Genomic DNA, 57,031 nt, shown 5'->3' with positions numbered 1-57,031 from the left:
GACCGGGTGTTTTTTATGTTCGGATCGGGCAACCGGGACGAAACGGTTTTTGAGCGCCCCGAAGTCTTTGACATGACGCAGAGCGCCGCCGCCTCGATCGCTTTTGGGGCAGGGCCGCATTTCTGCGCCGGGGCATGGGCCTCGCGCTGCCTGATCGCCGAGGTCGCGGTGCCAAAGATCTTTGAGCGTTTGCAGGGGCTGCGGCTTGCCGGTGAGGTGCCGTTTGGAGGCTGGGCGTTCCGGGGCGCGCTGACCATGCCCGTGGCATGGGAGGGAAAAGGGGCGGCCTGAGCCGCCCCCGAACGTGGATCAGTCGAAATCGGGTGCGTAGGGCACCAGATCCTTGCCGACGATGCGATAGCCGGTCTTGGTCATTTCTTCGATCCGGTCCATGTCGATGGACGAGAGGGTGAAATCCATCACGTCGAAATTGGCGGCGATATTGGCCGGCTTGGTGGACATGGTGTTGATGCTGACACCCTTTTGCAAAATCCAGCGCAACACCACCTGCGCCGCTGTCTTGCCATAGGCTGTGCCGATCTCGCCAAAGATCGCATGTTTGAACACCTCGCCCCGCGCAACCGAGCAATAAGAGGCCAGCGGGATGCCGGTTTCCGTCGCGGCGGCCAGCAGCTTGTCCTGATTCAGCAGCGGGTGGAACTCGACCTGGTTGGTGACCAGAGGCGCGTCCACGATGGATTTCGCATCGCGCATCATCTGGGCGGTGTAATTCGACACGCCGATATGGGCGGTCAGTCCACGATCATAGGCCTGTTGCAGCAGTTGCAACGACAGTTTGATGTCAAAACCGGGCGTGGGCCAATGCAGCAGCAGCACGTCGGCCTTTTCGATCTGAAGTTTCTTCAGGCTCTCTTCGACCGAGGGCATGAATTTCTCTTCACTGAAATTGGCGATGTCCACCTTGGTGGTGATGCAAAGATCCTTGCGCGCAATGCCAGTTGCCTTGAGCGCGGCACCTGTTTCGGTCTCGTTCTCGTACATCTGCGCAGTGTCGAAGGCGCGATAGCCGACCTCGGCCGCGGCCAGTACGGCGTCGTGCAATTCCTGCCCTTTCAGGGGGTAGGTTCCGAAACTGCGCTGATAGGTTTTCTGGAAATAGATGCTCATGAGGTGGTCCTCCCTGGATTTCCTGATTAGGCCTGACGGGGCGAAACGTCAAAATCGTCCTTGATCGACTCGTGTCTTTTGGCATATTACAAATAACCAGTTAGTTACAAAGAGGCAAGCTGAGATGTCCAAGGTCACGACCGGGGAGGAGGCCGTCAGCAACATCAAGGATGGTGCTGTCGTGGCCGTGAACTCATCAAGCGGGCTGTGTTGTCCGGACGCCGTTCTGGCGGCGCTAGGGGCGCGGTTCGATGCCGAGGGGGCGCCGCGCGACCTGACCTCGATCCATCCCATTGCGGCGGGGGATTTCTTTGGCACCAAAGGGGTCGATCACATTGCCAAACCGGGGATGCTGACGCGGATCATTGGCGGATCTTACCCATCGGGGCCGACCAAGGCCGATCCGCCGCTGATCTGGCAGATGATCACCGCGAACCAGGTCAAGGCCTACAACGTACCTTCGGGGATCGTCTTTGACATGCTGCGCGAGGGCGCGGCCAAGCGTCCGGGCGTTCTGACCAAGGTCGGGCTTCAGACGTTTGTTGATCCCGATCTGGAAGGCTGCGCAATGAACGATGCGGCGCGGTCAGAGCCTATCGTTACGCATCGCGAATTCGACGGCGAAGACTGGCTGTATTTCCGGTCGCTGCGCCCTGACGTGGCCATTATCCGTGCCACCACCGCGGATGAGCGCGGCAACCTGAGCTTTGAGCATGAAGGTGCCTATCTTGGCGCGATGGAGATGGCGCTGGCGGCGCGAAACAATGGCGGCACCGTCATCGCGCAGGTCAAGCGCGTGGCCATGAACGGTTCGATCCGGCCGCATGACGTGCGGGTGCCGGGGATCCTTGTGGATCACGTCGTTGTTGCGCCCGAGCAGTTGCAGACCACCGCCACGGAGTATGATCCGGCCATTTCGGGCGAGTTGATCCGTCCGCTGGACACCTTCCGCACAGCCGAGTTCAACATCGGCAAGGTGATCGCCCGTCGCGTGGCGATGGAGCTGAAGGACGGCTGGGCGGTCAATATCGGCTTTGGCATTTCGGCGAACGTGCCGCGCATCCTTGTCGAGGAAGACCTGCACGGTGCGGTGACATGGATGATCGAACAGGGCGCGGTCGGGGGTATTCCGCTGCTTGACTTCAAGTTCGGCTGCTCGGCCAATGCCGAGGCTTTTGTCGCCTCGCCCCATCAGTTCAGCTATTTTCAGGCGGGCGGCTTTGATGCCTCGCTGCTGTCTTTCCTTGAGGTCGGCAGGGACGGGTCGGTCAACGTCTCGCGCCTCTCGGCGACGCCGCACCGGACCGCCGGGGCCGGGGGCTTTGTCGACATCACCGCACGGGCCAAGAAAATCGTCTTCTCCGGCATGTTCAACGCCGGTGCCAAGATGCGCGTCGAAGATGGCCGTCTGGTCATCGACACCGAGGGCAAGATTGCCAAATTCGTGGACGCGGTCGATCAGGTGTCCTTTTCGGGAGCGCGGGCCGCGGCGCAGGGGCAGGACATCACCTATGTCACGGAACGCTGCGTGATCCGGCTGATCGACGGGCGGCTTGTGGTGACCGAAGTCGCGCCGGGGCTGGACGTTCAGCGCGACGTGCTGGATCAGGCGGCGACCGAATTGCTGGTGGCCGAGGATCTGCGCGAAATGGACGGCACGCTGTTCCGCCCGGAGCCGATCAACCTGACGCTGGCCAAGGCATGAGCGGGGCGTCTTTCCTCTCGCTGGAGGTGACGGACAGGATCGGCATTCTGCGGATCGACCGTGAGGACAAGCGAAATGCGCTGGATGCCGAGATGGTTGATGCCTTGGGGGATCAATGCCGCCAGATCGAACGGCGTGAAGACCTTGACGTTCTGATCCTGACGGGCCGGGGCCGCAGCTTTTGCGCCGGGGGGGACATCGCCGCTTGGTCTGCGCAAAGCGCCACCGGATTTGGCCGCCACTGGCTGCGCGACGGGCATGATGCCTTTGATCGTCTCGCGCGGCTGCGCCAGCCGGTGATCGCCGTTCTCAATGGGCACGCGCTGGGCGGTGGATTGGAACTGGCCGCCTGCGCCGACTTTCGCATCGCCGAGGCGCATGTGAAAATCGGTCAGCCGGAAACCGGTCTTGGCATCATCGCAGGCTGGTCGGGGACGCAACGCGCCGTGCGCCGATTTGGTGCGCAAAACGTCCGGAGAATGGCGCTTTTCGGGGCGATCCATACCGCGGCCGAAGCGGAAGCCGCCGGTATCGTTGACGCCGTGGCCGAGACGGGCACTGGTCTGGACGCGGGGCTGACCTTGGCGCGCAGGCTCTTGACCCGGGGGCCGCGCGCAACCGAACTGACCAAGATGCTGATCAACGCAGCCGAGGGCGAAGAACGCGAACGTGTGCTGGAGTCCCTTGCGGGGCGGGTGGCCGCCGCCAGCGTCGAACTGAAAGAGGGCGTTCAGGCCTTCTTTGACAAACGGCCGGCCGACTTCACGGGCAAGGAGGAGTGACCCATGATCCGACACTTGGTACATCTGCGGTTCCGCAGTGATGTGGATGCCGCCACCAAGGCGGCCCTTTATGACCGCCTTGGCGGTCTGAGCGGCCGGATTGACGGGATCCTGGATTTTCAGCACCGGGCCAATGTTTCGGTCGAGACACCGCTGGTTCGCGATTTCCTGGACATGTTCTGGTTTGACTTCCGCGATGTGGCTGTCCGCGATGCCTATCTTGTAGACGAGGTTCACCAGGCGATTGGTGCCGATATTGTGGCTTGCCTTGAGGGCGGTGCCGATGGTGTCTTTGTCTGTGATATCGAGGTGTGATGCGCTCTGACGACAAGGCATTCCTGACGGATCTGTTTCGGGCCGCGGTGCAGGCGGCCGACCCCGAAACCGTGCTGCGTGCGCACCTGCCGGAACGGCCCAAGGGGCGCGTGGTGGTGATCGGCGCGGGGAAGGGGGCGGCCCAGATGGCCGCTGCCTTTGAACGCTTGTGGGATGGTCCCTTGGATGGGGTCATCGTCACGCGCTATGGTTATGCCACCCCGTGTGAGCGGATCCGTGTGCTCGAAGCCGCTCATCCCGTGCCGGATCAGGCCGGGTTGGACGCGGGGCGGGCGCTGTTGCAGGCGGTGTCGGATCTGACCGAGGATGACCTTGTGGTCGCGCTGATCTGTGGAGGCGGATCGGCCCTGCTGCCAGCGCCGCCCGAAGGTCTGACGCTGGAGGACGAACAGGCGCTGAACACAGCGCTTTTGCGCTCTGGCGCACCGATTGGCGTGATGAACGCGATCCGCAAACATGTCAGCCGGATCAAGGGCGGTCGCCTTGCCGCTGCGGCGCATCCGGCGCGGGTGCTGTCGCTGGTGATCTCTGACGTGCCGGGCGACAACCCCGCCGAGGTGGCCTCGGGCCCGACGGTGCCGTCGGGCGTGACGCTGGAAGAGGCGCGGCAGTTGGTGTCGGCCTACGGGATCGACCTGCCGCCGCGTATTGCCGCCCATCTGGACAGTGAGGCCGCCCGCGCCCCCGACCCGGGCGACGCGGTTTTTGCGCGGGCCGAGACACGGGTCATCGCGTCTGCGGCCCTGTCGTTGGAGGCTGCGGCACAGGCCGCCGAGGCGCAGGGCGTGCCTGCCGTCATTCTGTCCGACGCGATCGAGGGTGAGGCGCGCGATATTGGCCTGATGCATGCGGCCCTTGCGCGCGAGGTCGTGGCCCGCAACCGTCCCTTTTCCAAACCTGTCGTGATCCTCTCTGGTGGCGAAACCACGGTGACAATCCGCGGCGACGGTGGGCGCGGTGGCCGCAATACGGAATTCCTGCTGTCCTTTGCCCGGGCTGTTGACGGTGTCGACCTGTTGGCGCTGGCGGCGGATACCGACGGTATCGACGGGTCCGAGGACAACGCCGGGGCCTTTGCCGACGGTGGCACGGCGGCCCGGATGCGCAAGGCCCGGGTCGATCCGGCCGAGGCGCTGTCACGGCATGATGCATGGGGTGCATTCGATGCCGTGGGCGATTTGTTCGTGCCCGGTCCGACCGGCACCAATGTCAATGATTTCCGCGCGATCCTGATCCGGGATCAGGCGTAGATCATTAGCCGGTTTTCGCCGCGCTGGACGGTTTCTGACCGCTGGTTGACCACATCGAAGGCCAGCGTGGCAATCCCGCGCTGGCCGTCCGACGTGGGCCGCAGCCCCTTGACCGTGATCGTCACGGCGATGCTGTCCCCGGCAAGAACCGGCGCGGCAAAGCTCCAGTCCCAGCCAAGCGAGGCCACGGCGTCGAACTGTGCCTTTGCCTGGTTCTTCAACCCGTCGACAAGCGACAGGACCAGCAGTCCATGTGCCACGCGGTCCGCAAAGCCATGGCGTTGCGCGGCCTCTTTGGTCATGTGGATTTCAAACCGGTCGCCTGTCATCTCGGCAAAGCTGTCGATCAGCTCTGCCGTGACAAGGCGGCGACCGGTTTCGATCCGGTCGCCGATGGTCAGCCGGGCCAGACCGTAGCGGCCCGGCCCAAGAGTGCGCGCACTCACGGTGTCGGCGCGTCTTCGCGCAGCAGCCCCTTGGCCTTGAGATCGGCCCAGAATTCGGTGGGGATCGGGTGGCTGAACCATTCGAGGTTCTTTTTCAGCTGCTCGACGGTGCGCGTGCCCGCGATAAAGCTGGGGATCGCCGGGTGGGCCACCACGAATTGCAGCGCCGCCGCCGGCAGGGGTACGTTGTATTCGGCGCAGACGGCCTCGATCTTGCGCACCTTGTCCATGATGTCGGCCGGGGCAGGGGCGTAGTTGTACTTGGCCCCTTCGACCGCGCCGGTGGCAAGGATGCCCGAGTTGAAACCGCCGCCGACGACCACCGCTGCGCCGCGCTCTTCGCACAGCGGCAGGAAGCTGTTGAGCGAATCCTGTTCCAGAAGGGTATAGCGCCCGGCCAGCAGAAAGCAGTCGAAATCCCGCTGTTCCAGCGCTGTCTGGCAGACTTCCCATTCGTTCACGCCAACGCCGATGGCTTTGACCACACCCTGATCGCGCAGGCTTTCCAGCGCCTTCCATGCGCCGTCCATCGCCTGTTTGAACACCTCCGGCTGATCTGCGCCCCGGGTGAACACGTCGATGTCGTGGATAAAGCAGATGTCCATACGTTCGAGGTTCATCCGCTGAAGGCTGTCCTCGAAGCTGCGCATCACGCCGTCATAGCTATAGTCGAAATGCATCGTGAAGCGCCCGGCATTTGTCCACGGCGCATAGTCGATGTCCTGTTTGCGGGCCGGTTTCAGCACCCGTCCGACCTTGGAGGACAGCACGAAATCGTCGCGGTTCTTCCAGCGCAGCGAATGGCCGGTGCGCAGTTCCGACAGACCGTGGCCATACATCGGCGCGGTGTCGAAATAGCGCACGCCCGTGTACCAGGCCTCCTGGATCATCCCGTCCGAGGTCTCTTCGTCGATCTCGCGGAAAATATTGCCGATGGGCGCGGTGCCGAATCCAAAGGCCGTAACCTCCAGATCGACGCGGCCGAATTTCACCTTGGCGTCGGGTTTCATCCTGTCCTCCCGTAAGTAACTGTATAGTTATTTGCGCACATGTCGTCACCCATTTCAAGCCTTGAGATATCTTGACGGCCAGTGGAATCGCGACTAAAAGTAACTAACCGGTTACTGGGAGGTCGCAGATGTATCTGTCCGAAACGCACATGCAGGTGCGCGAGATGACACGCCAATTCGCCGAAGAGGTTGTGCGCCCTCTGGCAGAAGAACTGGATCGTGAGGAACGTTTTCCCGCCGAAATCTATGACCAGATGGGCGAGCTGGGTCTGTTCGGTATCGGCGTTCCCGAAGAAATGGGCGGGCCGGGGTTCGACACGGTCACCTATGCCTTGGTCATGGAGGAACTGTCGCGCGGATATGCCAGCGTCGCGGACCAATGCGGCCTTGTCGAGCTTTTGTCGACGCTGTTGGTCAAACATGGCACCGACGCGCAGCGCGATCGGTGGCTTGGCGGTTTGCTGAGCGCCAAGATCAAAGGGGCCTATTGCATCACCGAACCCGAGGCCGGAACGGATGTGTCCGGCATCCGCACCACGGCCAAACGGGATGGCGACGGCTGGGTGCTGAACGGCGGCAAGATCTGGATTCACAATGCGCCGGTTGCGGACGTGGGGTTTGTCCTTGCGCGCACCGACCCCGAGGCAGGGCATCGGGGCATGTCGATCTTTATCGTTGATTTCCATGCGCCGGGTGTCACCCGTGGCCCCAAGGAACACAAGATGGGCCAGCGCGCCAGCCAGGTCGGCCCGTTGAACTTTGATGATGTGCGCCTGCCTGCCGATGCCCTGCTGGGCACCGAGGGGCGCGGCTTTCACATGATGATGAGCGTGCTGGACAAGGGCCGTGTCGGCATTGCGGGGCTGGCGGTGGGCATTGCCCAGGCGGGGCTTGAGGCCGCGGTGGAATACGCCCAGCAACGCAAGCAGTTCAAGAAACCGATTGCCGAATTCCAGGGTGTTCAATGGTTGCTGGCCGATATTGCCAAGGACGTAGAGGCCGCGCGACTGCTGGTCCACAACGCGGCCCACAAGATCGACACCGGCGCTGATGCGACCCGCTTTTGTTCGATGGCCAAGTGTTTCGCCGGAGATATGGCGGTGGCGCGCACGGCGGATGCGGTACAGGTCTTTGGCGGTTCCGGCTATATCCGCGGGTTCGAGGTTGAACGCCTGTATCGTGATGCCAAGATCACCCAGATCTACGAAGGCACGAACCAGATCCAGCGCATGATCATCGCCCGCGAACTGCTTGCCAAGGGAGCTGCCGCATGACCCGGAATGTTGCCTTGGTTACGGGATCCAGTCGGGGGATCGGTCTGGGTGCCGCCATTGCGCTGGCCCGCGAGGGGTTCGCCATCGCCGTCAACGGCCCGGTCGAGGATGACGAATTGCGTGCTGCCGTCGCAAAGCTCCGTACCTTGGGCGCGGACGTGGTCGCCGCCCCATTCGATGTCACAGAAGTCGCCACCCATGATCGCGTTCTGGGCCAGATTGAAGAGGCGCTTGGACCGTTGACGACGCTTGTCAACAACGCCGGCGTTGGTGTCATGGAGCGGGGCGACCCGCTGAACGTGTCCGAGGCCAGTTTTGACCGCTGCGTTGCGGTGAACACCAAGGCGCAGTTTTTTCTGACGCAGGCCTTTGCCCGTCGACTTCTGGCACGCGACCGTGATGCCTCGCTGTTCCATGCCATCGTCAACATCACTTCGTCCAACGCCACCGCCGCCGCGGAACCGCGCAGCGAATACTGCGTGTCCAAGGCGGGGGCGGCCATGTCGTCCAAGACATGGGCCGTGCGTCTGGGCCGGGAGAACATCGCCGTCTACGACGTGCAGCCCGGCCTGATCGCAACCGAGATGACGGCCCCTGTCATCGCCCAGTACGAAGAGCGGGCAATAGCCGGATTAACCCTGTTCCCGCGCGTCGGAACACCCGAGGACATGGGCGGGATCATCGCCTCGCTCGCCAGCGGAAAGCTGCCTTATACCACCGGCCAGGTGATCTCGGCGGATGCCGGGATGCTGGTGCCCCGTTTCTGAGGACCCGACACATGAAAATTGCGCTGCCTGATGCCAAAGGAACAGTTTCGGATTACACGCTGACCGGGACACCTGTCCCCGAGGCGCGCCTGCCCAAGGACCCAGCCCGCGTGGTTTACTCTGCCGCGCATGTGGTCGCCGATCCGTTCACGGCGAATGACCCATCCGGTGCCGCCACGGTGGATTGGGAGGCGACCATGCGGTTCCGCCACCATCTGCACGGCATGGGCCTTGGCATCGCCGAGGCAATGGACACCGCGCAGCGTGGTATGGGGCTGGACTGGGGCGGCGCGCTGGAACTGATCCGGCGCACCCGTGCCGAATTGCCCGATGCTTTGGTCGCCAATGGCTGTGGCACCGATCACCTGAACCCGGCCGAGGCGACCTCGTTGGACGATGTCAAACGCGCCTACATGGAACAACTCGACGCGATTCAGGCGCTGGATGCGCGCGTGATCCTGATGGCCAGCCGTGCGCTGGCCCGCGTTGCCACCGGTGCCGACGACTACATCAAGATCTATGGTGAGATCCTGTCGGCCTGCGACCACCCGGTGATCCTGCATTGGCTGGGCGAAATGTTCGATCCGCAGTTGGCAGGGTACTGGGGAGCGTCGAGCTTTGAAAACGCGCTGGAGACCGTCGTCACCATCATCGAGCAGAATGCGAGCAAGGTGGACGGGATCAAGATCTCGCTTCTGGACAAGGACAAAGAGGTCATCCTGCGCCGCCGTCTGCCCGAAGGCGTGCGCATGTATACAGGCGATGATTTCAACTATCCTGAATTGATCCAAGGCGACGAACAGGGCTTTTCCCACGCTTTGCTGGGGATCTTTGACCCGCTGGGACCGGCCGCCGCCCATGCGGTGAACCTGCTGGGGCAGGGGGATGTGCAGGGCTTCCGCGAAACGCTGGATCCCACCGTGCCGCTGGCGCGGCTGATCTTCCGTGCGCCCACGCAATATTACAAAACCGGCGTTGTCTTCCTTGCGTGGCTGAACGGGTTTCAGGATCACTTCGTCATGCTGAACGGCGCGCAGGCCATGCGACCGCTGCCCTATTTCACCGAGGTGTTCCGCCTTGCCGATGGTTGCGGGCTGTTGCGTGATCCCGACATCGCCGTTGCCCGCATGAAGCGGATGCTGGCTATGTACGGCGTCGCCTGATGCGGGACTTTACCAACGACCATTCCGCGCTGGCGCTGAACACAGCGACGCTGGGTCATAATCTGGACGGTCACGGCGCTGGCTGGTCGCCGGAACAGGTCATCGACGCCTGCGCCGAGCGTGGTTACGGCGGCATCGTTTTCTGGCGGCGCGAGATCGGTGATCAAGCGCAACAGATCGGCGAATACGTCCGGGCGTCAGGGATGCAGGTCGCGGGCCTGTGCCGCACACCTTACCTGACCGGGTCCGAGGCTGGAACGGACGATGAGGTGCGTGCCAGCATCGACATGGCCGCCGCACTGGGCGCGCCGGTTCTGACAATCGTCACCGGCGGCACCGAACCGGGCAGCAAGGGGCTGGACGACAGCCGCAAGAGGTTGGCCGAGCGGGTGGCGCATCACGCGGACTATGCGGCGCGGAACAATGTCTCTCTGGCGCTGGAGCCGTTGAACCCGATGTTCGGCGGCAACCGCACCGTGATCTTTACCGTGCGCGATGCGCTGGAGATTTGCCAGATGGTCGATGCGCCGAACATCGGTATCGCCGTCGATGTCTATCATGTCTGGTGGGACACGGGTCTGGCCCAAAGCCTTGCCGAGGCGCGGGGCAGGGTGATGGGCTACCACCTGTGTGACTGGCTGGAAAATACCGGCCACATGTTGCTGGATCGCGGCATGATGGGCGATGGTGTGGCCGACCTGAAGGCAATCCGCCGCGCGGTCGAGGGCGCGGGCTATACCGGTCTTTGCGAGGTCGAGATCTTTTCGGCCGATGACTGGTGGCGACGCGACCCCGGCGAGGTGCTGGACGTTCTGGTGGATCGGTTTCGGACCGTCTGCTGAGGAATTAACGGATCTTTGCGGCGCTCAGGATTGGCGCCGCGAGGATTTGCTGCCCTGATGGCGCGTCACCGGCAATCAGCTTTTGCAGAGCTTGCGTCATCTCTCGGCCCGCGGCGCGGATGTCCTCGAAAATCGTCAACGGGCGCGGCCTGAAGAAGTCGAACACGGGTGAAGTCTGTTTGACCAATAGTGGGATTTCCAGACCAAGGTCGCGCTGCGCCGCATGGGCGGCCATGGCCGGGGTTTCGCCGGGGCAGATCAATGCTTCGGGACGGTCACGGGTCGATAGCCATTCCATCAGGCCGGAATAGATCCTTTCGGGCGGATCGTTCAGGTCCAGCCCGGGCGAAACAAGCGCCGCGCAGCCGCGTTGCTGACAGGCGCTGCGAAACCCATCCATCATGAAGCGGTGAAAGGTGAACTGCGGGTTCGGTGGGACGATGCCGATGCTGCGCGCGCCCTGATCGGCCAGGATGCGTACCGCTTCTTCGGCAAAGCGGGTATTGTCGTAGTCATACCACGCGTGATCCGTGAACAGCGTTCTGCCGTGGGTGATAAAGGGAAATCCTGCCTCGGTCAGAAAGGCGACGCGCGGGTCGCGCGGTTCCGTCCGGGCAAAGATCACGCCATCCGCCAGCCCGTTGCGCAAAATGTAGTCGATCGGTGCAAGCGGGTCCTCGCTCAGTTGATATTGCATGATCGTCAGATGATAGCGCGTCGGGCGCAGCACCTCTGAGATGCCTTCAATCATCGAGGCCCCGAAGCCAAGCAATTCGCTGTGCGGATCCAGCACGAGGCTGATGACATTGGTTCGCCCGGTGCGCAGGCGCTGTGCGGCGCGGTCGGGCACATAGCCCAGATCGCGCGCGGTTTTCTGGATCGTGTCACGGGTTTTCTTGGCGATGCTGGGATCGTCGGCCAGCGCCTTGGATACGGTCGTGACCGCAAAGCCCGTCGCATCTGCAATCGTGCGCTGCGTGGGCTTGGATCCCCGGTCCTTGCGGGGGAGGGTTGGCGTGCCGCCTTGGGTCACCGCGAGATTCCCGTATTTCCAACTTGACTCGACTCGAGGTTATAACGTTATAATTAAGTAACCAAGTGGTTCATAGCATCGATCCAGGGAGGAGAGAACGATGATGATGAAGACCCGTTTGATGGGGGCCGCGGCGTCGCTGGCGCTTTGTGCATCCATCGCGCAGGCCGAAGATGTCGAGGTGCTGCACTGGTGGACCTCGGGGGGGGAGGCTGCTGCGCTGAACGTCCTTAAGGACGACCTGCAAGGGCAGGGGATCGGCTGGAAGGACATGCCGGTCGCCGGCGGCGGCGGCGAGGCCGCGATGACCACGCTGCGCGCGCGTGTCACTTCCGGCAACCCGCCCACCGCCGTGCAGATGCTGGGTTTCGACATTCAGGACTGGGCGCAGGAAAAGGCGCTGGGCAATCTGAACGGCGTCGCCGCAGCCGAAGGCTGGGACGCGGTGGTGCCGGAGGCGCTGCAAAGCTTTGCCAAGTTCGAAGGCAATTGGATCTCGGCCCCGGTGAACGTCCATTCGACCAACTGGGTCTGGGCCAACAAGTCGATCCTTGACGATCTGGGCATTGCCCAACCGACCACATGGGACGAATTCGTCGCCGCGATGCAGGCGGTCAAGGATTCGGGCAAGGTGGCGCTGGCGCATGGCGGTCAGGCTTGGCAGGACGCAACCATGTTCGACGGCGTGGTGCTGTCGGCAGGCGGACCTGAGTTCTACAAGCAAGCCTTTATCGACCTCGATCCCGACGCGCTGGGCTCGGACACGATGGTCGAAGCGTTCAAGCGCATGGAGACCCTGCGTTCTTTCGTCGATGACAACTTCTCGGGCCGTGACTGGAACCTCGCCTCGGCCATGGTCATCAACAACGAGGCCGCTTTCCAGATCATGGGTGACTGGGCCAAGGGCGAATTCCTGAACGCGGGCAAGGTGCCGGAACAGGATTTCCTCTGCTTCCGCGTGCCGGGGTCCGAAGGGGTCGTGACCTTCAACTCTGACCAGTTCGCAATGTTCAACGTCAGCGCCGATGGTGCCAAGGACGCGCAGGCCAAGATGGCGGCAGCGATCATGTCGCCGTCCTTCCAGTCGGCCTTCAACGTGGTCAAGGGGTCGGTTCCGGCGCGGACGGACGTGCCGAACGAAGCCTTCGATGCCTGCGGCAAGAAAGGCATGGCGGAACTGGCCGCTGCGGCGGATGCCGGCACGTTGCTGGGGTCGATGGCTCATGGCCACGCCAACCGTGCGGGCGTCAAGAACGCGATCTATGACGTGGTCACGGCGCATTTCAACGGCGAGTTCACCGCCGAGGAAGCTGCCGAGGAACTGGTCTACGCCGTCGAAGGCGCCATGTGATCCGTTCGGACAGGGCGGCCCCACGGTCGCCCTGTCTCCCCCCATCGTTTCTACAGGCATCGAAGATGGTGCCTGATCCGCAGGCCCCGCGGAGGATGCCCCATGGCCACCGATACCCCTGATTTCAAGACAAGATTACAGGACTGGATCCCCAAGCTGGTTCTGTCGCCGTCGCTTGCCGCGGTGCTGGTCTTTGTCTACGGCTTTATCGCCTTCACCGTCTATCTCAGCTTCACCGACAGCCGGATGTTGCCCAGCTACGATTGGATCGGGTTGGAAAACTACTCCAAGCTCTGGGGGTTGCGGCACTGGCACACGGCCATCGCCAACCTTGGGATCTTTGCCTTTCTCTACATCACGATCTGTACGGCCATCGGCCTGATGCTGGCGATTTTCCTGGATCAAAAGATCCGGGGCGAGGGCATGTTGCGGCCGATCTACCTCTACCCGATGGCGCTCAGCTTCATCGTGACGGGCACCGCGTGGAAATGGTTCCTCGATCCGGGGATCGGGCTGGAACATACCATGCATCTCTGGGGGTGGGAGAGTTTCGAGTTCGGCTGGATCAAGGATCGCGACATGGCGATCTACACGGTGGTCATTGCCGCCGTCTGGCAGACCAGCGGGTTCGTCATGGCGATGTTCCTCGCGGGGCTGCGCGGCATCGACAACGAAATCCTCAAGGCAGCGCAGATCGACGGCGCGTCGAACTGGAACCTCTATCGCCGCATCGTCATTCCGTTGCTGCGTCCTGCCTTCCTGTCGGCCTTTGTCATTCTCAGCCACCTTGCCGTCAAATCCTATGACCTTGTGATCGCGCTGACCGGCGGCGGTCCGGGGCGGGCCACCGAGTTGCCCGCGACCTTCATGTATTCCTACACCTTTACCCGCAACTCCATGGGGATCGGTGCGGCGTCGGCGGTCATCATGCTGATGACCATCGCCGCGATCATGATGCCTTATCTCTATGCCGAACTGAGGGAGAAGCGCTGATGTCCGCCGCCACGCAAGACACCGCCGTCCGCACCGGGCGTATCACGCGGACCTTCATCTATCTTCTTCTGCTGCTGTTTGCGCTGTTCTACCTGCTGCCCTTCTTCGTGATGCTGGCGAACTCGCTCAAGCCGCTGTCCGAGATCACCGGCGGCAACATGATGTCGCTGCCGCAGGAATGGACGATCGACCCGTGGCTTTCGGCCTGGTCCACCGCGCAGATCGGGGTCGAGCCGACGGGCCTGAAACCCTACTTCCTGAACTCGATCCTGATGGTGGTTCCGGCGGTCGCGATCTCGACCGTTCTGGGCGCCCTCAACGGGTACATCCTGACGAAATGGCGGTTCCGCGGCGATACGCTGATCTTCGGGCTGATGCTGTTTTCCTGCTTTATCCCGTTCCAGATCGTGCTGATCCCGATGGCGCGCATGTTGGGCATCATGGGGCTGGCGGGGTCGACACCGGGGCTGATCCTTGTCCATGTCGTCTATGGCATCGGTTTCGGCACGCTGTACTTCCGCAACTATTACGCCGCTTTCCCGACCGAACTGGTGCGCGCGGCGCAGATCGACGGTGCGGGGTTCTTCCAGATCTTCTGGCGGATCATGTTGCCGGTCTCGGGACCGATCGCGGTGGTCAATGTCATCTGGCAGTTCACCAACATCTGGAACGACTTTCTTTTCGGCGCCTCCTTTGCCGACCTGGATTCGATGCCGATGACGGTGGCGCTGAACAACCTCGTCAACTCCTCCACGGGTGTGAAGGAATACAACGTACATTTTGCGGGTGCGATCCTTGCCGCCCTGCCAACGCTGCTCGTCTACATCGTGGCCGGACGTTACTTTGTCCGCGGCCTGATGGCGGGTTCCGTGAAAGGATAAGCCGATGGGTTTTCTGGATATCGACAACGTCACCAAGTCCTATGGCGCCGTCGAGGTGCTGCACCGGGTGGACATCTCGGTAGAAGAGGGGGAGTTCCTCGTACTCGTCGGGCCGTCTGGCTGCGGCAAGTCCACTCTGCTGAACATGATCGCAGGGCTGGAGGGCATCACCAGCGGCGAGATCAGCATCAACGGCCGCGTGGTCAACGGGGTGCATCCCTCCAAGCGCAATATCGCGATGGTGTTCCAGAGTTACGCGCTCTACCCCAATATGACCGTCGGGCAGAACATGACCTTTGGCCTTGAGATGCACGGCGTACCCAAGCCAGAGCGTGACAAGGCGCTGGCGGACGTGGCCAAGCTCTTGCAGATCGAACAACTGCTGGACCGCAAGCCGGGGCAGCTTTCCGGCGGGCAACGTCAACGTGTTGCCATGGGGCGCGCGCTGGTCCGCAACCCGGATGTGTTCCTCTTTGACGAACCGCTGTCGAACCTTGACGCCAAGCTGCGCGTCGACATGCGGACCGAAATCAAGAAACTGCATCAGAAACTGGGCACAACCATCGTCTACGTCACCCATGACCAGATCGAGGCGATGACACTGTCGACCCGCATTGCCGTGATGAACGGTGGCTACGTCCAGCAACTTGGCACGCCGCAGCAGATCTATGATGACCCAGCCAATGTCTTTGTTGCCAGCTTCATGGGGTCTCCCTCCATGAACCTGATCCGGGCCAAGGCCCGCGTGACCGGCGATCAGGCCGCGGTCGAGATCACCGGAGCGGACGGGGCGGCCCAGGTTTTGCCGATGGCGGCGAAACCGCGGGATCTGACCGACGGGCAGGAAGTGCTCTTTGGCATCCGGCCCGAGGCGATCACGGACCGGGAGGGCGCGGATCGCAATGCCGCCGTGCTGGCCGAGGTGCCGAACCGGATCGACGTGATCGAACCGGCGGGGTCGGATACCTTTATCACCACCACTCTGTCGGGGCGCGACGTGATCGGGCGGATGCGCGCCCACACCGAGTGTAAACCGGGACAAGAGTTTACGCTTGTCTTCAATATGGACAAGGCGGTGCTCTTCGACCCAAAGACGGAAAACCGCATCCGGTGAGGGCGGGACATCAGGACAAGGCCCGGCGCCATGCGGCGGGCGTTGTTCCGGTGCCGTCACGAAAGGCGCGGGTCAGGTGGCTTTGCGAGTTGAAACCGCAGGCTGCGGCGACCTGTGCCAGCGGCGTGCCTGCGCGGATCAGGGATTTGGCCCGGTCGATCCGCCGTGCCGCGATCCATCCTTGAGGAGAGGTGCCGCAGGTCTCGCGGAAACTGCGTTGCAGGTGGCACTCGCTTAGCCCGACGATGCCGGCAAGATCGCGCAGGTAAATCGGCTGGTCGAGGTTGGCTTCGATATAGTCCCGCATCAGCCGCAGGTTGCGCGGCGACAGCCCGCCTGACAACGGCGCCCGCGCCGCCTGCCCAAAGCGCCCGCTTTCCAGAACTGTCTGGATCAGGTCAACCGCTGCCGTCTCGGCCTGCGCTGCGTTCTGCCGGGTGATCCCCTGTACCAGTTGGCCGAATGGCGCGGCCAGTTCGTCAGGCGCGACATAGGTTCGGTCGATCAGGTCCAGACTGCGGGCGTCACGGTCGAAGGTTTCGGCGTAGACGCGGCGCAGGTCGCTGTCGGGTACATAGAGGTGCACGAAAGTAAAGGCGCTGGTGATGTCCCATGTCGAGCTTTGTCCCTGCGGCATGACGCAGACCGCTCCGGGCCAGCCGTGCAAAGGCGTTCCGTCCGTGCGCCACGTTCCGTTGCCGCCGGCAAGATAAAAGCTGAAGGTATGTCCCTGCGGTGCCTCATAGGTCACCCGGTCGTTTTCATTGCGCCAGATCGCGGCGGAACGGCCAAGGCCAAGCTCCAGCCTGCCCAATTGCTGCGCTTGGGGCGAGGCGGCGAGAAAGCTGGAAACGGGATGCAGGTGTTCGGGCATGAGGCGGGTCTGGCTTGATGTCCGGTAGACCATATGCGCAGGGCGAACGGCCGCAAATGCCATTCCCTCCCGTGTCCGGCTTTGACCGCAAGATCGTGCAAAACTCGTGGTTGCACGGCCGGTAGGAGAGGCGAAACACCTCGGGGAGCCGCCATGAACGCCGCGCTATTCGTTTCAACCGTCCTGATTTGGGGCACCACATGGATTGCAATCGCGCTTCAGGTGGGGCCGGTGCCGATCATCGTGTCGGTCTTTTACCGTTTTGCTCTTGCCGGGACGGTCTTTTTGCTGGGGCTGGCTGTGCTGGGTCGCCTGCGCATCCCCGGGCGGCGTCATCACCCATGGCTGGCGGCGCAGGCGCTGTGCCTGTTCAGCCTGAACTTCCTCTTTTTCTATTCCGCCGCTGCCCATATCCCCACCGGGTTGATCTCGGTCGTCTTTTCGCTGGCAACGCTGTTCAATGCCTTAAATGCCCGTCTGTTTTATGGCGAAAGGATCAGTCCTCGCGCCCTTCTGGCCTGTGTGATCGGGGTCTTTGGTTTGATCTTGCTGTTCGGGGCCGAATTTTCGTTGGACAACGCAACCGAGACATTGCGCGGGATCGGCTTTGCCGCCGCAGGCACGATGATGTTTTCCTTGGGCAACATGATCTCGCGCCGAAACGCGGCGGCGGGTCTGTCGACGGTGGACGCGAACGCATGGGCAATGGGGTATGGCGCGTTGTTTCTGCTGATCTGCATCCTTGGGGCCCGGGTGCAGATCATTGTTCCGCCGGATGCTGCCTATGTTGCTGCGCTGATCTATTTGTCGGTGATCGGATCGGTGGTTGGTTTTACCACCTACCTGATGATGGTTGCGCGGATCGGTGCCTCTCAGGCCGCCTATGCCACGGTGCTTTTCCCGATTGTCGCGCTGAGCATCTCGACCTTTGTGGAGGGATACCAGTGGACTTGGGTCAAAGCCCTGGGTGTGGGGCTGGCACTATGCGGCAACGCGGTGATGTTCATGCGCGGCTGGCCGCTGCCCCTGCGTCGCGCCGGTGTGCGACTGTCCTGAACGGGCGCGGCACGGGCGGTTTCCGCCCATGCCATCAGTTGCGTCAGGCCGGTTGCAGCAGCTTGATCCTGTGACGGTAGAGATGTTCGTAATGAGGCCGCATCCGCCGATGCACCTGCCGCACCCGGTCGGGCGAGTCCTTGAGGTCGACGTATTTCCGAACCTGTGGTTTCAACCCGGTCGACTGTGCGAGGTTGGCGTGAAACGACCCGCCATCCCACCAGCTATGCGCTGAAGGATCGCCGCCTGCCTCCCATGTCAGCGCCTCCTCGAGAAAGGGGATACTGACCGCCTCGCAAAAGGCGCGGGTCATGTCGGCCGGGTTTTCCAGCAGGTCGTCGCTGTCCAGCACCGGCGGCGGACTGCCATTCAGCGCAGTCAGCAGGTCGAACAAGGCGCGCTGTTCAGGAAAGCCCACCTCCAGCTCATCGAAATCGGGCCATTTGGCGTGCATCGAGGTGATCGTCTTTGCCGGATCGCGGATCAGGAAGGCATGGGTGAAATGCGACAGGAATTCGCTGTCCCACATATGATTGATATAGTGCGGGAAATCCTTGATGAATACCGGCCCTTTGCGGGCGCGGTTCTGGATGTCGTCCCAAACGCTTTCAAGGGTCAGGCCCGGGGTCGTCCTGTCCCCGGCGCGAAAACGGGGCCACATCGGGTCTTCGCCCTGATACCATGCCTCGCCAAAGGGTTCGTGCAGGCAATCCAGATCGCCGCGCTGGCGCATCATCCATTCAAAGGCGGTCGAGGTCGAGCGGGGGATGGCCCAAAGGGCAATGATCTTGTGCATGGTCAACCTTTCAGGGAAGAGAGCAGGCTGCCCTGCTCGGTGGCGGGGGCAAGCCCGAGGGTCTTGAAGATGCGCCAGTAAAGCGCGATGTCATGGCCGATGACCGGGGTGCCCAGCCGCGCTTCCAACGCGGCGGCATAATGGGCGGGGCGCTGGGCAAGGCCATCTTCCGGACGGCGATAATTGCTCATGCCGTTGATCAGGTAGGCGTCCACATTCGGGGCCTGTTCGGCGGTGTAATCGAAGGATCTCCAGATCAGGTCTTCGTCAAAGCACCAGATGCAGTCGTCCACCTCTTGCTGGGTGGCAAACCATCCCTGATCGTGAAAATTCCCGGCCCAGACCACATCGAACCCAGCCTCTTTCAGAAAACCGACAGTGCCTTGGTACCAGCTGTCGCGGTGATAGCAGGCGTTCAGGGCCACTTTCTCGACGTTGCGGTCGCGCAGGGCCTCGACCATGGCGTAGCCGGCCATATGAAAGGGCGTTTCATACCGGTCACTCAGCATATCACAGTGCTGGCGGATGCCTTCGACGCCAAGGCCCGAAGCGTGAACCCAGTTCGATCCCACCTGACCGCAGGCATCGACACCGTTATTGGCCATGCATTCGACGAAATCCTCCAACATGCCAAAGTTGCTTTTGCGCTGGTCCAGCCGGTGCGCATAATCGGGAACATGCAACATCCAGCCATGGACGCCGACACTGCGCGGGGCCATCCGCAGGAAGTCCGACGGCGCAGCGTCAAAATCCTGGGGCGGGCAGGTGAAGCCGACCTGTTGCGGAAAAAGCTTGACCTTGGGGTCGGCCCATTTGGCGGGTTTCTTGTATTGGCTCATTCTGCGGTCCATCGAAAAAGGGGAGGCTTGCCTGCACCCTGTCCGGGCCCCGGCGTCTTTTCCATTGCTTTCATGTGTCGGGGTGCATATCCAAAATGATATCATGTCGCGAAAGTATCTCTTGCCCTCGATCAGTTCCCTCGCTGCGTTCGAGGCCGTCGCGCGATTGCAGGGTTTCGCCCGCGCGGCAGACGAGCTGAACACCTCGCAGCCAGCGATCAGTCGGCACATTCGCAATCTTGAGATCCGCTATGGTGCGGCACTGTTCGACAGAGAGGCCTCGCCGATCCGGTTGACCAGCAAAGGCAGGCAATTTCACGCAGAAATCGTGCAGGGACTGGATCTGTTGCAGGGGGCCGTGCGAACCTTGGTGCGGCCCGAAAAGACCGTCACGCTGGTCTGTTCACACTCTGTATCGCACCTGTTGCTGATGCCTCGGCATCGGCACTTGCGTCAGACTTTGGGGCCAGAGGTGGACCTGCGGTTGCTGACGGCGGAATATAACCTGACGCAATCGGCCGTCGATACCGGAGCCGATATCGTCTTTGAATATGCCGCAAGCCCGCCCGAGGCCGAGCATGTGGTTGTCTGCACCGAAGAGGTCAAACCGGTTGGCACGGCTGAGGTCATTTCCAAGGCCAAGCGGGCGCTTGAAGGCGACGGAGCGCCGCCGCCGTTGCTGGAACTCAGCAAGGACAATTTCGGTTGGATGAACTGGCCCGGCTGGCAACAGGCGCATCCTGCCTATGCGGACTGGCCGGTCGGCGAAGAATTCGACAGCTATGTTTACCTGCTAGAGGCCGCGGCCGCCGGCGAAGGGCTGGCGCTTGGCTGGCGGGGGTTTACAGATGGCTATGTCGAACGGGGCCGGCTGGAGGAAATGACCGTCGATTGGTATTCGCGGAACACGCGCATCTATGCGCGGTTGACCCGTTTCGGGCGTTTCAACCCGGCGGCGCGGCAATGTCTTGCGCTCTTGGGCGCGTTACGGGGATGAACGGCCCGCCCAACGCCGGGACAGGCCGTTCCGGGCCACTTGTGGTCAGGCCAGTAGCCCCGCCAGTTTCGGAGCGATGCGCGACAGGGGATCGACCATCGGAAACAGCGTGCCCTGAATCGAATGGTAGATGTCCGGCTTGCCGGTGAACCGGGTGGCTTCGGGCCGATTTGCCTCGTCCAGTTCCGGGAACCATCCGCCCTTGGCGTGGTCGATCAGATGGCGGTCGGCAAAGGTCCAGAGTTCGCGGTAAAGCGCTTCGTCCTCTGCGGTCCAGTCCAGTTTCAGAAAGGCCGCGACCGCGCCGATCGCCTCTGTCACGGGCCACCAGTAGCGCGCTTGCCGCATCCAGCCGCCGTCGAAATCCACCGTGTAGACAAAACCGCCGCGTTTGGCGTCGGTGGAATCCTTGAGTGCGGTTCGGAACAGTTTGCGGGCCCGGTCCGGCGCGCCATCTTCGGGGCGACCGTTCAGATCCCAGTGTTGCAACAGCAGGCGTGCGAATTCAAAGGAATGGCCCGGCGTCGTCCCTGCGGGTCGGAACATCGGATTGCCTTCGTAGTCGGGATCGACCTTCCAGTCCTCGGTGTAATGTTCGGGAAGGCGCCAGTGATGGTCGGGCGCCATCTGGCCGATGAAGAAATCAAGGATGCGGCCCGCCCGGCTAAGGTATTCCGCCTCGCCCGTCGCCTCGTAGGCCGTCAACAGCGCCTCGACCCCATGCATGTTGGCGTTCATGCCGCGATATGTGGAAAACGGCGTCCAATCGCGATTGAACTCGTCTGCGAACAACCCGCGCGCATCGTCCCAGAACCGGGCGTTCAGCACCTCGGTGGCATCGGCGATCATCCTGTCGGCATCGGGATGGCCCGCCATCTTGGCGCTTGCGCCGGCCAACAGGACAAAGACATGGCCGTAGGCCAATTTGACCGGATCCGAGATACCGTCATCGTTCAAAGCATAGACATAGCCGCCGTGTTGCGTGTCCCGGTGGTGAGACCAGATATAGGACATACCGTGATCGACGATCTTGTCGGCCCCGGTCACGCCTGCGATCTGACCCAAGGCATAGGAATGCACCATCCGCGTGGTGCTGTGCAGTTCTTGCGGCGCGCCGGGGATCGGGGTGCCGTCGAAATCCAGCAGATGAAATCCGGGGGCCGCCCGCAGGCAGGCGCCGAAAAAGTCGAATTGCGACCGCGCGTGCTGTGCCAGCCAGGCCCGGTGCTGCGGGTCGTTCAGCCAGCGCGCATTGGCGTCGGCTGTTCCCAAGTTGGTGGTCATGTCGTCTCCTGTCTGCCGTGGGGCAGCGTCATCAATGCAGGCCTCAAGACAGGCCATGCCGTCATTCCGCACGTGGAATGCATCGTAGCGTGGCGATTTCGAAGGGGCCGAGGGGCAGGGTAACACCGTTGTCGTCAAGGTCCAGCACCGCCGTCGTGTTTTCCAGCAGGTCACAACGCATCACACGGTCCATCGGGCGCTCGAACTGAATCCGCACCGCTCCGCGCCTGCGTTCGGCCTCGTACAGCCGCAGCACAAAACCGTCGCCGTCCTCGGCGGGTTTCAGTGTGTCCAGCATGACATTCGGTGCGCTGCATCTGACCAAGGGGGCCCGGTTGCCAAGGCCTGCGGCCGGGATCACCGGATCGTTCAACCGGCGCGCTTCGGCCCGTACAAGAGCGGGATCCTCTGCATGTGGCAGCAGGGCATAGGTGAACCGGTGGTGGCCCTGATCCGCGCCGGGATCGGGGCTGGTCGAGGATTTCACCAGCGTAAGGCGGATCGTGTTTTCGCGGATGTCATAGCCGTATTTGCAATCGTTCAACACCGCGACGCCAAAGCCGCCCTCGGACAGGTCGGCCCAGCGTTGGGCGGGAACCTCGAAACGGGCGTAGTCCCATGTGGTGTTGCGATGCGTCGGGCGTTCGATTTCGCCCCACTGAATTTCGTACCGGGCGCGCGAATTGTGAATATCGACCGGAAAGGCGACCTTGAGCAGCGTGTGCTGTTCGGCCCAGTCGATATCGGTCACGAAATCGACGCGCGGGCTGGCCGCTTCCAGCCGGATGACCTGCGTGATGTGGCTGTTGCGATAGGTGCGGGTGACGCGCAGCGCAGCGCGCAGCGGGCCGGTTTCAAGCACCTCGACCCGCGGCGCGCCGTCGATGCGTTCACTGCGGTCCTCATGGAATACGTCGATGTCCCATGCATCCCAACTGATCGGCCGGTCTTCAAAGGCCCATAGCTGGTTGCCGGTCTGCCCGGGGGCCAGCGTCTCGCGCCCGCTGGGCAGGTGACGCAGGCCGAGCACTGTGCCGTCCCCGTCCAATTCTAGCCGTACCAGCGCGTTTTCCATGACGTAGCCGGTGCTGGTGGACGTCAGGGTGACGGGTTGCACCGGCTTGTCGGCAGGGACCATTGGCGCGGTGGCATAGGCGGGCAGGGGGCAAACGGCCACAAGGGCACCGCCATCGACCTGTTGCTGACCTTCGGTGGCGTCCGGCACAAAGACCACCTGCGCAGAAGGCACCGGTGCCGGATTGAACAGGCCGTGGCCGGGGCTCGTGGACAGATGCGCCAGTGCCTTGTCGCGCAGCGCCGTGGCCTCTGCCTGAATGTTCGCATAGTCACGCCGCGCGTCCTCAAAGACCACGGGCACGGATGTCCCGGTCAGGATGTCGTGGAACTGGTTGAGGCAGACCAGTTTCCACAGGGCCGTCAGCCGCTCGCGGATCTCTTGCGGCGCACCTTGGGGCCATGCCAGCACCACCGCCGCCTCTGTGTCGTGCAGGGCACGTTCGGCCAGACGGTTGGCACGCTTGATCCATGCCTGAGAGGTCAGCGTGCCGCGATGCCCTTCAAGGTACATTTCGTCATTCCAGACGGGCAGGCGGGCCGATTGGTCGCGGATGGCGTCCAGTGCCGGGCCGATCCGACCCATCTGCACGCGCGGCGCACCGGGCATGGAGCCATAGGCGCGGGCGCGCAGGATCAGTTCTTCGGTAGGACCGCCACCGCCGTCACCATAGCCGTAGGCGATGAGAAAATCCTCTACGTCCGGCCCCGAAGTCGCGTTGGATACGGTTCCGATGACCTCGGCGGCGCTGAGGTCGGATTTGTAATTGGTCGGGAACGGCAGGTGCTGAACCTCGCGCGGGGTGGTCAGGAATTGGGTCAGCACGCGGGAACCGTCCAGACCCTGCCACCAGATCGCCGAGGAGGGCATCCGGTTGTACTGGTTCCAGTTCAGTTTGTTGGTGACGAAATATTCCAGTCCAGCCTGTTTCATCAACTGCGGCAGGGACCATGGGAAACCGAAGGTATCCGGCAGCCACAGGACCGGTGTTTCCACCGCGCCGAACTGTTCCCGGAAATAGCTGCGGCCCAGCAGGATCTGCCGCACAAGTGCCTCTCCCCCTGGAATGTTGCAATCGCTTTCGACCCACATGCCGCCCATGACTTCCCAACGGCCTTCGGCCACGCGGGTTTTGATGGCGTCAAAGATCTCGGGGAAATCCTGTGCGGTGTATTCATAAAGCTGGGGTTGCGAATGCGAAAAGTGAAACTCCGCATCCTGATCCATCAGGCGCAGCACATTTGACGAGGTGCGCGCGTTTTTCTGCCGGATCTGGTCGACTGGCCAGAGATAGGCGATGTCCATATGCGCATGGCCGATTGCGTGCAGCTGTTCGGGCTCTGGCGGGCCAAGGCGGTCCAGCTCGGCCCGCAGAACCGCGTGGGCGGGGGACACAGAGGCTCGGAAAGATGCGCCCAGCGGATCGCGCGTGTCCAGCGTGACAAATGCCTTGTCCAGCGCCGCCAACAGCCGGTCGTGCAAGCGCTCTGTGACCCCGATGGTCCGCGCCACGTCCAATGTCACCTCGGCCAGGATGATAAATTCTCGCAGGGCGCGGTCCACGTCGACAACGTGACAGGGCCGGATCTGCAAGCGCGCCGGGTTTTTCGGATCGGGCGGCCAGCCGGTCAGGCCGGTCCAGCCGTGCAGCATCAGGTCGTGTTGCTCGCCGTCCGCCAGCGCGGGGTCCAGCGGGATCAACTGGTGGTGGCGATCGGCCGAGGCAAGCGCCTTGCCGTCGATGTGCAAGAGCGCCTCGGGGTGGGTAAAGATGTCCCCCGCGACCCCCAGCGGCAGGAACAGGGCCGGGTGGGTGAAATCCTTGGGCACCTCGAACCGGGTGCGCAGGACGAAATGGGTGTCCTGCCCGGCCCAGTAGCTGTCCCATTCGACGGGGCCGCGCGCGGTTCCGCTGCCCGGTTTCGCCATGGCGTCGGACAGTTCCTCGAAGTCGAAGGTCGACAAGGGTTGGTGGGCGCGGTGGATCAGCGGGCGGATCAGGTCGATCCGCTTGGCGATTTTTTCCGCGGTAAAACGCAACTGGTGGTTCATGATCCGACCTTCAGGTCAAAGCCTTCGATATCGCCCCGGATGATGCTGCGCTGGGCATCCTTGCCAGAGGCCAGCGCCTCCAGTCCGGCAGCGGCATCCTTGGCGGACCCCCAATCGCGATCGAGGTCAGGCCAGGGGATCGAGTCGATCAGAAGGCGGGTATAGGGGTGCTGCGGGTCGCCGATGACCGCCTTGGGCGGTCCGGCTTCAACCACCCGGCCGTGGTACAGCACCATGACATAATCACTGACGTGATAGGCCGTGGCGAGGTCATGCGTGATGTAGAGGATCGAGATCCCGTGCTTGTCCTTCAGGTCGTGGATGTTCCTGAGGATGGTCGCGCGCAGGCTGGCATCGACCATCGAAACGGGTTCATCCGCGATCAGCAGCTTGGGCGACAGCATCAAGGCCCGCGCCACGATCAGCCGCTGCCTCTGCCCGCCCGAAAGCTGGTGCGGATAGCGGCGCAGCACCAGCGACGGGTCCAGCCCGACGGCATCGCAGGCTTCTTCCATGGCTTGCCGGGTGTGGGACTGCGACTTGGCCAGTCCAAACCGTTTGAAAGGAAAGCTGAGCGCGTGATCGACCCGGTAGAACGGGTTGAAACAGGCATAGGGGTCCTGGAACACCGCCTGCACATCCTTGCGGAAGGTCAGCGACTCGGCCTTGCTCAGGCGGTTGATGTCCTTGCCGCGAAAGGTGACCTTGCCGGTGGTGGGCGCGTTGAAACCCAGCATCAGGCTGCCCATGGTCGATTTGCCCGACCCGGATTGCCCGACAACAGAGATGATCTTGGGTTTTTCCCCGTCCAGCGAAAAAGACAACGGGTGCAGTGCCGTGACCGCACCATATTGCTTGGTCACCCCGTCGAATTCCAACAGCGGGCCAGAGTCGCCGCGCAGGATTTCCGGTGCGCTCTGGATAAAGCTCTCGCCGCCGACCAGCGGCACCGAAGAGATCAACTGGCGCGTATATTCGTGTTGCGGGTTTTCGATGATCTGGCGGACGGTGCCATATTCGACCATCTCGCCCAGTTTCATCACCGCAAGATCATCGACCGACTGGGCCATCAATCCCATATCATGCCCGATCAGGATCAACCCGGCGCCGATCTTTTCCTGAACCTCGCGCAGGGTCTGCATGACCTGCCGCTGGGTGATGACATCCAGCGCCGAGGTCGGTTCGTCCGCGATGATCAGGTCGGGCTTCAGGCAGACGCCGATGGCGATGCAGACCCGCTGTTTCATGCCGCCAGACAGTTCGTGCGGGTAAAGTTGCCCGACAGAGGCAGGCAGGCCGACGCTTTCCAGGACGGTGCGGGACCGGCGTTTCAGTTCAACCACTTCGACCTGTCCCTCGTGGGCGATGATCCCGTCCCAGATCTGGTTTTCGACCCGCATCACCGGGTTCAGCGAGTTCATCGCGCCCTGCGGGATATAGGCGATCTTTTTCAACCGGACGCGGCGCATTTCGTCGTCTGACAGTTCCAGAACGTTGGTGTCGCCCAGCGAATAGAGGTGGATTTCACCTTCGGCCACATATCCGGGCGCGGCCAGCATTCGCATGGCCGCCAGTGCGGTCGTCGTCTTGCCCGAGCCACTTTCTCCGATGAAACCGATGCGCCGCCCCTGCGGGATCGACAGCGACAGGTTGCTGACCGCGTGCACAACCCCTTTGGAGGTGGGGAAGTCGATCGAGATGTTCTTGATGTCGAGAATGGTCATGTCGGTTGCTCCCCGCCCCGGACTTGCTCCGGGGCCTCTGCATTGGCCGGGAGGCCCCGGGTCAGGCCCGGGGCGCGAAGGTCTGTGTCTTGACGCATCAGAGTTTCCTCAGCCGCGGGTTGGACACTTCATCAAGGCCGAGGTTGATCAGCAGCAGGCCGATGAACATCACCGCCAGCAGGATCGTCGGGATGCCCCACCACCACCACAGGTTCTGGATCAGCGCGCCCGAGTTGATCGCCTCGTAGATGATGCGGCCCAGGGTCGGGATCCGTTGCGGACCAAGGCCCAGAACCTCCAGCCCCACGGCCGTCACGATCGAGGTGGTCACGTTCGCGATGAAGGACCCGAACAGGTAGGGCACTAGGTTCGGCATCATCTCGCGGAACATGATGTGCATGGTCGAGGCGCCGGACAGCCGGGCCATCTGGACATAGCCGCTTTCGCGCATCGACAGCACCTGCGCCCGGATCAGGCGGGTGGGCGACTGCCACATGAAGGCCGCGATCAGGATGGCCATCAGGGTCAGGCTCACATCCCCGAAAGAGGCCTGAAACACCACGAGTATCAAAAGCGGCGGGATGGTGATCATCACGTCCGACAGGATGCGGATCGTATCGTCGACCCGACCGCCCAGAAACCCGGCGGAAAAGCCAAGGAAGATCCCGATGCTCATCCCGATAATCGAAGCCAAGAGCCCGACCATCAGTGAGTTCGGTGCCCCGATCACGATCAGCGCCAGCAGGTCGCGCCCCGCGCCATCGGTGCCCAGCGGATTGTCGGCCACACCGGCCTGTCCACGCAGGTTCTCAAAGCCGATGGGCGGCAGTTTCAGTTGGGCCGAACCGGTATAGACCAGATCCATGTCCCAGAGCAGGCGGCCAAGGATGCCCATGGCGACGATGCCTAGGATCAGCGCCGCCCCCCACATCAGTTTCGGATTGCGCCAAGGATTGTCGAACCGCTTCATGCGGCGGATCTGGCGGGCGGTGAGTTCGGGCTTTACGGGCGTGTCAGCTGTGTTCGTCATGGGTCAGCCCTCGTGCCGGATGCGGGGGTCGATCAGCGGATAGACCAGATCGACAAGAAAGACGGAAAGCGCGGTCATGAGGATGATGACAAAGCTCACGCCCTGAATGACCGGAAAATCCTGATCGAGAATGGCGTCGTACAGAAGCTTGCCCATGCCGTTGTAGGCAAAGATCCGTTCCACCAGCACCTGGCCGGCGATCAGCATGCCGATCTTCAGGGCAAAGGCGGTGATCTGCGGCAGGATCGCGTTGCGGATCATGTATTTGTACAGGATGTAGCGCGGGCGCAGCCCCTTGGCCTTGGCCAGCGTGGTGTAATCCTCGCCCTGTACGGTGATCATCAGCCCGCGCATCCCCAGCGCCCAGAAACCGAAGGTCACCACCACGATGGACAGCGCCGGCAGGAAACCGTGGTAGATCACCGATTGCACAAAGCTCCAGCTGAGGCCCGGTTCAACCGTCAACCCATAGGCGCCGGTCAGCGGGAACCACCGCAGCTTGGCCGAAAAAATCCACATCAGCAGCAGCGCCGACAGGATCGGCGGGATCGAGGTAAAGACCATCGCCGCCGGGATCGCCACCTTGACCAGCTTCGGCGAATGATCCCAGACCATCAGCGCGCCCAGCAGGTTGCCGATGAAAAAGGTGATGGTGATCGAGATCAGCATCAGGCCCAGCGTCCAGGGCAGCGCCTTGGCGATCAGGCTGGACACCTCGGTCGGGAAAGAGGCGGTCGACAGGCCGAAATCGAACAGGAAAACGTTCCGGATATACTTGAAATACTGCACCAGCAGCGGCTCATCCAGGCCGAAACGCGAACGCAGGGTTTCAAGGATGGCGTCGGCATTGGCGACGGTCCCGGCACCCGAGGCCATGCGGCCCAGCATGATTTCGGCGGGATCGACCGGGGACAGCCGGGGGATGATCCAGATCAGCGTGGCCGCGATCCAGACCGTCAGCAGAAGGGTCACGACGCGGTTGACAAGATAGCTTGCAGGAATGCGTCCCATGGCCGCTCCTTTCGTTCTAAAGAGGGGATTGGCGAGCGGGGGAAGAAACCCGGGTCGCGGGGTCACGACCCGGGTCAGTCAGGGCAGGCAGATGGTAGGAGACCCGCCCCGGGGAGGATCAATCGACCTTTTCGAGGTTGTGAATGATCTGGTGCGTGTGGCCCCACCAATGCGCCGGATGGTTGTAGTTGTTTTCCTGCGTCGGCCAGCCCGTCCAGTAGGTCGTGTTGAACGGCAGCAGCTTCGAGGCCTGCACGATCGGCAGGAAGGGCAGTTCCGCGAAATAGTGCTCATAGGCTTCGACGACCATCGGAACAACGGCCGGATCGCCCACCGACAGGCCGCCCATCTGGTCGACGATGGTGGAATAGGCGGCCGTCGCCTCGGTGTTCCAGCGGGCGGTGTTGTTGAAACCGGGGCTGCGTTCACCCACCGGCACCACGTCCTTGGCGGTGTAGCGGCTCATGGTCGCCCAGGGTTCATTGACCGATCCGCAGGACAGCCATGTATAGGCAAGGTCGTATTCGCCCAGCGGCAGCGCGGTGCCCCAGAAGACGCCGTTTTCCACCGGAACCGGTTTGGCGGCGATGCCGGCCCGGTTCAGCTGTTCGACGATTACGTCCACGGCGCGGGTCAGCTCGGTCGACGCGGTGTTGACGGTGATCAGCGCCGTCAGGTCCTGACCGTCCTTTTCATAGATGCCGTCCGATCCCTTGACATAGCCTGCCGCCTCGATCAGCGCCTGCCCCGCGTCCACATCGGCGCGCGGCGAAAAGCCGAACCCGGCGTCCACGACCGCCGAGATGAAGGGCTCCATCCCGCCGTATTGCACGAAAATCGACCGCGAGGCCTCGGTCGTGCCTTCATAGGCAACATTCACGATCTGGGTGCGGTTGATGATGTGGTTTACCGCCTGTCGCATCTTGGGATCGTCCCAGGGCGCCACGGTGGTGTTGAACTCCAGTTGGCGGGCGCAGGGGTCCGACCATGCAAAGGGCATGCCGTCCTTCCACGCAATCACGTTCGGGTTCTGAAAGCGGATCGCCTCGAAGGTGCCAAGGTTCACGGTCTGACCGGCGTCCATCTGGTTGGCCGCCAGCAGCTGCGCGCGGCTTTCCTCGCCGCCCGATTCCAGCCAGATCAACCGCAGCGGTTCGGGCAGATCGACAAAACCGGTGGCCGCGCCCCAATAGTTGTCGTCGCGGTCCCAGATCATCCGGTTGGTGCTGCCGGAACGGTACTTGTAAGGGCCGGTGCCGATCGGCGGGTAAAAGGCAAAGGTCGCCGGGTCCTGACCGGCCCAGACATGTTCCGGCATGATGAGGAACGACCCAAAGATCCGGTTGCCAAAGTTCTCGACGGCAAACCGCGGGTTGGCAGCGGTCAGGGTGAACTTCACCGTCAGGTCATCGATCTTTTCGACACTGGCGACCTGCGCCCGGACGGTGGCCGCCTCGCGCGAGGACAGGTCTTCGTTGCCAAGCGCAAGGTTGACGGTGAACACCACGTCATCGGCGTTGAAGGCTTCGCCATCGGACCATTTCACACCTTCGCGGATGCTGAGCGTCCATTCATCGTGGGTGTCATTCGGTGCAAACTCGGTCCCCAGCCATGGTTCCAGCTGGCCGCTTTCGTAATTCAGGATGAACAGCGGTTCCCACATGGCCTGATGCGCGCCGTGCAGGCGTTTGGTGCCCGGGGTGAACCAGTTGAAGTTCTCCGGGTCCTTGATCGTGCGGTCGAGGTCAAAGATGACCGTGTCCTCGCGCGCCACGTCCTGTGCGAGGGCCGGTGCCAGCCCCGCCAGCACGATGGTCGAGGCCAAGAGCGCTCGTCTGGTGAAAGTCATGTGGTGTCTCCCTTTTCGTCTTGTCCGCCCTTGGGCGGGCCTCCTCGGCGGGCTCTCCCTGCCCGTATTCCCGGCCCTTGGCGGGGCCGTCAATTGCCCTTATCGGGCGTAATCCATGACCAGCACCCGGGTCTGGTCGGGCAGGCTGTCCTTTGTCACCTCGGCTTCGCAGCCAAAGGCGAAATCCACTTCTTTCTGCTCGTCGAAATACGACAGGAAAGAGTTGATCCACAGCAGGCTGCGCGGCTTGTAGCAAAGCGTCCGGAAATGCATCGGGATGACCAGCTTGGGCCGTGTCACGTCGATCAGGCGTTTGACCTCGTCCAACCGTGTGGTGAATTGGCCACCCGCTAGGGTCAGCAGGATGTCGGTGCCTTCGAAAAAGGCCGTCTGCTTGGCATTCAGGTCGTTGCCCACGTCGCCCATGTGGGCGATTTGCATCCCGTCAACCTCGAACCGGTACATCGCGTTGGCGCCCGGTTCGTGCAGCGGGTGATCCTCGATCTCCATTGCCTCGACGGCGCGCACGTCAATGCCGCCAACCTGTGCCCGACCACCGGCGCGCACTGCGTCCAGCGTATTGTAGGTCACCGGGTTGCCCCGGATCAGGTCAGAGCGGCAATGCGCGCTGTCGTCGTCCGAAGACGTCAGGACAAGGTCGGCCTCGTCCTCCATAGGGCCAAAACCCAGTTCCTCGGGGGTGTAGGGGTCGGTCACGATGCGGAACCCGTCCGCGCGGGTCAGCATGAACGCCGCCTGTCCGTACCACTTGATCTTCATTGTCGTGCCTCAGTTGTTGCCCACCACATGCGGGCTGGACGTCTTGGTGATGTCGTTGTTTTCGGGGCGGTCGAAATGCCGCCAATGGCCCGAAGGATCACTGCCGCGGCAGATGATCGACTCTACGCCCTTGGCCCATTGCGCATCGACCATGCGGCTTTGTGGCGGGCAGTAGCGGAGCGTCAGGCCACAGCGGCGGCGGTCCGAAGTATTGGCAAGGCTGCCATGCACCAGCATGTCGGCATGCATGGACATCTGCCCCGCCTTCAGGCTGTTGGTAAACGGTGCACCCATGTCCTCGGTCACGGCGATGCCCTTGTGAAAGACCGAATTCGGCCCCATCGTGGTTTCCTCGATCTTGCCGCGCGTATGGCTGCGCGGCAGGAAGCGCATGGCCGAGTTTGCTTCGTCCGCGTCGTCGATGGCCAGCCAGACGGTCACGGTGCGCGCCGGGCTGAGCGACCAAAAGCTGGCATCCTGGTGCCAAGGCACCTGTTTCGGGTCATGGGGTTTTTTCGACAGGATCGCGCTGGCCCAGCAGATGATATCCGGGCCGATGATGTCCTGCACGCGGTCAAGGATGCGGGCATCGGTGGCAATGTCCCACAGACCCGACAGGCGCGCCTGATAGCAATTGATGCCATAGGCCCCGTTTTCGCCAAGCGCCTCCATCAACCCGTTCACATAGCCGCGGATCTCCGCGATCTCGTCGGCGCCGAAAATGTCAAACGGCTGGACAAAGCCTTCGGTGTTGTAGTGGGCGATCTGTTCCGCCGTCAAAATGCGCGCTTGGGCAGCGTCGGCAGGTTTGAACGACAAATCAAGCGGTTGCGTGAGCATGTAATGATTCCTCCGATGCTCATCTTACGCTCATGCGACCGGACGTCGGATGGTTTGGCTTGACAAAAAAATGCGCTATTTTGACTTTGTTAATCACCTCCGTTGCGGAATTATGGTCGAATGATCCAGTGCTGATGCGTCTTGCGTCAGGAAGGATAGCTGCGATGGATCAATTCAGGACAAGTTGGGGCCTTGTGGGGCCGGGCGGTCCTTGGCCCCGGTTAAGCGATTTCGTCGAGGATACCGCCAAAGAAGGCTACGCCGGGGTCGAGTTTCCCTTGGCCGCGCTAACCTTTGAGGAGGGCGCGGCGGATCAGGTCATCAACACCCTGCGGCAGCGCGCTGCGCAGAAAGGGTTGCAAGTGATCGTTCAAGTTGCCACGCGCCCGGCGGAATACGGCAGCGCGCGGGATCATCTGGCCGAGTTTCGGAAACAGGCAGCGGTTGCCGCCGCGCTGGGCGCGTCCAAGCTGGTGGTCCATGCCGGGTCGGACGGGTTCGATGAGGGCACCGCCGTCAGCTACCTGCGCGACTGCATGGCGGCGGCGGCGGATCACGGTCTTGCGGCGCTGATGGAAACGCATCGGGGGCGGTTGTTGAACGATCCTTGGCGCTGTGCCCGCCTGATGGAGGCTTTGCCCGAAATGCGACTGACGCTGGACCTTAGCCATTGGCACGTCATCGTCGACCGCGAACCGCTGGATCTGATGGATCTGTTTGATGAGGCCGCGCGCCGCAGCGGCCATGTCCATGCCCGCGTCGGCCATGAGAAGGGTGCGCAGGTGCCGCATCCGGGAGATCCGCACTGGGCGAGGCACCTGGCTCTGTATCGTCGCTGGTGGAGCATCGCGCGCGACGCGGTGCAAAGCCGGGGGGGTGTTTTTACGGTAACCCCCGAATACGGTCCGCCCCCCTATATGAACACGCGCCCCTTTAGCCATGAAAGGGACGCGGACCTTTTGGATTTGAACCGCTGGATGCGGGATCGGTTGACAGAGTGGTTCGGCTGAAACGGGGTGCGGCGCATTGACCGGTCAGGCGCCGTCCGTTCCTTCGTAGGGTGCGCAATGAATGCGCACCCTTTGATCAGGTCGGATCCCTGAATCAGCCCAGTTTCTCCACAGCCGCCTGAAACGCGTCCAACTCGGCCTCCTTCATGCTCAGTACATTGCCCTGCGCAGGGAAGGTTTCGGCCTCGGTTTCGGATTTGAACTCGGCAAAAGCCGCGACCGAGTCGTCGTAGAGCCGCCGGTATTCGGCGCCGTGATCGCGATAGCTCTTGGCGTGACGCGGCACGTGGCCGTCGTTGTATCCAAGGATGTCTTTCGCAAAGAGGTACTGCGCATCGCAACCGCTGCCAGCCCCCATCGCCACCGTCAGGATCGACAGGCGTTTGGTGATCTCGGTCGCCACCGGCACCGGCACCAGTTCCACCTCGATTGCAATGGCACCCGCGTCCTCATAGGCCTTGGCGCGTTTGTAGACCTCGATGGCGCTTTCGGCCGTCTTGCCCACCGCCTTGAATCCGCCGGTCCATGTCCGTTTGTAGGGAACGAACCCGACGTGACCGTGGACCGGGATCGCCTCGCGCGCCAGCGCCTCGACGACGTCCAGACCCATCGGGCAATAGATCGCGTCAGCGCCTTTTTCCATCGCGTCGAAGGCGGCGCGCTTGGCCTCGTCCGCGTTCACATAGGTGCCGTAGACCAGGCCGACCGTGAAAAAGGTCCCGGGTGCGGCGGCGCGGAACGTTCGGATCGGACTGCGCTCCCACGTGATGATCATGTCGATCCCGGCCTCTTCACAGGCCCGGGCCTCGCGAGGGTCGTGGACGTTCACCTGTGTCAGTTTGCGTTGGCCCTTGCTGGCAAGCAGGTCCTTCACGGTAAGCGCGGGCATGGGTCTCTCCGATCTGTCGATGTGGGGAAATGTGGCGGACATGATAGCCCGCCGCGGTTCGCCGCGCGCTTTCGGGGTTTGACCAATTCTTGCGCAAACTTGATTTTCTGCCATTGTAAGGCGTCGAATATCTGCTGGTTTGCCCTGATGAAGACCCGCCAATTCAAGATCGAATCCTACATCGGTCCGCAGGATGCCTTTCATTTCGCGCGCAAGAACCTTGAACCGCGCTGGCCTGCCTATTTGCATGACCACAACTACTATGAGCTCTTCCTTGTCGAACAGGGATCGACCTTGCACCGGATCAATGACCGGACGGAAACGCTGCCGCGCGGGTCACTGGTTTTTGTCCGTCCGGGCGATGCGCATGGGTTTCAGGCCTCGGGCGATGAAGGGTGCCGGATCATCAACGTGATGTTTCGGGTCGAAACGGCCAATCACCTGTTCGACCGCTATGGCACGGAACTGGGCCGCCGGTTCTTTTGGAAGGAGGGGCCGCAACCGGACACTTTCTTGCTATCGGGGCCGCGGCTGGAACGCGCGATCAACTCATCGGCAGAGTTGCAGACCGCGCGCCGGACACTGGCGCGGGTCGAACAGTTCCTGTTGTATTTCATGACGCGGGTGATCGACTACGCGATCACCTTGCCCGAAGGCACGCCGCGCTGGCTGGTGTCCGCCTGTCAGGCGGCGCGGTCGCCTGAGGTTTTTCGCAAAGGCTCTGCCGGTTTTGTCGAGGCGGCGGGGCGGGGGCACGAACATGTCTGCCGGATGACGCGAAAACACCTTGGTGTGTCCCCCACGGCCTTTGTGAACCGCATCCGCATGGAACATGCGGCCATGCATCTAGGGTCATCGGACATGCCGATCGTCGAGATCGCGCTGGACTGCGGAATCGAGAACCTCAGCCATTTCTACAAGCTGTTCCGCGAGTCCTACGGCAACACGCCCAGCCAGTACCGCAAGTACCACCGGGTCGACCCGGTGCAGCCGGGATAGAACCATGGCGCAGGTCTTTTGCATCGACGATTATCTTGAACCGTCAGAGGTCTTTCATTTTGCCCGCAAGGCCCTGCCGACCGATGCGGCGACACCTTTGCATTCTCATGACTACTACGAATTGATGCTGGTGGAATCCGGTGCCACGACACACATGATCAATGACAGCCAAGCGCCGCTGCGCGAAGGCGATGTTGTCTTTGTCCGGCCGTCCGATACCCACGGGTTTCGCACCGATGACGCCTGTCGAATCATCAATATCATGTTCCGGGCCGAAACCGCCGATGTGCTTTTGGAACGGTACCGCGAGGATCTTTACGAACGGTTCTTCTGGTCCTCAGGGCGGTTGCCAACCTGCATTCATCTTGTCGGGGCCCAGCACGAACGGGCGATCAATACCTCGCGCACGTTACAGACCACGCTGCAAACGCAGTTACGGCTCGAACATTTCCTGCTGACGATGATGACCTTCGTTCTGGATGACGTGGCCCGCATCCATCCCAGCGCGCCCGGCTGGCTGGTCGATGCCTGCTATGCCGCGCAGTCGCCCGAGGTCTTTCGCAAGGGCAGCGCGGGCTTCGTGGCGGCGGCCAAACGCGGTCCCGAACATGTCAGCCGCCAGACCCGCAAGTATCTTGGGATGTCGCCTACAGGCTATGTGAACCGGTTGCGGATCCAGCATGCGGCGATGTTGCTGCGGCAGGGAAAACTGCCCCTGCCAGAGATCGCCGAGGATTGCGGGATCGAGAACCTCAGTTACTTCCACCGGCTGTTCCGCGAGCAATACGGCTGTACGCCGGACACCTATCGCAAGCGGCACCACCAGAGCCCGCTCAAGAACGGCTAGGCCCCGGCCAGTCTGGTGGCCGGGGCAGGGCGGTCAACCGACCGCGATCAGGATACGATCGCCCTCTCGTCGGACGGGGTAGGTCCGCAGATTGACACATGCGGGGGCGCTTTTGACTTCGCCGGTGCGATAGTCAAAGCGAGCGTTGTGCATCGGGCATTCGATGATGTGATCCATCACCAAACCATCGGCAAGCGAAACCTTTTCGTGGCTGCAATGCCCGTCGGTGGCATAGAATTGATCGTCGGGGCTGCGGTAGATCGCGTATAGCTTGCCGTCATGGCTAAAGCCGATCAGGTCTTCGGTTTCGATGTCATCGACGGCGCAAGCGTCGATCCATGTGTCAACCGTGGTCATGTTTGGGTCTCCTTCTCAGGCTGCCTTGGCGGCGGCGTCAGGCAGTTCCGGTTGCAGGTGATAACTGGGATCCTTCAGCTGTCGCAGCAGCGTCGGAACGATGTCGCGGTAGGCGTCCAGCAGGCCGCGTTTGGGCGGCGGACAGTGGTCCTTGATCAGTTCATGCAGTTCGGGCAGGCGGTAATAAGGCACCATGGGAAACATGTGATGTTCGACGTGATAGTTCATGTTTCCGTAAAGAAAGCGCAGCACCGGGTTCATATAGATCGTGCGGCTGTTCAGACGGTGATCATAGACGTCTTCGTTCAGGCCGGCATGCTGGGTAAAGTGCAGCAGGGCATATAGCGGCGCGCCGATCACACGCGGCCCGATGGTCAGCAACAAGGGCAGCAGCGAACCGGTCAACAGGGATGCCCCGATGATCAGCAGGATCAACCCAAGATAGACCCGTGCGGCCGTGATCACGGTGCGCTGTTCGCTTTCGGGAATGAAATGCGCCCCGGCCCCCAGATCGCCCGCAGCCCGACGCAGGAAGTCACGCATGGTTATGACCACGGTTTTGAGATTGAAAATGTTGATGAGCAACGAGATCAACTCGGGCGGTCGCGGCGACTGGATCTCGGGGTCTTTGCCGACGATGATCGTATGTGTGTGATGGCGGGCATGGCGCCAGCGATAGTAGTGCCCTTCGGACAGGGTGATGAACGAGCTGAAGTGAAAGAACAGGTCATTCAGCCAGCGGGTCTTGAACGGGGTGCCGTGGCTCAGTTCATGCTGGCGCGCGGTGGCGCTTTGGTGGACGGCGCTGTAGATCACCAGCCAGACCAAGCCCCAGCCGCTGCCCCAAGTGGCCACCGTCAGGGCGCCCAGGGCAAGGATCAGTCCGATCCAGAGCGCATAGTTTGCCAGCGCCGGCCGGTCCGAGCGTTTCATCAGCGCCTTGAGCGTCTTGCGATCCAGCGCGGGGGCATACCATGTCGGATGCGTCTGGGGCCCGCGATCGCCGTCATTGCTGACAAGGCTGTAATCTTTCCATGGGATGGCGTTCATTCTTGTCTCCGTCGTTGTCTGCATTCGCCAAGAGGTGCGTTGCAAGACGTGGCAGGAGGTCAAAATGGTACAGAACCGCCCGCAATCTAAGCGCGGCGATTGATGAAATCATGTACGGATTTGACTTTGTGGCAGGGCCGATCCCGGCTGCGATCAGGTCTTGCCGGGCGGTCCCGGCGGAACTTCGCGAAAGCCGCCGGTTTCGATCAGGCTGTGGTTCAGTTGGTCAAGCCGGGTCAGACCCAACATGCCCAGATCCGCGCGCAACTGAACCCGAAGCAGGTCAATGACGTGATCGACACCATGCGCGCCACCAATGCTGGCCGCATAGTTGAATGGCCGTCCCACAAAGGCAAACCGTGCCCCCAGCGCCAGCGCCTTGAGGATATCGGTGCCACGCAGGATGCCGCCATCCAGCATCACCGGCATGTCCTTGGCGCGCTCGACCGCCGCCGAGACAACCCGCAGCGGAGCGATGGCACCGTCCAGTTGGCGTCCGCCATGGTTCGACAGGATGATGCCTTCTGCCCCCAGTTGCACGGCGCGGGTCACGTCATCCGGGTGCAGGATGCCTTTCAGCACCAGCCGACCTTTCCATAGCCGGCGGACCTCGGTCAGAAGAGACCAGTCGAGGAACTCGCGCCCCGAGAAATCTCGGACGGCCTGCCGCGACAACAGCGGCGCGCCGCGCGTCGCGGTGGCATTTTCGAAATGGGGTGGCCCGTTTTGCACATAGGTGCGCAGAAACGTCCCCAGCGCCCAGCGTGGATGGGTCATACCTTGCCAGAGCAGCGAGAGGTTTGGCTTGATCGGGGTGCGATAGCCTGAACGCAGGTTGTTTTCGCGGCTGGGAACGACGGCGCTGTCCACGGTGACCACAAGGGTTTCGATCCCGGTGGCGGCGACACGTGTCAAAAGCGCCGCGATTTCATTTGCCTGTTTCGGCAAATAGGCCTGATACCAAGCATCCGGGTTCTGGGCCGCGATCTCTTCCATCGGGATCAGCGAGGCGGCGCTGATGATCATCGGGATGCGGGCGCGCCCCGCCGCCCGCGCCAACACCAGATCTCCGCGATAGGCGGTCAGGGCTGACACGCCCATGGGGGCGATGCCAAAGGGCAGGTCGAACTGCATCCCCATGAGGCGCGTGGCGAGACTACGGGCCGAGACATCGATCCCGACCCGGGGCAGAAAGGAGATTTCCGAATAGGCCCGGCGATTGTCGTCCAGCGACGCGTTGGTTTCCGCCGCGCCCGAGACATAGCCGAAGATCGGCGGCGGCAGGTGACGGCGCGCGGCGGGCTCCAGATCTTCCAGCGCATAGATCCGGCGCATGGCCCTGTGCCCGGCCATCAATGCCACGGCCCGGTCCGGGGGGTCTTGACTGCCATGTCTTGCATCCTGCGCCTCGACCTTGCTGCTTGGAATGATTTGCCGGGCGTATACAGCGGTGGCGCAGGTCTTGGCCACCACCGCCGTGATTCTGTCAGGCGTCCAGTTTCAGGAAATAGTCGAAGATTTCCGGAACGTTGCCATCCCCCAATCCCGCCGCCACCGCAGCCTGAAGGTTGTGCGCCGTGCCTTCGGCGATTTCGGCCCTTGTGCCCAGATCCTCGGCCATTTTCAGGAAATAGCCCAGATCCTTGTTGGCATTGTTGATCGAAAAGCCAAGATCGCTGACCCCGTCGACGGCGTAGTTCTTGCAGAACCCCATAAAGGGCGAGTTCGACGGACCGGTGGACATGATGTCGAACAACTGCTGCCGGTCCACCCCGGCGCGATCGGCCACCGCAAAGGCCTGGCTCATGGTGCAGACCGTGGTCATCCCCATGAAATTGTTGATGAGCTTGGTTGTGTGGCCAGCGCCAAGCGCACCAAGGTAGAAGACGTTTTCGCCCTGTTCATCCAGCACCGGCTTGACCTTGTCGAAATGCGTCTTGTCGCCTGCGGCCATGATGTTCAGTAAGCCGTCCTTGGCATGGGCCGGTGTGCGACCCAGCGGTGCGTCGACCATCCCCGCACCCTTGGCGGCCAGATCGGCCCCGATCTTGCGGGTCGACGCGGGGATCGAGGTGCCGAAGTCGATCAGAACGGCACCTTCGCGGATCCCTGCAAGGATGCCGTCCTCTCCATAGACAATCTTTTCGACGACTTCCGAGGTGGTGAGGCAGAGCATCACGATGTCGCTGGCTTCGGCCAGTTCCCGAGGCGATGCGGCCTCGCGCGCGTTGCCGCGCCCAAGCACACGCCCCACCGCGTCCTTGTTGAGGTCCATCACAACCAGGTCGAACCCCTTTTTCTGAAGGTTCTCCACCATGTTGCCCCCCATGAGGCCAAGGCCGATGAATCCGATGACGGGTTTGGTCATGCCCTTACTCCCTTTGGTCGTCTTTTCTGTATGGTCTGGATCAGAGGAAATCTTCGCGGCGTGGCGTGAAGATATCCAACAGCGTGCCTGCCTCCAGGCAGGTGGCGCCGTGTTCAATGTTGGGTTGTTTATAGAGCGAGTCCCCCGCCGAAACGATGTAGGTGTCGTCCCCGATGGTGAACTCGAACTTGCCCGAGATCACATAAGTGATCTGTTCGTGCGGGTGGTGGTGGCGCGCGGCCACCGTGCCGGTTTCGAACCGGACCTCGACGACCATCGCATTGTCCGCATGGGCGCCGACCTTGCGGGTCAACCCGCCGCCGGCGTCGAACACCCGGGTTTCCTTTGCGGGAAAATAGTTCTTTACGGTCATGTTGTGTGTCTCCTGCTCAGGTGTTGGCCAGCTTTTTCATCACCACCTTGAAGGTGTTTTCGTCGGCGTCGGTGAAATAGAGGTCCGCGTCGTAGCCTTGATCATCCATGAAGTTGAAAACCCGTTTGGGTGCCTCCAGCCGGTAGGGCACCAGCAGCGTGGCGATCCGGTGACGCGTTGCGGCGGGATAGCTCGCGCGCAGGCAGGTGCTGACGGGCAGGCCTTCGTATTCGGACGGGTCGACATCCGCAAAACCCGTGTCTTGCGTCAACACCGGTTTGCCGGCCTCGGACCAGACCACTTGCCCGTAGAAGCCCGCGCGCTCGCCGGTGTTGCGGAACGAGGTCTTGCCCAGTTCGTAAGGTTGGTTGGCATGTAATAGCCAGTCCACCGTGACCGGGTCGGTGGCATCCACCTTGTCGACAATCACGAAATAGCTGTTTCGCACGAAATAGATCTCGCGCTCGGCCAGTGTGATCTCGGGCGACAGCGATTGATAGGCGGCAGTGGCGTCGCCGCAGATATAGATGTGATCTTCACGCTCCTCGGCGGCAAGGATACGGCCGGTCGCGGCCATCGCCTTGGCCTTGTCCTTTTCGGCGTATTGCCCCTTGCCGTTGATCAGGATCGCGTTCTTGGATCGGGTTTGGCGCCGCCACTGGCGGTGCATCGTCGAATTGAAGGCGACATAATGCCCGGACTGGATCGCAAGATCTTCGCCGTAGGCTGCAAGGCAAAAGGCGTTCTGGTCGCCGTGGCTGTGGCTGATCGACCCGAAGGGCGAAGATTTGAACACGAACTGAACGTGGTTGTCCGGATCGTCCATTGCGTGTTGCACGCCGACCCAACCGATCCCGCGAAAGTGGCGCAGACCGCCCTTTGGGGGCTTGGCCTCGACCACGGGGAAATCGGTGCGGAAACACAGTTCGTCGAAATGCGTGTCCCACCAGCCCCAGTTGTAAAAGGCCCCCTCGGTTCCCGGGTTCAGGCGCAGGTTTTCCTCGCAATACCATTGGTAGGCGCCGTTGCCCGTCACGCCCGCGAACTGGCGCATGTTCAACCCGGTCTTGATGCAGGGCAGGTCGCCTTGCGTGCTATCGTCACCAAAGCTGGCGCGGCGGGTGTTTGGCGCCTTGCAGAACAGGGGGAAATCGCCGGTCTGCTGGAAAAACGGCCGTTGGTAAAGGTCGATCCCCGTGTAGGATTTCAACCGGTTCGCCGCGTCGATCAGATAGGCCATGCCCATCATCCAGTAATTCGTGCCCTCGGCCCAGCCGCCATCGGCGTCACCCCAGGGCGAATAGACGGTAAACAGGAACTCGATACAGTAGTTCAGCCAATCGCGCGCCTCGTCCGCCTCGTCATCGCCAAGCAGGGCAATGCAGGCCGGGATCAAAGTCAGCGAAACCGACCGGACGGCGTGGCTGTCGTAGGGAAACAGGTGGATCTTGGCGTTCAGGATTGCGTGTTCGGCAATGTCGCGGGTGCGCGTCAGGAGGGCACCGCGCACCCGCGCACGCTCGTCCTCGTCCAGCTGGTCGTAGAGCCAGTCATATCCCCAGGCGAGCGCATTTGTGACCCGATAGGCCCATTCATCGGTATAGGCGCGCGAGGTGGTGCCCATCGGATCCCAGCTTGCCAGTTCCAGCAGCCAGTCGCGGGCGCGTCCGGTCATCGCGGCGTCGTCCGTCACCTTGCCGGCGATGGCAAGGTGACGGATCGCGTACCACGCCTCTTGCAGGTCGATATAGGTCTGTCGCCAGATCGGCGCGACCCGCTGGTGGTTCGGATAGCCCGCCGGTTCCGCCATCACCTCGCGGTCCATCCACGGCAGGACGGATTTCTGATAGAAGCGGTCCCAGCTGCAATGGCCGGGATCCTTGGTGACAGCGGATTTGAACTCTGCCAGCCGGTCCGGTGTCAACCAGAGCCGCGGGTGGTCGGCAGTGGCTGATCCAAACCGCGTCCGGCGCGAGGGCAGCGGGCATTGCGGCAGGTCGCGGGCCACGGTGAAACTGCGGGAGCGGCTCCACTCAGTGACGGGTTTGCCCGTGTCGGGATCGCAGACCGCATAGGACCAATGGTAAGTGCCCGGGTCCAGAACGACGTTCGGGGTAAAGAAATTCAGCGGCAGACGGCAAAAGTAATGTGTGGCGTCCGTCGCGTAACCGGGGTCCGAGGAAACCCGCAGGACATAATGTGCCTCGTCCTCGATCACCGGAATCCATGTGAACCGAGGCGGGTTTTCGACGGCTTCGCTTCCCTCTGCGGGCGCGTATTGGATGGTCAGGCGGCCGGTCTTGGGTTCGTCAAGCGTGGGGGCGGGTGCGCCGGGCATCGGGACTGCTTTCATGTTCGGAAGACAAGGGAAGGGGGGGCGTGCGGCCGAAACCGGCCGCAGCCATGTGCATTGGGTCGAAACGGGGGATCAGCCGTATTGGCGTTCGTAGGCGGCGTTCAGCACCTCGATGACCTTGTCGTAGCCCATGTCATTCAGGGTCTCGACGTAGTCATCCCAATCGGCCTTGATGTCGCCGCTGCCCAGCACCCATGCCTGCTGACGTTCCAGCATGTAGGTGCGGATCGACGGCCAATAGCGGTCATAGACCTCTTGTTCCTTCTTGGTGAAGGCAACGCCAAGGAACTGATCGGTCAGGATGTCGTGCTGGTCGTACAGTTCGATTCCGCGACGGGCGGCTTCGGCGGTCCACTGCCATTCATACCGGTAGTCCTGCCAATAGCCGCGCTGGATCTGGGCGCCAACGGCCCACATCTGGGCGTTGACCGGCTGACCGCTGTCGAGGACTTCCGGTTTGTAGACCGGTTCTCCGTCGATGATGTCGTATTGCTCGCCCTCGATGCCAAAGTTCGACAGCAGGCGACCCTGTTCCGAAAACCAGAAATCGAAATACTTGATGGTCTCGACCGGGTGGTCGTTGGTGTAGCTGATCGCCCAGCCATCGGGCTTGATCGGGATGCGGCGATGTTCTTCGAGCCGGCGACCGCTGGGCGATTTCGGCGGCAGGAACGGCACGAAATTGAAACCTTCGACCTTGTCGGCCAGCGCGATGTTGTAACCTGAGGTCGATGCGAACCAGTCATGGGTGAATCCGCCAAGGTTTTCGCCCAGCAGGTATTCACGCGCCGAGGAGCCGCGGGTGAAGACTTCGGGGTCGATCAGGCCCTCGGCGTACCATTTGGCGACCATGGCCAGACCGTCGCGGTACGCAGCTTCGGCGTAGGGGTGTACCAGTTGGCCCGCGTCATTGACGTAGAAATCATGATAGGTGTCCGACCCGGACGACCGCGCATCCCACAGGACGACAAGGCGAATGACCTCTTCCCAGTTGCGGAAAAACGACGGGATTTCATCCTTCAGACCGTTTCCGTTCGGGTCCTGATCGCGAAAGGCCTTGAGCACCTCGTAGAGGTCATCCACCGTGTCCGGCTGTTGTAGCTCCAGCTTGTCCAGCCAGTCCTGCCGGATGAAGTAGGCCCGGCCATATTTGCCGTCGGGCAGATAGGGGATGTAGTAATAGTTGCCGTCATAGGCGGAAATGGCCTCTTTCAGACCCGGGTGACTGTCCCAGAAGGCCTTGATATTGGGCGCATGTTCTTCGACCAGATCGTTGAGTGCCACAAAGGCACCTTGCGGGCCGTATTCGTTCACCGGTTGTTTGATCAAGTGGCCGCCGACGATGTCGGGCATGTTTCCCGAGGCGATCAGCAGGTTCATCGCTTCGGCCGAGTCCTTGGTGTTCTTGCCCGAGGTCGCATCGGTCAGGTGAATGCCGGTCAGGTCGCGCGCGGCCTGTTCCACCGGATAGATCTTGTCCGCGTCGCCGCCCACCCCGTAGCCCTGCGCCCGGGGCCAGTGCATGTGGATGCTCAGTTCCAGCGGGTCGTCCACGATCCGCATCTGCGGGTCCGCGAAGGCCGGGGCCGTCAAGGCCGTGCTGCCGAGGATGGCAAGTGCCAGGGTGAACGTTCGCATGGTTTCCTCCCTTTTGCGAAATTCTTGAAGTTCCGTGGTCATTCCTTCACGCCGCCCAGCAGGATGCCCTTGCTGAAATATTTTTGCAGAAAGGGGTAGATGAGCAGGATCGGGATGATCGAACAGACGATGATCGCGGCGCTGACGGTTTCGACCGAATAGGGGGCGTTGATCAGTTCCGCGCCAAAGCTTTCGTCGTCGGTCAATTCGGTGATGACGTGGCGCAGGTAGACTTGCAGCGGGATCTTGTCCTCGTCCTGCAACAGTACCATCGCCCAGAAAAAGCCGTTCCAACGTGAGACGATACAGAACAGGGCGACCGTGGCGATGGCCGGTTTGGACAGCGGGACATAGACTTTCCAGAGCACCTGGAATTCGTTTGCGCCGTCCATCCGGGCGGCCTCTTCGAAGGACTGCGGGATGCCCTCGAAGAAGTTGCGCAGCAGGATGATGTTGAAGCCATTGACCGCAAAGCCGATGATGATGCCGAAATAGCTGTCCAGCAGGCCAAGGTCGCGCATGTTCAGGAAGAAGGGGATCAGCCCGGCGTTGAACCACATGGTAAAGGCCACCACGAGGTTCCAGAACCTCCGCCCGTACAACTGGGGCTTGGACAGGGCATAGGCCCCGGGGATGATGAACGCGAGGCTCATCAACGTGCCGCCGATCGTATAGATGAAGGTGTTCTTGTAGCTGATCCAGAACTGAGGTTCGCTCAGCACCCGTTTGTAGGCTTCGATGGTAAAGTCCACCGGGGTCAGCACCACGTTCCCGGCGCGGGCTTCGAAACCGGTGCTGAGCGACAGCGAGGTGATGTAGATGAACGGATACAGCGTCGAGATCGTGAACAGCCCGATCAGCACCATGTTGACGATCACAAAGAGCTTGTCGCCGCGTGAGTAGAGATTCATGTTGGTCATTGGACTGGCCCCCTCACCACAGCGACGTGCGCGAGTAGCGCTTGGAGATCGTGTTCGCGGTCATCACCAGCACAAAGGCGACCACGGCGTTGAACAGGCCGGCGGCGGCGGCAAAATCATACTGTCCGCCCTGAAGGCCTTGCCGATAGATGAAGGTGTTGACCACATCCGCCGTCTGGTAAGTGGCGGGCTGGTACAGCAGGATGATCATCTCGAAGCTGACTTCGAGGATGTTGCCGATACGGATGATCAACATGATGATGATCGTCGGCATGATCGACGGGATTGTGATCTTCCACATCATCTGCCAACGGCTGGCACCATCGACAACCGCGCTTTCGTACAGCGTGGGCGACACGCCCGCGATGGCAGCAAGGTAAACGATCGACTGGAAGCCGGCCTCTTGCCAGATCCCGGTGCCGATAAAGATCGGGCGGAACCATTCGGGTTTGGTCAGGAAATAGATCGCATCCATCCCGAACCAGCCCAGCACCGTGTTCACGATGCCCGCGGAGGGCGAAAAGGCCGTCATGACGATGCCGGCGATAATGACCGAGGAAATGAAGTGCGGCAGATAGACGATGGTCTGCGCGGTCTTCTTAAAGCTCTGGTGCAGCACCTCGTTGAACATCAGGGCCAGAATGATCGGCACCGGGAACCCGAACAGAAGGCCATAGGCGCTGATGATGATCGTGTTCTTGAGCGCGCGCAGGAACTGGTCGTTGTTGAACAGGGTCTCGAAGTGCTCGAAGCCGATCCAGGGGCTGCCCGCCACGCCGCGGAAGATCGAGTAATCCTTGAACGCGATCTGTAGCCCGTACATCGGTTTGTAGAGAAAGATCACCAGCCACAGGATCGTCGGGATCAGCATGGCGTAGAGTTGCCATTCCCGTTTCAGGTGGTCGCCGACCCGCTGGACGCGGCTGGGCTTGCGGCGGCGCTGTGCCTCGGCGGCGTCAAGCACCAACTCCTCGGTCCGCGGGCCGGTGGCGGCGGTCATGTCGGGGTTGCTGCTCATTGTGCCAGCACCTGACCGGGCAGGGCCTCGCCGGTGTCTGCGTCAAAGACCTTGACCAGATGTGGTGCGATGGTGAAGCCCGAGATGCCGTCGAGGATTCCCATCTGACCGACGGTTTCGGTCCGGATCACGAAAGGTGCGCCTTGCAGGCTGGCGTGGATCAGCGCCTCGGAGCCCAGCGTTTCCACAAGGTCTACATCGATGGCGACACGGTCGGGCACGCCGTCATGGGCCACGGTGACAAATTCAGGCCGGATGCCAAGCGTGACCTGCCGTCCGACGGCGTCTTGCAGCGACGGAAGTTGTTGCAACTGGATGCGCTGGCCATCGAATTCAGCCACCGGTCCACGGTCGCCGGCGATGACGGTTGCGGTGACCATGTTCATCGGCGGAGAGCCGAGAAAACCCGCGACAAAGGTGTTGGCCGGGTTCAGGAACAGCTCCATCGGGCTGCCGATCTGCTCGATCCGGCCGTCATGCATGACAACGATCCGGTCGGCAAGAGTCATCGCCTCGACCTGATCATGGGTCACGTAGATCGATGTGGCGCCCAGCCGCTTGTGCAAGCGTTTGATTTCCGCGCGCATCTGGGTGCGCAGCTTTGCGTCAAGGTTCGATAGCGGTTCGTCGAACAGGAAAACCTTGGGGCGACGGACGATGGCCCGGCCCATGGCAACGCGCTGGCGCTGGCCGCCGGACAGGTCGGCGGGGCGGCGTTCAAGGTAGGGCGTCAATCCAAGGATCTGGCCCACTTCTTCGACCGAAGAGGCGATCTTGTCTTTGCTTTCCTTGCGGATGCGCAGACCAAAGGCGATGTTGTCGGCGACGTTCAGATGCGGGTACAGCGCGTAATTCTGAAACACCATCGCCACGTCGCGATCCTTGGGCGCGACCCGGTTCACATGGCGGCCGTCAATGGTCAGATCGCCGTCCGAGATCTCTTCCAGGCCTGCGATCATCCGCAGAGTCGTGGATTTGCCGCAGCCGGACGGGCCGACCAAAACGACGAATTCCTTCTCTTGCACCTCAAGATCGATGCCGTGCACGACCTGCACAGCGCCATAGGCCTTGACGATGCCTTCCAACCGAACCCCAGTCATGAGCCCTCCTCCAAACTGCCCGACACAAGGCGCGGGCCGATCCTCCGGTCCGATCCGGCCTCCCGCCGGGTCGGGGCGATGTGATTCGCCTGAATTTCTATCTGGTATACTAGTCGAAAATCTGGGATACTAGTCTGAAATTCGGACTCGGGCAGATCGCCGCCCGATCCGCAACAGCAGAGGAGGAAGCCGTGATGACCCGAAAATCGGACAGGGGCGCGCCCGGATTGGCGTTTTTGGAAACCGGGTTTATAAAACCTGCACCCAGAAGGATCTTTGAATGATGCAGCCGACCTTGGCACAGGACCGCCGAACAACCGTCGACGAGATCTTTGACCATCTCTACGCCGAGATTTCCTCGCTGCGGCTGCGGCCCGGCGACCGCATCTCGGAGGCTGAGATCGCAGCGCAGTTCGGCGTTTCGCGTCAGCCGGTGCGTGACGCCTTTACCCGGCTGGCCAATCTGGACCTTTTGCTGATCCGTCCGCAGCGCGCGACCGAGGTAAAGCGCTTTTCCTCGCGCGAGATCGAAAAATCCCGTTTCGTCCGCGCCGCGGTCGAGGCCGAGGTGCTGCGCCGCGCCGCCCGCAACCATGATGGGGCATCGACCGCACGGATCGAGGCCTGTCTTGCCGAGCAGCGCAAGGCCATAGCCGATGGCGATTTCAAGGCTTTCGGCGCGCTGGATTACCAATTCCATCAGACGCTTTGCGACGTGGCCGGTGCCGATTTTGCTTTCGAGGTGATCTCGACCGAAAAGGCAAAGGTTGATCGGCTCTGCACGCTTGGCCTGTCCAAGGAAGACAGGATGCCGCAGTTGCTGGAGGATCACGAAGCCATCGCCGCGGCGATTGCCGCGGGCGACGAAGAGGCGGCAGTCGCGGCGGGGATGCTGCATTTGTCCCGTCTGGATGCCACCATCGAGGCGATTTCCAGAACCAACGCCAATTATTTCGAACCCGAAGGGCGCTGATCCGGCTGCGCCGCCGAGTGTCACTGGCGGCTGATCTGACTGTTTCCTGATGTTGCTTCCCGCGCGGCGCCCATGGTCCGCCGGCAAGGCTTTTGTGACCCTGTGAGAGGGTGTTTCCAAGATGACTCAATGGACGGATGTGCGCGGGGCTTCGGCCGCCCGCGCGGTCTTTGACCTTGCGTGGCCGCTGACCTTCAAGGCGATGATGCTGCACGGTATCGTGGTGGTGGACGCCTATCTGGTGTCCTCGCTTGGGGAAAGCGCGGTGGCGGTACTGGGGCTGTCGGCCTCGATTGCCGGGCTGTTGCTGGGACTGATCGTGGCATTTTCGAATGCCACGCAGATCCGTATCGCTCAGGCCTTTGGTTCGGGCGACCGGGTGTTTCTGAAATCCGCGCTATTGGCCGGGCTGACCATCAACCTTGGTGTCGTGTTGGCGGGGCTGACCGGGTTGGCCTTATTCGCGGGCCATATCATCGACGGGCTGGCTCACGACGCATGGATCGCGGCCGAGGCGCGGCGCTATCTGTCGGTTTTTGCGCTGGTTGTCCTTGCCGAAGCGGTGGGCCATTGCCTGACCAGTTTCTTTAACGGCTGCGGCGACACGCGGATGCCCGCACTCAGTTACCTGCTGGCGGTGCCCGTCAACATTCTGGCAAGCCTGATCCTGATCCACGGTCTGTTCGGAGTTCCAGCCTTTGGCGTCGTGGGGGCGGCAATGGGCAGCGTTCTGGCCTCGGCAGTGCAGGTGGGGTTCCTGATCCTGCGGTTGTGGCGCCGACATCGGGACCTGCTGGGGCTGCCGGGGTGGCGGAATGGAACCTATGGCGCAAGTGTCCGGCGGCACCTTGTCTTTGCGCTGCCAATCGCGGCAACCTTCGGCAGTGCGACCATCGCGATGAACGTCTGCGGGCTGATCTATGCCACCTTGCCGGTGATCCAGTTCGCCGCCATGACGATCATCATGCCATGGGTGCAGGTGGCAGGAACGCTGGGCATGAGTTGGGCGCAGGCCACGGGGATCCTTGTGGCGCAATTGCTGGGGCGCGCAACGGGCGAGGCGGAACTGGACGCTTTCCTGACCGGAGCCTGGCGGGCGGCGCTTGTGGCCGCTGCTTTGGTGTCGGTTGTCTATGCGGCGGTGTGTTTGTCGACCCCATGGCTTTACGCGCAGTTGCACGTCGAAACGCAGGCGGTGCTGCTGAGCTTTCTGCCCATCTTGCTGCTGCTGCCTTTTCCCAAGGGGTCAAACGCGATCTGCGGCAACACGCTGCGTGCGGGCGGCGACACGGTTTATGTCATGCATATCTTTGTCTGGGCCCAGTGGCTGTTCCGGGTGCCGGCCACGGCGCTGGCCGTGCTGTGGCTGGATCTGTCGGTCACATGGGTTTTCTCGATCCTGCTGATCGAGGAGCTCGTCAAATTCGCCCCCTTCCACCTGCGCCTGCGCAAGGGCCGATGGAAGAGGGGCGTTGCACCGGACTGATCAGTAGTTCCACATGGTGCCGTCTTGCAGCCGGACAACCGGGTGGCTTCCGGGACGATAGCTGTACCGGGCGGCCTCTGCTTCGTCGAAATCGACGCCCAGACCCGGCGCATCACTGACATGGAACAGGCCGTTTTCCATCCGGTGGTCAGATGGGAACAGGGCATCACATTCAGGAGTGCCCAAGACCAGATATTCCTGGATGCCGAAATTCGGCGCCCATGCGTTCAGATGCGCCTGTGCCGCCATGGAGATGGGCGAATGGCTAGGCGCGCCGTGAAATCCTGTGCGCACATGATGCAACCCAGCAAGGTCGACGATGCGCTTTACATGGGTGATGCCGCCAGCATAGGTGACGGCGACCCGGATGAAATCAATCAGCTCGTTCTCGATCAGCTTGTTGCATTCCCAGATCGAGTTGAAGACCTCGCCAATCGCCACGGGCACCGTCGAATGACGTCGCAACAGGCGCAGCGCGTCCTGATCCTCGGCCGGAGTGGGGTCCTCCAGCCAGTATAGTCCGACCGGTTCTACCGCCTTGGCAAACTGGGCGGCTTCGCGCGGGGTCAGGCGGTGGTGAACGTCATGCAGGATTTCGATGTCGGGGCCAAAGCGTTCGCGGATCTCCATCAGGGCGCCGGGCATGTAGCGCATGTATTTGCCGGTATCCCAGATTTCGACCTTGGGGCGGATGCCGCTGTAATCGGTGATATAATTCCGGACGTTCCCCTTTGTCTCGGGGACGGCATAGCTGGCCGAGGGCATGCCGGGAATGCCGCATTGGACCCGCACCGCCTTATAGCCCTGATCCACGTAGTGCGCGACAGAGTCCATCAGGTCTTCTAGATCGGCCCCTGTGGCATGGGCGTATACCAGCGCGCCGTCGCGGCTCTTGCCGCCGAAAAGCTGGTACAGCGGCATGCCCGCCAGCTTGCCTTTGATGTCCCACAGCGCCATGTCAATCGCGCCAAAGGCCGCCATGGCGATAGGACCACGGCGGAAATAAGTGCCGCGATAGAAGAACTGCCAGATGTCTTCAGAGTTGCGAGGGTCCATCCCGATCAAGTTGGGGATCAGGTAGTCCTGAAGGTAGGTTGCGGGCAGTGTTTCGCGATTGTTCAGCGTCGCATCGCCCAGCCCATAGACGCCCTGATCGGTTTCGATCTTGAGGGTGACATAGTTCTTGGCAGGCCCGCCGACAAAGACCTTGGCATTGGTGATCTTCATGCCGCTGTCTCCTGCATGCGCTGGTCCAGCCGGGTCCAGTTTCCGTTGCGGCGCACAAGGTCGATGATCTGCTGATATTGGCTGCCTTCGGCAAAAGTGGGGTAGGGGGCGACGTGCTGGCCCTGAATGTCCCTGACGAACTCGCGGGCAAGATAATGCCAGCACTGTTCTGTTTCGCCTTTGACCTGGGGGAGCGTTGCGCGGATCTCGGCGGGCAGCGGCAGTTCGGTCCACGTCTTGTCAGCGCCCCAATGGTACAGTTGGCCGCTGCCGTAATGTCCCTTGATGTATAGCGCGCCGCGCGTGCCGTAAAAGACGATGTGATCCTCGTGGAACCGGGGCACCAGCCCGCCATGTTTGAAAAGAACCGTTACCGGCTTGTCGGCAAAGGGGCTCTCTAGCTGGGCCAGAACGGAATAAGACCATTCCACGTTGCTTTCGCCCCATTTCAACGACGGATCGCTGAGGTCCTTGGGAATGAAGTTCCGCCGGGTCGCAAAGTTGTGGACACCTTCTACAATGGGCGCGCGGCCCAGATCGTCGCGGACCTCGCCCATGACCGACAGAATCCTTTCGCCGATAACGGAACAGGCGATGGACAGCGTATGGGTGAAGTTGTTGTTAAGCCGCCCGCCGCCGTCCTCTTTGCGGTGGGACCAGCCAAACGGGATCTCTCGTTCCAGGTTGAAATGAGAGATGCATTCCACCTCGGTCGGTTGGCCAATGGCACCTTTGGCCACAAGCCGTTTGGCGTGCAGGATGCTGGGCGCATAACGAAAGCTGGCGGCATAGGCGGTTTTCACGCCCTTGGCCTGTGCCAGATCATTCAGTTCGACAGCTGTTTCGCCGCGATCTGTCATTGGCTTGTCGCAGAACACGTGACAGCCAGCGGCGATGGCCTGTTTGATCGGTTCGTAATGTGCGCCGCCGGGCGTGGCGATGGAAACGATATCGGGCTGGCACTTGCGCAGGGCGTCTTGCCAATCGGTTCCCGCGAAAGGGATGGCCATGTCCCGCGCCACATCTCGGACGACACTATCGGTGCGGCCCACGATACCCACGATCTCGGCGCCTGCGCCGCGAAAGGCCTCTGCGTGTCCCTGTCCGGCAAACCCGGTTCCTGCCACCAGCACTCTCAGCTTTCGATCCATGCATCACCTCCGCAAGTTTTGGATTACTAGTATTCTAGTATCCGTTCACCTAAATGACAATCGGTGACTGCCAACCCGGCCAGCCCCATGCAAAAGGCCGCGCATCGGGGATGCGCGGCCTTGCATGGCTTGGGGAAGGAGGAGGGATTATTCGGCCGCTTCGCGCCACGGGGCGCCTTCGCCATAGGGGATGTTGAGCCCGCCGTAGCGGCGCACACGGATGTTGCATTGTTCCGCGTGGCCAACAAAACCTTCGAGCATGCACAGACGCGAGCCGTATTCGCCAATCAACGCGGCAGCCTCGTCCGTCGTGACCTTTTGATAGCTGTGCGTCTTCAGGAACTTGCCGACCCAAAGTCCGCCGGTGTACCGGCCCGCCTTCTTGGTCGGCAGCGTGTGGTTGGTGCCGATCACCTTGTCGCCGTTGGCCACATTGGTGCGCGGTCCAAGGAAAAGCGCGCCGTAGCAGGTCATGTTTTCAAGGAACCAGTCGTCGCGATCGGTCATGACCTGCACATGCTCCGAGGCGATGTCATCCGCCACGTGCAGCATTTCTTCGTAGGTGTCGCAGACGATCACCTCGCCATATTCTTCCCAGGATACCTTTGCGGTCCCGGCCGTGGGCAGGATGCCCAGAAGGCGGTCGATTTCGATCAGGGTCTCGTCGGCCAGTTTGCGCGAATTCGTCAAAAGCACGGCAGGCGAATTGTACCCGTGTTCGGCCTGTCCAAGCAGGTCGGTGGCGCAAAGTTCGGCGTCGGCGGCGGTTTCGTCCGCGATGACCATGGTCTCTGTCGGGCCGGCAAAGAGGTCGATGCCGACGCGGCCAAACAGCTGGCGCTTGGCCTCGGCAACAAAGGCGTTGCCGGGACCGACCAGCATATGTACCGGGTCGATCGTTTCGGTGCCGATGGCCATGGCTCCGATCGCCTGAATGCCGCCCAACACATAGATTTCATGTGCGCCGCCAAGGTGCATTGCCGCAATCACCGCCGGGTTCGGCTTTCCGTTGAACGGGGGCGTGCAGGCCACGATCCGCGGCACCCCCGCCACTTTTGCCGTCGCAACCGACATATGCGCCGAGGCCACCATGGGGAATTTGCCACCGGGGACATAGCAGCCCACCGATTGCACGGGGATGTTCTTGTGGCCAAGGATCACGCCGGGCATGGTTTCGACCTCGATGTCGGTCATGCTGTCGCGCTGGGCCTGGGCGAATTTCACCACTTGCTCTTGGGCAAATCGAATGTCCGCCAATTCGCGATCAGACAGCTGCGCCATCAGGTCGTCGATGTCCTGCTGGCTGAGGCGGAAGCTGGCCGGAGTATATTTGTCGAACTTCTCGGACAGTTCGCGAACGGCAGCGTCGCCACGGGCCTCGATATCGGCCAGCGTGTTTTCCACCACGGCGCGGGTCTTGGCGTCATCCTCGGCCCGGTCTGCTTCTGCCTTGCCGCGCTTGAGATACTCGATAGCCATGTCAGTCATCCTTTCGTCACGGGGAGTGAATCGTTCCGACGGTCTTCGGACAAAGAGGATGGTCTTGCAATATTTTCCCAAGAAGGTGAAAAAATTTCACTACGCGCTGTCACGTTCTTTCAGTTCGCCGGGCAGAATGCGGATGTCGCCTTCGGCGGGGTCGACGTTGGGCGCGGTGATCATGTCGATGGCCTGACCCAACATGCGGCGCAGTGGCTGGCGAATTGTGGTCAGCCGGTAGGATTTCCATGCAGCCATGGGGATGTCATCGAAGCCAGCGATGGCGATGTCATCGGGAACAGAGATCCCCTCGGCCCGCGCGGCATCAAGTGCCGCGATTGCCATGATGTCATTGGCACAGAACAGCGCGTCGGGCAGGGGGCGACAGGACAGCAGTTCTTGCGCCGCAGCAAAGGCGCGCCGATAGCTATACCCGCCGTCGAGCTGCCGGAACAGGGGCTGATCCGCTTCATCCAGCCGGTCGGCAAAGCCTCGCATCCGTTCCAGGTGGGTGGAGGTGTCGCTGCGCCCGCCGACAAAGGCGATCCGGTTCCGCCCGGCGTCGAGAAAGCGGGAGGCGATCACGCGCGCGCCGCCGTAGTTATCACAACACACTGCTTTCATGCGGTTATCGGACTGAACGCGATTCATCAGGACGGCAGGGATACCGTTCCGGCGGCATTGCCCGGCCAGTTGTGACCCCATGTTTGAACTGGCGAGGATCACACCTTCGGCGCGGTAGTCCAGCACTTGCCGCATGACCATGTCGACATCCTCGCCCGAAGGCACGACATGCATAATGACCCGCATCCCGCGTTCGGGCAGCAGGCGCGACAGTTCATCGGCCACAACCGGGTAGAACGGGTTGCGCATGTCGCCCACCACCATGGCGATGGTGTTGCTGGCTTGCGATGACAGGATATTGTCGATGCGGCTGACATAGCCCAGTTCCGCTGCGGCGGCAAAAATCGCGCGGCGCTTGGCTTCGGCAATGGGCGCGTCGGCCCTGTAGGCACGGGACACGGCCGAAACCGAAACCCCGGCCCGCGCCGCAACATCCTTGGCGGTCACTTTTTTCATGCTGCGCAGCATAGAGCCGATTTCAATTGTCATTGCAATTTTTTCATAGCCCGCGCGCGCCAGAGGCTTTGCGGTGGTGGCATCGGGAGATGCTTCCTGGGTGGACGACAGCCCCCGAAGGAGGCCGCCAATTGTGACGTGGGGCGAACAAAGTCCCGTCGTTTCTGGGCGTGCGCAGGCCGTGGAAGCCGGCGAAACTGCCAGATTGAAAAAGGGTTTCGGTGTCCCGGTCTACGGCGAAATCCTGTCGTGAAGGGGGGATTGCCGGGTTGGGCCAAGGGGGCATTATGCCTTGACCGACGAAGTGTTTCGGGCATCATGGTTTACCGTAGGTAACCTCTTTATTTCAGGTCGCGTTTCCCCGCCGGGCTGCGCTGGACCGCCGTATTCTGCGGTGGCCTTTCCGGGTGTGGCCCCCGCGCGTGATAGCGCGATGGGAACCGGATGGCGGCGGGGTCCCGGCCTCGCGAAACGGAAGGGGCGGTAACTTGGTTTGGTTGATTTCAGGGTGCGCCACCCAAAGCCCTGCGCCGAAACTTGATCGGGGCCGGGGCAGATCAGGATCGATTTAAGACCGAAAGGACAATTCCATGCCTCTGACGCCCGAAACCTGGCTGGACACTTTCATCGTCAATGTCGGCAACACGACAGGACATCAACGTGAGCCGCAAATCGTTCAACTGACAAATGGCAACATCCTTGTTGTCTGGGAGGATGACACCAACAACGTCGATTCCCAGTCGGGCACAGATATCATCGCGCAGATCTTCAACGCCGTCGGGGAACCCATCGGCGGGGCCTTCCATCTGGATTTCGCGCGGTTCCTTGATGACGAGGGTGAGTTCGAGATAGCGGCACGGCCCGGAGGTGGCTGGGCGGTCGCCTATGAGGACACCGACACTGGTGGCACCGGTATCGTGGTCGAAGTCTTTGACCAGAATGCGGTCAAGATCGGGGCGGCAGGCGTTGAGTATCTCGAGGATCCCGGCGATTCATTTAACGATCCGTCCATCGCCGTGGCGACCAATGGCGACATGGTCGTGGCATGGAATGCGACCGATGGCGGCGGCACCCATGTGCACTATGCCTATTTCAACAACAGCACCACAACATGGAGCGCCGAGGTTCAGGATTTCCTTGCGTCCGGGGATTTCTTTACCTCCGGGTTGAACCAGAACGTGGGCGTCGCAGCCTATGACGGCGGCTTTGTCGTCACCGCGACGCGGGATTTCGGATTTGACAATGCGGTGGCGCGACTGATCGGCACGAACGGTGCTGCCAATGGTGGCTTTTTCTCGGTATCGGGCACCAGTCCGGCGACAGGTGACGACCAAGAGGTCGACGTGGTGCGGCTTGCCTCTGGCGGTTTCGTCATCACCTACACGACCTATCGCGGTGGCTTTGCCGAAAGCGATCAGTTTTTCCGGGTCTACAACAGTTCGGGCGCGCCGATCACCGGCACCATAGGGATCAGTTCCACGGGATCGACCGATCAGAAATCCGAGGCGTCGATTGCCGCCCTGACCGATGGCGGGTTCGTCATCGTCTGGACGGACCGTGAATTCGGAGACATTCGCGGCCAGCGCTACAGCGCAACGGGCGTCACCATCGGCAGCGAGTTCATCATCGAGGACACGCCGGGCGCCATCGAAACCCAGCCCGAGGCCGTGGGTCTTGCGGATGGCCGGTTCGCGGTGACCTGGCAAACGAACCAGGGCGGGTCGCTGGATGTCGAGATGAAGATCTTTGACACGCGCGACGCGATCAACTTTCCGGCGGTCTATGCCCCGGCCGAATGGGAAATCGGCACCATTGGCGATGACAGCTATGTCGCGGATAGTTCGGCCACCTTTTCACACGGGTGGGACGGCGATGACATCATCTTTGAAAACGGCCAGACCAAGGAATATTACGGCGGTGAGGGCGACGATTACCTGATCGTCAATTCGGTGATCAACACCGACCGCCACGACGGTGGGCCCGGCAACGACACGATCGACTGGAAAACCCAACTGATCTTTAACGGGGTGTTCGATCTTTTGGCGGAAACGGCCAGCGCGGGCGGTCAAACCGAGGCGATGATCGGTTTTGAGAACCTGATCGGGTCCGATGGCAATGACAGCATCCTCGGGACCTCGGGCGGCAACCTTTTGGATGGCCATCTTGGCAATGACACAATCCGCGGGCGGGCGGGCAATGACACGCTGATCGGGGATGCGGGCGGCGATCTGCTTGATGGCGGTGCGGATATCGACACGGTGAGTTATGCCAGTTCGAATGCCGGTGTGACGGTTGCGCTGTTCAACAACACGGCCTCTGGCGGTCATGCGGCGGGTGACAGCTTTGTCGATATCGAGAACATCATCGGGTCGGATTTCGATGACGTGCTGTCGGGCGATGCCAATGCGAACGTCTTTGACGGCGGCGC

The 57,031-nt window shown here is 61.8% G+C and carries 50 protein-coding genes and 1 pseudogene (1 of these 51 cut by a window edge); 21 read left to right on the top strand and 30 right to left on the bottom strand.

Annotated features, from left to right (window positions below; all coding sequences use genetic code 11):
* Window positions 1–291, top strand: partial view of a cytochrome P450 gene (locus KJP30_RS23310; protein WP_218451945.1) — the end only. It extends 885 nt beyond the left edge of the window; only the last 291 of its 1,176 coding nucleotides appear in the window; the start codon falls outside the window, past its left edge; the stop codon is at window positions 289–291.
* Between the two features lie 18 nt (window positions 292–309).
* Here the strand turns inward: KJP30_RS23310 and KJP30_RS23305 are convergent, their stop codons facing one another.
* A complete protein-coding gene (locus KJP30_RS23305) occupies window positions 310–1,128 on the bottom strand; it encodes an aldo/keto reductase (protein WP_218451944.1) in 819 nt (272 codons plus the stop codon).
* Between the two features lie 124 nt (window positions 1,129–1,252).
* Between KJP30_RS23305 and KJP30_RS23300 the strand changes: the two genes are divergently transcribed.
* Genes KJP30_RS23300 through KJP30_RS23285 form a run of 4 tightly spaced genes read left to right on the top strand, consistent with a single transcriptional unit; the run spans window position 1,253 to window position 5,201 of the window.
* On the top strand, window positions 1,253–2,833 hold the full coding sequence (locus tag KJP30_RS23300) for an acyl CoA:acetate/3-ketoacid CoA transferase (protein WP_218451943.1): 1,581 nt from the start codon (window positions 1,253–1,255) through the stop codon (window positions 2,831–2,833).
* Window positions 2,830–3,615: an enoyl-CoA hydratase/isomerase family protein gene (locus KJP30_RS23295; RefSeq protein WP_218451942.1), complete on the top strand. Its 786-nt coding sequence runs from the start codon at window positions 2,830–2,832 to the stop codon at window positions 3,613–3,615. Before KJP30_RS23300 ends, KJP30_RS23295 begins: the two co-directional genes overlap by 4 nt.
* Window positions 3,616–3,618: 3 nt before the next feature.
* Window positions 3,619–3,930 (top strand): Dabb family protein, encoded by a 312-nt coding sequence (locus KJP30_RS23290; RefSeq protein WP_218451941.1) that lies wholly within the window; start codon window positions 3,619–3,621, stop codon window positions 3,928–3,930.
* A complete protein-coding gene (locus KJP30_RS23285) occupies window positions 3,930–5,201 on the top strand; it encodes a glycerate kinase type-2 family protein (protein WP_218451940.1) in 1,272 nt (423 codons plus the stop codon). The genes KJP30_RS23290 and KJP30_RS23285 overlap by 1 nt, the downstream gene beginning before the upstream one ends.
* Here KJP30_RS23285 and KJP30_RS23280 read toward each other — a convergent pair.
* Window positions 5,192–5,647, bottom strand: coding sequence for a MaoC family dehydratase (locus tag KJP30_RS23280; protein WP_224874720.1), 456 nt, complete (start codon window positions 5,645–5,647; stop codon window positions 5,192–5,194). The genes KJP30_RS23285 and KJP30_RS23280 overlap by 10 nt on opposite strands.
* Window positions 5,644–6,657, bottom strand: coding sequence for an aldo/keto reductase (locus tag KJP30_RS23275; RefSeq protein ID WP_218451938.1), 1,014 nt, complete (start codon window positions 6,655–6,657; stop codon window positions 5,644–5,646). Before KJP30_RS23275 ends, KJP30_RS23280 begins: the two co-directional genes overlap by 4 nt.
* 128 nt (window positions 6,658–6,785) lie before the next feature.
* On the opposite strand from KJP30_RS23275, the gene KJP30_RS23270 reads away from it, so the two are divergent.
* Genes KJP30_RS23270 through KJP30_RS23255 form a run of 4 tightly spaced genes read left to right on the top strand, consistent with a single transcriptional unit; the run spans window position 6,786 to window position 10,703 of the window.
* Window positions 6,786–7,931 carry an acyl-CoA dehydrogenase family protein gene (locus tag KJP30_RS23270; RefSeq protein ID WP_218451937.1) on the top strand — a complete coding sequence of 382 codons (1,146 nt, stop codon included), beginning with the start codon at window positions 6,786–6,788 and terminating at the stop codon, window positions 7,929–7,931.
* A complete protein-coding gene (locus KJP30_RS23265; protein WP_218451936.1) occupies window positions 7,928–8,698 on the top strand; it encodes a 3-ketoacyl-ACP reductase in 771 nt (256 codons plus the stop codon). Before KJP30_RS23270 ends, KJP30_RS23265 begins: the two co-directional genes overlap by 4 nt.
* Window positions 8,699–8,709: 11 nt before the next feature.
* A complete protein-coding gene (locus tag KJP30_RS23260) occupies window positions 8,710–9,861 on the top strand; it encodes a dihydrodipicolinate synthase family protein (RefSeq protein WP_218451935.1) in 1,152 nt (383 codons plus the stop codon).
* Window positions 9,861–10,703: a sugar phosphate isomerase/epimerase family protein gene (locus KJP30_RS23255; protein ID WP_218451934.1), complete on the top strand. Its 843-nt coding sequence runs from the start codon at window positions 9,861–9,863 to the stop codon at window positions 10,701–10,703. The genes KJP30_RS23260 and KJP30_RS23255 overlap by 1 nt, the downstream gene beginning before the upstream one ends.
* A gap of 4 nt (window positions 10,704–10,707) precedes the next feature.
* On the opposite strand, the gene KJP30_RS23250 is transcribed toward KJP30_RS23255, so the two are convergent.
* On the bottom strand, window positions 10,708–11,736 hold the full coding sequence (locus tag KJP30_RS23250) for a LacI family DNA-binding transcriptional regulator (RefSeq protein WP_218451933.1): 1,029 nt from the start codon (window positions 11,734–11,736) through the stop codon (window positions 10,708–10,710).
* A gap of 106 nt (window positions 11,737–11,842) precedes the next feature.
* On the opposite strand from KJP30_RS23250, the gene KJP30_RS23245 reads away from it, so the two are divergent.
* From KJP30_RS23245 to KJP30_RS23230, 4 genes are all read left to right on the top strand, one after another.
* Window positions 11,843–13,087: an ABC transporter substrate-binding protein gene (locus KJP30_RS23245; protein WP_425515730.1), complete on the top strand. Its 1,245-nt coding sequence runs from the start codon at window positions 11,843–11,845 to the stop codon at window positions 13,085–13,087.
* 102 nt (window positions 13,088–13,189) lie between these two features.
* Window positions 13,190–14,080, top strand: a complete 891-nt coding sequence (locus tag KJP30_RS23240; RefSeq protein WP_218451931.1) for a carbohydrate ABC transporter permease — start codon at window positions 13,190–13,192, stop codon at window positions 14,078–14,080.
* On the top strand, window positions 14,080–14,961 hold the full coding sequence (locus KJP30_RS23235) for a carbohydrate ABC transporter permease (RefSeq protein WP_218451930.1): 882 nt from the start codon (window positions 14,080–14,082) through the stop codon (window positions 14,959–14,961). Before KJP30_RS23240 ends, KJP30_RS23235 begins: the two co-directional genes overlap by 1 nt.
* Window positions 14,962–14,965: 4 nt before the next feature.
* Entirely contained in the window at window positions 14,966–16,075 is a 1,110-nt protein-coding gene (locus KJP30_RS23230) for an ABC transporter ATP-binding protein (protein ID WP_218451929.1), read from the top strand.
* Window positions 16,076–16,085: 10 nt separating this feature from the next.
* Here KJP30_RS23230 and KJP30_RS23225 read toward each other — a convergent pair whose 3' ends face one another.
* Entirely contained in the window at window positions 16,086–16,949 is an 864-nt protein-coding gene (locus KJP30_RS23225; RefSeq protein ID WP_218451928.1) for an AraC family transcriptional regulator, read from the bottom strand.
* A gap of 153 nt (window positions 16,950–17,102) precedes the next feature.
* On the opposite strand from KJP30_RS23225, the gene KJP30_RS23220 reads away from it, so the two are divergent.
* The gene (locus tag KJP30_RS23220; RefSeq protein WP_218451927.1) at window positions 17,103–18,005 is read left to right on the top strand and encodes a DMT family transporter; all 903 of its coding nucleotides are present in this window, start codon (window positions 17,103–17,105) and stop codon (window positions 18,003–18,005) included.
* A gap of 43 nt (window positions 18,006–18,048) precedes the next feature.
* On the opposite strand, the gene KJP30_RS23215 is transcribed toward KJP30_RS23220, so the two are convergent.
* Both KJP30_RS23215 and KJP30_RS23210 read right to left on the bottom strand, forming a co-directional pair.
* Complete coding sequence (locus KJP30_RS23215) at window positions 18,049–18,801, bottom strand: sulfotransferase-like domain-containing protein (protein ID WP_218451926.1); 753 nt, start codon at window positions 18,799–18,801, stop codon at window positions 18,049–18,051.
* Window positions 18,802–18,803: 2 nt separating this feature from the next.
* A complete protein-coding gene (locus tag KJP30_RS23210; RefSeq protein WP_218451925.1) occupies window positions 18,804–19,640 on the bottom strand; it encodes a hypothetical protein in 837 nt (278 codons plus the stop codon).
* A 103-nt stretch (window positions 19,641–19,743) separates the two neighbouring features.
* On the opposite strand from KJP30_RS23210, the gene KJP30_RS23205 reads away from it, so the two are divergent.
* Window positions 19,744–20,637: a LysR family transcriptional regulator gene (locus tag KJP30_RS23205; RefSeq protein ID WP_218451924.1), complete on the top strand. Its 894-nt coding sequence runs from the start codon at window positions 19,744–19,746 to the stop codon at window positions 20,635–20,637.
* A gap of 45 nt (window positions 20,638–20,682) precedes the next feature.
* Here KJP30_RS23205 and KJP30_RS23200 read toward each other — a convergent pair whose 3' ends face one another.
* The 8 genes from KJP30_RS23200 to KJP30_RS23165 all read right to left on the bottom strand — a co-directional run bounded on the left by KJP30_RS23200 (window position 20,683) and on the right by KJP30_RS23165 (window position 32,282).
* On the bottom strand, window positions 20,683–21,921 hold the full coding sequence (locus KJP30_RS23200) for an AGE family epimerase/isomerase (RefSeq protein WP_218451923.1): 1,239 nt from the start codon (window positions 21,919–21,921) through the stop codon (window positions 20,683–20,685).
* Between the two features lie 61 nt (window positions 21,922–21,982).
* Window positions 21,983–25,048, bottom strand: a complete 3,066-nt coding sequence (locus tag KJP30_RS23195) for an alpha-mannosidase (RefSeq protein WP_218451922.1) — start codon at window positions 25,046–25,048, stop codon at window positions 21,983–21,985.
* A complete protein-coding gene (locus tag KJP30_RS23190; protein WP_218451921.1) occupies window positions 25,045–26,772 on the bottom strand; it encodes an ABC transporter ATP-binding protein in 1,728 nt (575 codons plus the stop codon). The genes KJP30_RS23195 and KJP30_RS23190 overlap by 4 nt, the downstream gene beginning before the upstream one ends.
* A 97-nt stretch (window positions 26,773–26,869) precedes the next feature.
* Entirely contained in the window at window positions 26,870–27,802 is a 933-nt protein-coding gene (locus KJP30_RS23185; RefSeq protein ID WP_218451920.1) for an ABC transporter permease, read from the bottom strand.
* Between the two features lie 3 nt (window positions 27,803–27,805).
* The gene (locus tag KJP30_RS23180; protein WP_218451919.1) at window positions 27,806–28,813 is read right to left on the bottom strand and encodes an ABC transporter permease; all 1,008 of its coding nucleotides are present in this window, start codon (window positions 28,811–28,813) and stop codon (window positions 27,806–27,808) included.
* 118 nt (window positions 28,814–28,931) lie between these two features.
* A complete protein-coding gene (locus KJP30_RS23175; RefSeq protein WP_218451918.1) occupies window positions 28,932–30,662 on the bottom strand; it encodes an ABC transporter substrate-binding protein in 1,731 nt (576 codons plus the stop codon).
* A 99-nt stretch (window positions 30,663–30,761) separates the two neighbouring features.
* Window positions 30,762–31,442, bottom strand: coding sequence for an MBL fold metallo-hydrolase (locus KJP30_RS23170; protein WP_218451917.1), 681 nt, complete (start codon window positions 31,440–31,442; stop codon window positions 30,762–30,764).
* A 9-nt stretch (window positions 31,443–31,451) separates the two neighbouring features.
* Window positions 31,452–32,282, bottom strand: a complete 831-nt coding sequence (locus KJP30_RS23165) for a phytanoyl-CoA dioxygenase family protein (protein ID WP_218451916.1) — start codon at window positions 32,280–32,282, stop codon at window positions 31,452–31,454.
* A 164-nt stretch (window positions 32,283–32,446) separates the two neighbouring features.
* Here KJP30_RS23165 and KJP30_RS23160 point away from each other — a divergent pair, with 164 nt between their 5' ends.
* The gene (locus KJP30_RS23160; RefSeq protein ID WP_218451915.1) at window positions 32,447–33,292 is read left to right on the top strand and encodes a sugar phosphate isomerase/epimerase family protein; all 846 of its coding nucleotides are present in this window, start codon (window positions 32,447–32,449) and stop codon (window positions 33,290–33,292) included.
* Between the two features lie 94 nt (window positions 33,293–33,386).
* Here KJP30_RS23160 and KJP30_RS23155 read toward each other — a convergent pair whose 3' ends face one another.
* Window positions 33,387–34,181 (bottom strand): 3-methyl-2-oxobutanoate hydroxymethyltransferase, encoded by a 795-nt coding sequence (locus tag KJP30_RS23155; protein WP_218451914.1) that lies wholly within the window; start codon window positions 34,179–34,181, stop codon window positions 33,387–33,389.
* A gap of 147 nt (window positions 34,182–34,328) precedes the next feature.
* On the opposite strand from KJP30_RS23155, the gene KJP30_RS23150 reads away from it, so the two are divergent.
* Complete coding sequence (locus KJP30_RS23150; protein ID WP_218451913.1) at window positions 34,329–35,180, top strand: helix-turn-helix transcriptional regulator; 852 nt, start codon at window positions 34,329–34,331, stop codon at window positions 35,178–35,180.
* 4 nt (window positions 35,181–35,184) lie between these two features.
* Window positions 35,185–36,027: a helix-turn-helix transcriptional regulator gene (locus KJP30_RS23145; RefSeq protein WP_218451912.1), complete on the top strand. Its 843-nt coding sequence runs from the start codon at window positions 35,185–35,187 to the stop codon at window positions 36,025–36,027.
* Between the two features lie 33 nt (window positions 36,028–36,060).
* Here the strand turns inward: KJP30_RS23145 and KJP30_RS23140 are convergent, their stop codons facing one another.
* From KJP30_RS23140 to KJP30_RS23095, 10 genes are all read right to left on the bottom strand, one after another.
* A complete protein-coding gene (locus KJP30_RS23140; RefSeq protein WP_218451911.1) occupies window positions 36,061–36,384 on the bottom strand; it encodes a MocE family 2Fe-2S type ferredoxin in 324 nt (107 codons plus the stop codon).
* 15 nt (window positions 36,385–36,399) lie between these two features.
* A complete protein-coding gene (locus tag KJP30_RS23135) occupies window positions 36,400–37,434 on the bottom strand; it encodes a fatty acid desaturase (RefSeq protein WP_218451910.1) in 1,035 nt (344 codons plus the stop codon).
* A gap of 153 nt (window positions 37,435–37,587) precedes the next feature.
* Window positions 37,588–38,904: an alpha-hydroxy acid oxidase gene (locus KJP30_RS23130; protein WP_343222810.1), complete on the bottom strand. Its 1,317-nt coding sequence runs from the start codon at window positions 38,902–38,904 to the stop codon at window positions 37,588–37,590.
* Between the two features lie 16 nt (window positions 38,905–38,920).
* Window positions 38,921–39,802, bottom strand: coding sequence for an NAD(P)-dependent oxidoreductase (locus KJP30_RS23125; RefSeq protein ID WP_218451909.1), 882 nt, complete (start codon window positions 39,800–39,802; stop codon window positions 38,921–38,923).
* 40 nt (window positions 39,803–39,842) lie between these two features.
* Window positions 39,843–40,175 (bottom strand): cupin domain-containing protein, encoded by a 333-nt coding sequence (locus KJP30_RS23120; RefSeq protein ID WP_218451908.1) that lies wholly within the window; start codon window positions 40,173–40,175, stop codon window positions 39,843–39,845.
* Window positions 40,176–40,191: 16 nt separating this feature from the next.
* Complete coding sequence (locus tag KJP30_RS23115; protein WP_246594720.1) at window positions 40,192–42,513, bottom strand: heparinase II/III domain-containing protein; 2,322 nt, start codon at window positions 42,511–42,513, stop codon at window positions 40,192–40,194.
* Window positions 42,514–42,603: 90 nt separating this feature from the next.
* Window positions 42,604–44,169: an extracellular solute-binding protein gene (locus tag KJP30_RS23110; protein ID WP_246594719.1), complete on the bottom strand. Its 1,566-nt coding sequence runs from the start codon at window positions 44,167–44,169 to the stop codon at window positions 42,604–42,606.
* A gap of 38 nt (window positions 44,170–44,207) precedes the next feature.
* Window positions 44,208–45,089 (bottom strand): carbohydrate ABC transporter permease, encoded by an 882-nt coding sequence (locus KJP30_RS23105; protein ID WP_218451906.1) that lies wholly within the window; start codon window positions 45,087–45,089, stop codon window positions 44,208–44,210.
* A 13-nt stretch (window positions 45,090–45,102) separates the two neighbouring features.
* Window positions 45,103–46,107 carry an ABC transporter permease gene (locus tag KJP30_RS23100; RefSeq protein ID WP_218451905.1) on the bottom strand — a complete coding sequence of 335 codons (1,005 nt, stop codon included), beginning with the start codon at window positions 46,105–46,107 and terminating at the stop codon, window positions 45,103–45,105.
* Window positions 46,104–47,207 (bottom strand): ABC transporter ATP-binding protein, encoded by a 1,104-nt coding sequence (locus tag KJP30_RS23095; RefSeq protein WP_218451904.1) that lies wholly within the window; start codon window positions 47,205–47,207, stop codon window positions 46,104–46,106. The genes KJP30_RS23100 and KJP30_RS23095 overlap by 4 nt, the downstream gene beginning before the upstream one ends.
* A 280-nt stretch (window positions 47,208–47,487) precedes the next feature.
* On the opposite strand from KJP30_RS23095, the gene KJP30_RS23090 reads away from it, so the two are divergent.
* Window positions 47,488–48,180: a GntR family transcriptional regulator gene (locus KJP30_RS23090; RefSeq protein ID WP_218451903.1), complete on the top strand. Its 693-nt coding sequence runs from the start codon at window positions 47,488–47,490 to the stop codon at window positions 48,178–48,180.
* A 121-nt stretch (window positions 48,181–48,301) separates the two neighbouring features.
* On the top strand, window positions 48,302–49,666 hold the full coding sequence (locus tag KJP30_RS23085) for an MATE family efflux transporter (protein WP_218451902.1): 1,365 nt from the start codon (window positions 48,302–48,304) through the stop codon (window positions 49,664–49,666).
* Here the strand turns inward: KJP30_RS23085 and manD are convergent, their stop codons facing one another.
* From manD to KJP30_RS23065, 4 genes are all read right to left on the bottom strand, one after another.
* On the bottom strand, window positions 49,667–50,893 hold the full coding sequence (manD, locus tag KJP30_RS23080; RefSeq protein WP_218451901.1) for a D-mannonate dehydratase ManD: 1,227 nt from the start codon (window positions 50,891–50,893) through the stop codon (window positions 49,667–49,669). It abuts the gene before it with no gap.
* Entirely contained in the window at window positions 50,890–52,044 is a 1,155-nt protein-coding gene (locus tag KJP30_RS23075) for a Gfo/Idh/MocA family protein (RefSeq protein ID WP_218451900.1), read from the bottom strand. Before KJP30_RS23075 ends, manD begins: the two co-directional genes overlap by 4 nt.
* Window positions 52,045–52,191: 147 nt before the next feature.
* Window positions 52,192–53,523, bottom strand: coding sequence for a histidinol dehydrogenase (gene hisD, locus KJP30_RS23070; RefSeq protein ID WP_218451899.1), 1,332 nt, complete (start codon window positions 53,521–53,523; stop codon window positions 52,192–52,194).
* 99 nt (window positions 53,524–53,622) lie between these two features.
* Window positions 53,623–54,636, bottom strand: a complete 1,014-nt coding sequence (locus KJP30_RS23065) for a LacI family DNA-binding transcriptional regulator (protein ID WP_224874725.1) — start codon at window positions 54,634–54,636, stop codon at window positions 53,623–53,625.
* A gap of 557 nt (window positions 54,637–55,193) precedes the next feature.
* Here KJP30_RS23065 and KJP30_RS23060 point away from each other — a divergent pair.
* Window positions 55,194–57,031, top strand: a pseudogene (locus tag KJP30_RS23060) (calcium-binding protein); the annotation flags it as partial.

Source organism: Antarctobacter sediminis (assembly GCF_019218285.1).
Taxonomy (GTDB): Bacteria; Pseudomonadota; Alphaproteobacteria; order Rhodobacterales; family Rhodobacteraceae; genus Antarctobacter; species Antarctobacter sediminis.
This window is presented reverse-complemented; position numbering and strand designations above follow the sequence as displayed.

Excerpts from the sequence above, each read along its gene's own strand:
- KJP30_RS23305 (WP_218451944.1), bottom strand. The coding sequence starts at position 1,128 with ATGAGCATCTATTTCCAGAAAACCTATCAGCGCAGTTTCGGAACCTAC.
- KJP30_RS23300 (WP_218451943.1), top strand. The coding sequence starts at position 1,253 with ATGTCCAAGGTCACGACCGGGGAGGAGGCCGTCAGCAACATCAAGGAT.
- KJP30_RS23295 (WP_218451942.1), top strand. The coding sequence starts at position 2,830 with ATGAGCGGGGCGTCTTTCCTCTCGCTGGAGGTGACGGACAGGATCGGC.
- KJP30_RS23290 (WP_218451941.1), top strand. The coding sequence starts at position 3,619 with ATGATCCGACACTTGGTACATCTGCGGTTCCGCAGTGATGTGGATGCC.
- KJP30_RS23285 (WP_218451940.1), top strand. The coding sequence starts at position 3,930 with ATGCGCTCTGACGACAAGGCATTCCTGACGGATCTGTTTCGGGCCGCG.
- KJP30_RS23275 (WP_218451938.1), bottom strand. The coding sequence starts at position 6,657 with ATGAAACCCGACGCCAAGGTGAAATTCGGCCGCGTCGATCTGGAGGTT.
- KJP30_RS23270 (WP_218451937.1), top strand. The coding sequence starts at position 6,786 with ATGTATCTGTCCGAAACGCACATGCAGGTGCGCGAGATGACACGCCAA.
- KJP30_RS23265 (WP_218451936.1), top strand. The coding sequence starts at position 7,928 with ATGACCCGGAATGTTGCCTTGGTTACGGGATCCAGTCGGGGGATCGGT.
- KJP30_RS23260 (WP_218451935.1), top strand. The coding sequence starts at position 8,710 with ATGAAAATTGCGCTGCCTGATGCCAAAGGAACAGTTTCGGATTACACG.
- KJP30_RS23255 (WP_218451934.1), top strand. The coding sequence starts at position 9,861 with ATGCGGGACTTTACCAACGACCATTCCGCGCTGGCGCTGAACACAGCG.
- KJP30_RS23245 (WP_425515730.1), top strand. The coding sequence starts at position 11,843 with ATGAAGACCCGTTTGATGGGGGCCGCGGCGTCGCTGGCGCTTTGTGCA.
- KJP30_RS23240 (WP_218451931.1), top strand. The coding sequence starts at position 13,190 with ATGGCCACCGATACCCCTGATTTCAAGACAAGATTACAGGACTGGATC.
- KJP30_RS23235 (WP_218451930.1), top strand. The coding sequence starts at position 14,080 with ATGTCCGCCGCCACGCAAGACACCGCCGTCCGCACCGGGCGTATCACG.
- KJP30_RS23230 (WP_218451929.1), top strand. The coding sequence starts at position 14,966 with ATGGGTTTTCTGGATATCGACAACGTCACCAAGTCCTATGGCGCCGTC.
- KJP30_RS23225 (WP_218451928.1), bottom strand. The coding sequence starts at position 16,949 with ATGCCCGAACACCTGCATCCCGTTTCCAGCTTTCTCGCCGCCTCGCCC.
- KJP30_RS23220 (WP_218451927.1), top strand. The coding sequence starts at position 17,103 with ATGAACGCCGCGCTATTCGTTTCAACCGTCCTGATTTGGGGCACCACA.
- KJP30_RS23215 (WP_218451926.1), bottom strand. The coding sequence starts at position 18,801 with ATGCACAAGATCATTGCCCTTTGGGCCATCCCCCGCTCGACCTCGACC.
- KJP30_RS23210 (WP_218451925.1), bottom strand. The coding sequence starts at position 19,640 with ATGAGCCAATACAAGAAACCCGCCAAATGGGCCGACCCCAAGGTCAAG.
- KJP30_RS23205 (WP_218451924.1), top strand. The coding sequence starts at position 19,744 with ATGTCGCGAAAGTATCTCTTGCCCTCGATCAGTTCCCTCGCTGCGTTC.
- KJP30_RS23200 (WP_218451923.1), bottom strand. The coding sequence starts at position 21,921 with ATGACCACCAACTTGGGAACAGCCGACGCCAATGCGCGCTGGCTGAAC.
- KJP30_RS23195 (WP_218451922.1), bottom strand. The coding sequence starts at position 25,048 with ATGAACCACCAGTTGCGTTTTACCGCGGAAAAAATCGCCAAGCGGATC.
- KJP30_RS23190 (WP_218451921.1), bottom strand. The coding sequence starts at position 26,772 with ATGACCATTCTCGACATCAAGAACATCTCGATCGACTTCCCCACCTCC.
- KJP30_RS23185 (WP_218451920.1), bottom strand. The coding sequence starts at position 27,802 with ATGACGAACACAGCTGACACGCCCGTAAAGCCCGAACTCACCGCCCGC.
- KJP30_RS23180 (WP_218451919.1), bottom strand. The coding sequence starts at position 28,813 with ATGGGACGCATTCCTGCAAGCTATCTTGTCAACCGCGTCGTGACCCTT.
- KJP30_RS23175 (WP_218451918.1), bottom strand. The coding sequence starts at position 30,662 with ATGACTTTCACCAGACGAGCGCTCTTGGCCTCGACCATCGTGCTGGCG.
- KJP30_RS23170 (WP_218451917.1), bottom strand. The coding sequence starts at position 31,442 with ATGAAGATCAAGTGGTACGGACAGGCGGCGTTCATGCTGACCCGCGCG.
- KJP30_RS23165 (WP_218451916.1), bottom strand. The coding sequence starts at position 32,282 with ATGCTCACGCAACCGCTTGATTTGTCGTTCAAACCTGCCGACGCTGCC.
- KJP30_RS23160 (WP_218451915.1), top strand. The coding sequence starts at position 32,447 with ATGGATCAATTCAGGACAAGTTGGGGCCTTGTGGGGCCGGGCGGTCCT.
- KJP30_RS23155 (WP_218451914.1), bottom strand. The coding sequence starts at position 34,181 with ATGCCCGCGCTTACCGTGAAGGACCTGCTTGCCAGCAAGGGCCAACGC.
- KJP30_RS23150 (WP_218451913.1), top strand. The coding sequence starts at position 34,329 with ATGAAGACCCGCCAATTCAAGATCGAATCCTACATCGGTCCGCAGGAT.
- KJP30_RS23145 (WP_218451912.1), top strand. The coding sequence starts at position 35,185 with ATGGCGCAGGTCTTTTGCATCGACGATTATCTTGAACCGTCAGAGGTC.
- KJP30_RS23140 (WP_218451911.1), bottom strand. The coding sequence starts at position 36,384 with ATGACCACGGTTGACACATGGATCGACGCTTGCGCCGTCGATGACATC.
- KJP30_RS23135 (WP_218451910.1), bottom strand. The coding sequence starts at position 37,434 with ATGAACGCCATCCCATGGAAAGATTACAGCCTTGTCAGCAATGACGGC.
- KJP30_RS23125 (WP_218451909.1), bottom strand. The coding sequence starts at position 39,802 with ATGACCAAACCCGTCATCGGATTCATCGGCCTTGGCCTCATGGGGGGC.
- KJP30_RS23120 (WP_218451908.1), bottom strand. The coding sequence starts at position 40,175 with ATGACCGTAAAGAACTATTTTCCCGCAAAGGAAACCCGGGTGTTCGAC.
- KJP30_RS23115 (WP_246594720.1), bottom strand. The coding sequence starts at position 42,513 with ATGCCCGGCGCACCCGCCCCCACGCTTGACGAACCCAAGACCGGCCGC.
- KJP30_RS23110 (WP_246594719.1), bottom strand. The coding sequence starts at position 44,169 with ATGCGAACGTTCACCCTGGCACTTGCCATCCTCGGCAGCACGGCCTTG.
- KJP30_RS23105 (WP_218451906.1), bottom strand. The coding sequence starts at position 45,089 with ATGACCAACATGAATCTCTACTCACGCGGCGACAAGCTCTTTGTGATC.
- KJP30_RS23100 (WP_218451905.1), bottom strand. The coding sequence starts at position 46,107 with ATGAGCAGCAACCCCGACATGACCGCCGCCACCGGCCCGCGGACCGAG.
- KJP30_RS23095 (WP_218451904.1), bottom strand. The coding sequence starts at position 47,207 with ATGACTGGGGTTCGGTTGGAAGGCATCGTCAAGGCCTATGGCGCTGTG.
- KJP30_RS23090 (WP_218451903.1), top strand. The coding sequence starts at position 47,488 with ATGATGCAGCCGACCTTGGCACAGGACCGCCGAACAACCGTCGACGAG.
- KJP30_RS23085 (WP_218451902.1), top strand. The coding sequence starts at position 48,302 with ATGACTCAATGGACGGATGTGCGCGGGGCTTCGGCCGCCCGCGCGGTC.
- manD (WP_218451901.1), bottom strand. The coding sequence starts at position 50,893 with ATGAAGATCACCAATGCCAAGGTCTTTGTCGGCGGGCCTGCCAAGAAC.
- KJP30_RS23075 (WP_218451900.1), bottom strand. The coding sequence starts at position 52,044 with ATGGATCGAAAGCTGAGAGTGCTGGTGGCAGGAACCGGGTTTGCCGGA.
- hisD (WP_218451899.1), bottom strand. The coding sequence starts at position 53,523 with ATGGCTATCGAGTATCTCAAGCGCGGCAAGGCAGAAGCAGACCGGGCC.
- KJP30_RS23065 (WP_224874725.1), bottom strand. The coding sequence starts at position 54,636 with ATGACAATTGAAATCGGCTCTATGCTGCGCAGCATGAAAAAAGTGACC.